This is a genomic window from Bacteroides ndongoniae, assembly GCF_900108345.1.
In the GTDB taxonomy this organism is placed as follows: domain Bacteria; phylum Bacteroidota; class Bacteroidia; order Bacteroidales; family Bacteroidaceae; genus Bacteroides; species Bacteroides ndongoniae.
This window is the reverse complement of sequence record NZ_FNVV01000014.1, coordinates 519043-576713: the sequence shown is the minus strand read 5'-3', so window position 1 is coordinate 576713 and position 57671 is coordinate 519043. Positions and strand designations below refer to the sequence as shown.

The 57671-nt window shown below is 43.7% G+C and carries 51 protein-coding genes (2 of these 51 only partly in view); 41 read left to right on the top strand and 10 right to left on the bottom strand.

Annotation, left to right across the window (positions count from 1 at the left end):
- Positions 1–398 carry the 3' portion of a sugar transferase gene (locus tag BQ5591_RS13345; protein WP_071149731.1) on the top strand. Its footprint begins 253 nt before the window's first position, so only the last 398 of its 651 coding nucleotides appear in the window; its start codon lies off the left edge, out of view; its stop codon occupies positions 396–398.
- 264 nt (positions 399–662) lie between these two features.
- On the opposite strand, the gene BQ5591_RS13340 is transcribed toward BQ5591_RS13345, so the two are convergent.
- The 3 genes from BQ5591_RS13340 to BQ5591_RS13335 form a co-directional block, all read right to left on the bottom strand.
- The gene (locus BQ5591_RS13340; protein WP_071149730.1) at positions 663–1070 is read right to left on the bottom strand and encodes an N-acetylmuramoyl-L-alanine amidase; all 408 of its coding nucleotides are present in this window, start codon (positions 1068–1070) and stop codon (positions 663–665) included.
- Positions 1067–1183: a smalltalk protein gene (locus BQ5591_RS21430; protein WP_022163082.1), complete on the bottom strand. Its 117-nt coding sequence runs from the start codon at positions 1181–1183 to the stop codon at positions 1067–1069. Before BQ5591_RS21430 ends, BQ5591_RS13340 begins: the two co-directional genes overlap by 4 nt.
- Positions 1184–1453: 270 nt before the next feature.
- The gene (locus tag BQ5591_RS13335) at positions 1454–1942 is read right to left on the bottom strand and encodes an HU family DNA-binding protein (protein WP_071149729.1); all 489 of its coding nucleotides are present in this window, start codon (positions 1940–1942) and stop codon (positions 1454–1456) included.
- A gap of 207 nt (positions 1943–2149) precedes the next feature.
- On the opposite strand from BQ5591_RS13335, the gene BQ5591_RS13330 reads away from it, so the two are divergent.
- The 5 genes from BQ5591_RS13330 (at position 2150) to BQ5591_RS13305 (ending at position 5739) form a co-directional block, all read left to right on the top strand.
- A complete protein-coding gene (locus BQ5591_RS13330) occupies positions 2150–2368 on the top strand; it encodes a DUF4248 domain-containing protein (protein WP_071149728.1) in 219 nt (72 codons plus the stop codon).
- Positions 2369–2808: 440 nt separating this feature from the next.
- Entirely contained in the window at positions 2809–3027 is a 219-nt protein-coding gene (locus tag BQ5591_RS13320; protein ID WP_071149726.1) for a DUF3791 domain-containing protein, read from the top strand.
- A gap of 285 nt (positions 3028–3312) precedes the next feature.
- Positions 3313–4473, top strand: coding sequence for an AAA family ATPase (locus tag BQ5591_RS13315; protein ID WP_022163086.1), 1161 nt, complete (start codon positions 3313–3315; stop codon positions 4471–4473).
- A gap of 2 nt (positions 4474–4475) precedes the next feature.
- Entirely contained in the window at positions 4476–5108 is a 633-nt protein-coding gene (locus tag BQ5591_RS13310; protein WP_071149725.1) for a DUF4276 family protein, read from the top strand.
- A gap of 340 nt (positions 5109–5448) precedes the next feature.
- Positions 5449–5739: a nucleotidyltransferase domain-containing protein gene (locus BQ5591_RS13305; protein WP_071149724.1), complete on the top strand. Its 291-nt coding sequence runs from the start codon at positions 5449–5451 to the stop codon at positions 5737–5739.
- 260 nt (positions 5740–5999) lie between these two features.
- Here BQ5591_RS13305 and BQ5591_RS13300 read toward each other — a convergent pair whose 3' ends face one another.
- Positions 6000–8078 carry a VapE domain-containing protein gene (locus BQ5591_RS13300; RefSeq protein WP_071150720.1) on the bottom strand — a complete coding sequence of 693 codons (2079 nt, stop codon included), beginning with the start codon at positions 8076–8078 and terminating at the stop codon, positions 6000–6002.
- 228 nt (positions 8079–8306) lie between these two features.
- Here BQ5591_RS13300 and BQ5591_RS21425 point away from each other — a divergent pair, with 228 nt between their 5' ends.
- The 28 genes from BQ5591_RS21425 to BQ5591_RS13165 all read left to right on the top strand — a co-directional run bounded on the left by BQ5591_RS21425 (position 8307) and on the right by BQ5591_RS13165 (position 41560).
- Positions 8307–8462 (top strand): hypothetical protein, encoded by a 156-nt coding sequence (locus BQ5591_RS21425; RefSeq protein ID WP_022163091.1) that lies wholly within the window; start codon positions 8307–8309, stop codon positions 8460–8462.
- A gap of 464 nt (positions 8463–8926) precedes the next feature.
- Positions 8927–10135 carry a polysaccharide biosynthesis protein gene (locus BQ5591_RS13295; protein WP_071149723.1) on the top strand — a complete coding sequence of 403 codons (1209 nt, stop codon included), beginning with the start codon at positions 8927–8929 and terminating at the stop codon, positions 10133–10135.
- 8 nt (positions 10136–10143) lie between these two features.
- Positions 10144–11292, top strand: a complete 1149-nt coding sequence (locus BQ5591_RS13290) for a LegC family aminotransferase (protein ID WP_071149722.1) — start codon at positions 10144–10146, stop codon at positions 11290–11292.
- Positions 11289–11921: an acetyltransferase gene (locus tag BQ5591_RS13285; protein WP_071149721.1), complete on the top strand. Its 633-nt coding sequence runs from the start codon at positions 11289–11291 to the stop codon at positions 11919–11921. The genes BQ5591_RS13290 and BQ5591_RS13285 overlap by 4 nt, the downstream gene beginning before the upstream one ends.
- A complete protein-coding gene (gene neuB, locus BQ5591_RS13280; protein WP_071149720.1) occupies positions 11918–12928 on the top strand; it encodes an N-acetylneuraminate synthase in 1011 nt (336 codons plus the stop codon). The genes BQ5591_RS13285 and neuB overlap by 4 nt, the downstream gene beginning before the upstream one ends.
- The gene (gene neuC, locus BQ5591_RS13275) at positions 12925–14079 is read left to right on the top strand and encodes a UDP-N-acetylglucosamine 2-epimerase (protein WP_071149719.1); all 1155 of its coding nucleotides are present in this window, start codon (positions 12925–12927) and stop codon (positions 14077–14079) included. Before neuB ends, neuC begins: the two co-directional genes overlap by 4 nt.
- Position 14080: 1 nt before the next feature.
- On the top strand, positions 14081–14770 hold the full coding sequence (locus BQ5591_RS13270; RefSeq protein ID WP_071149718.1) for an acylneuraminate cytidylyltransferase family protein: 690 nt from the start codon (positions 14081–14083) through the stop codon (positions 14768–14770).
- Positions 14767–15810 (top strand): nucleotidyltransferase family protein, encoded by a 1044-nt coding sequence (locus BQ5591_RS13265; protein WP_071149717.1) that lies wholly within the window; start codon positions 14767–14769, stop codon positions 15808–15810. Before BQ5591_RS13270 ends, BQ5591_RS13265 begins: the two co-directional genes overlap by 4 nt.
- 67 nt (positions 15811–15877) lie before the next feature.
- Complete coding sequence (locus tag BQ5591_RS13260; protein ID WP_071149716.1) at positions 15878–17311, top strand: lipopolysaccharide biosynthesis protein; 1434 nt, start codon at positions 15878–15880, stop codon at positions 17309–17311.
- Positions 17312–17345: 34 nt separating this feature from the next.
- Complete coding sequence (locus BQ5591_RS13255) at positions 17346–18401, top strand: polysialyltransferase family glycosyltransferase (RefSeq protein WP_159434480.1); 1056 nt, start codon at positions 17346–17348, stop codon at positions 18399–18401.
- A gap of 66 nt (positions 18402–18467) precedes the next feature.
- Positions 18468–19085: an acyltransferase gene (locus BQ5591_RS13250; RefSeq protein WP_083380981.1), complete on the top strand. Its 618-nt coding sequence runs from the start codon at positions 18468–18470 to the stop codon at positions 19083–19085.
- An 8-nt stretch (positions 19086–19093) separates the two neighbouring features.
- The gene (locus tag BQ5591_RS13245; RefSeq protein ID WP_071150718.1) at positions 19094–20233 is read left to right on the top strand and encodes an NAD-dependent epimerase/dehydratase family protein; all 1140 of its coding nucleotides are present in this window, start codon (positions 19094–19096) and stop codon (positions 20231–20233) included.
- 16 nt (positions 20234–20249) lie between these two features.
- A complete protein-coding gene (locus BQ5591_RS13240; protein ID WP_071149714.1) occupies positions 20250–21083 on the top strand; it encodes an NAD-dependent epimerase/dehydratase family protein in 834 nt (277 codons plus the stop codon).
- Between the two features lie 4 nt (positions 21084–21087).
- Positions 21088–21990 (top strand): glycosyltransferase family 2 protein, encoded by a 903-nt coding sequence (locus BQ5591_RS13235; protein ID WP_071149713.1) that lies wholly within the window; start codon positions 21088–21090, stop codon positions 21988–21990.
- A gap of 168 nt (positions 21991–22158) precedes the next feature.
- Positions 22159–23304: an EpsG family protein gene (locus BQ5591_RS13230; RefSeq protein ID WP_071149712.1), complete on the top strand. Its 1146-nt coding sequence runs from the start codon at positions 22159–22161 to the stop codon at positions 23302–23304.
- Between the two features lie 22 nt (positions 23305–23326).
- Positions 23327–24421, top strand: coding sequence for a glycosyltransferase (locus BQ5591_RS13225; RefSeq protein WP_071149711.1), 1095 nt, complete (start codon positions 23327–23329; stop codon positions 24419–24421).
- Between the two features lie 149 nt (positions 24422–24570).
- Complete coding sequence (locus BQ5591_RS13220) at positions 24571–25587, top strand: glycosyltransferase family 4 protein (protein WP_071150717.1); 1017 nt, start codon at positions 24571–24573, stop codon at positions 25585–25587.
- A gap of 6 nt (positions 25588–25593) precedes the next feature.
- Positions 25594–26349 (top strand): glycosyltransferase family 2 protein, encoded by a 756-nt coding sequence (locus BQ5591_RS13215; protein WP_071149710.1) that lies wholly within the window; start codon positions 25594–25596, stop codon positions 26347–26349.
- Positions 26350–26351: 2 nt separating this feature from the next.
- The gene (gmd, locus tag BQ5591_RS13210) at positions 26352–27446 is read left to right on the top strand and encodes a GDP-mannose 4,6-dehydratase (RefSeq protein WP_071149709.1); all 1095 of its coding nucleotides are present in this window, start codon (positions 26352–26354) and stop codon (positions 27444–27446) included.
- Positions 27447–27644: 198 nt separating this feature from the next.
- Positions 27645–28769 carry a Wzz/FepE/Etk N-terminal domain-containing protein gene (locus BQ5591_RS13205; protein ID WP_071149708.1) on the top strand — a complete coding sequence of 375 codons (1125 nt, stop codon included), beginning with the start codon at positions 27645–27647 and terminating at the stop codon, positions 28767–28769.
- Between the two features lie 9 nt (positions 28770–28778).
- Positions 28779–31283 (top strand): SLBB domain-containing protein, encoded by a 2505-nt coding sequence (locus BQ5591_RS13200; RefSeq protein ID WP_071149707.1) that lies wholly within the window; start codon positions 28779–28781, stop codon positions 31281–31283.
- A 179-nt stretch (positions 31284–31462) separates the two neighbouring features.
- A complete protein-coding gene (locus tag BQ5591_RS13195) occupies positions 31463–32293 on the top strand; it encodes a YjbH domain-containing protein (protein WP_071149706.1) in 831 nt (276 codons plus the stop codon).
- Positions 32294–32471: 178 nt separating this feature from the next.
- Positions 32472–34799, top strand: coding sequence for a transglycosylase domain-containing protein (locus BQ5591_RS13190; protein ID WP_022163289.1), 2328 nt, complete (start codon positions 32472–32474; stop codon positions 34797–34799).
- Positions 34800–34894: 95 nt separating this feature from the next.
- Positions 34895–35263, top strand: coding sequence for a 2-amino-4-hydroxy-6-hydroxymethyldihydropteridine diphosphokinase (locus BQ5591_RS13185; RefSeq protein WP_071150716.1), 369 nt, complete (start codon positions 34895–34897; stop codon positions 35261–35263).
- Between the two features lie 296 nt (positions 35264–35559).
- A complete protein-coding gene (gene kdsB / locus BQ5591_RS13180; RefSeq protein ID WP_071149705.1) occupies positions 35560–36312 on the top strand; it encodes a 3-deoxy-manno-octulosonate cytidylyltransferase in 753 nt (250 codons plus the stop codon).
- Positions 36306–37595: a M16 family metallopeptidase gene (locus BQ5591_RS13175; RefSeq protein WP_071149704.1), complete on the top strand. Its 1290-nt coding sequence runs from the start codon at positions 36306–36308 to the stop codon at positions 37593–37595. Before kdsB ends, BQ5591_RS13175 begins: the two co-directional genes overlap by 7 nt.
- Positions 37596–37735: 140 nt before the next feature.
- The gene (locus BQ5591_RS13170) at positions 37736–38899 is read left to right on the top strand and encodes an MORN repeat-containing protein (RefSeq protein ID WP_071149703.1); all 1164 of its coding nucleotides are present in this window, start codon (positions 37736–37738) and stop codon (positions 38897–38899) included.
- Between the two features lie 129 nt (positions 38900–39028).
- Positions 39029–41560, top strand: a complete 2532-nt coding sequence (locus tag BQ5591_RS13165; RefSeq protein WP_071149702.1) for an alpha-L-arabinofuranosidase C-terminal domain-containing protein — start codon at positions 39029–39031, stop codon at positions 41558–41560.
- A gap of 109 nt (positions 41561–41669) precedes the next feature.
- On the opposite strand, the gene BQ5591_RS13160 is transcribed toward BQ5591_RS13165, so the two are convergent.
- A complete protein-coding gene (locus tag BQ5591_RS13160; protein ID WP_071149701.1) occupies positions 41670–43589 on the bottom strand; it encodes a heparinase II/III domain-containing protein in 1920 nt (639 codons plus the stop codon).
- 198 nt (positions 43590–43787) lie between these two features.
- Positions 43788–44726: a ribose-phosphate pyrophosphokinase gene (locus BQ5591_RS13155; protein WP_022161738.1), complete on the bottom strand. Its 939-nt coding sequence runs from the start codon at positions 44724–44726 to the stop codon at positions 43788–43790.
- Positions 44727–44977: 251 nt separating this feature from the next.
- Between BQ5591_RS13155 and BQ5591_RS13150 the strand changes: the two genes are divergently transcribed.
- From BQ5591_RS13150 to BQ5591_RS13140, 3 genes are all read left to right on the top strand, one after another.
- Positions 44978–49354, top strand: a complete 4377-nt coding sequence (locus tag BQ5591_RS13150; protein WP_083380979.1) for a DUF5113 domain-containing protein — start codon at positions 44978–44980, stop codon at positions 49352–49354.
- 180 nt (positions 49355–49534) lie between these two features.
- Positions 49535–50263 (top strand): DUF5932 domain-containing protein, encoded by a 729-nt coding sequence (locus BQ5591_RS13145; RefSeq protein ID WP_071149699.1) that lies wholly within the window; start codon positions 49535–49537, stop codon positions 50261–50263.
- Between the two features lie 15 nt (positions 50264–50278).
- Entirely contained in the window at positions 50279–51733 is a 1455-nt protein-coding gene (locus BQ5591_RS13140; protein WP_205410654.1) for an AbgT family transporter, read from the top strand.
- Positions 51734–51922: 189 nt separating this feature from the next.
- Here the strand turns inward: BQ5591_RS13140 and BQ5591_RS13135 are convergent, their stop codons facing one another.
- Together BQ5591_RS13135 and yihA are read right to left on the bottom strand one after the other, a co-directional pair.
- Positions 51923–52519, bottom strand: coding sequence for a DUF4923 family protein (locus BQ5591_RS13135; RefSeq protein WP_022161744.1), 597 nt, complete (start codon positions 52517–52519; stop codon positions 51923–51925).
- 23 nt (positions 52520–52542) lie between these two features.
- Positions 52543–53145 (bottom strand): ribosome biogenesis GTP-binding protein YihA/YsxC, encoded by a 603-nt coding sequence (gene yihA, locus BQ5591_RS13130; RefSeq protein WP_022161745.1) that lies wholly within the window; start codon positions 53143–53145, stop codon positions 52543–52545.
- A 272-nt stretch (positions 53146–53417) separates the two neighbouring features.
- Here yihA and recR point away from each other — a divergent pair, with 272 nt between their 5' ends.
- Genes recR through BQ5591_RS13115 form a run of 3 tightly spaced genes read left to right on the top strand, consistent with a single transcriptional unit; the run spans position 53418 to position 55079 of the window.
- Positions 53418–54038 (top strand): recombination mediator RecR, encoded by a 621-nt coding sequence (gene recR, locus BQ5591_RS13125; protein ID WP_022161746.1) that lies wholly within the window; start codon positions 53418–53420, stop codon positions 54036–54038.
- A 31-nt stretch (positions 54039–54069) separates the two neighbouring features.
- Entirely contained in the window at positions 54070–54528 is a 459-nt protein-coding gene (locus BQ5591_RS13120; protein ID WP_071149697.1) for a hypothetical protein, read from the top strand.
- Positions 54525–55079, top strand: coding sequence for a GNAT family N-acetyltransferase (locus BQ5591_RS13115; RefSeq protein ID WP_071149696.1), 555 nt, complete (start codon positions 54525–54527; stop codon positions 55077–55079). Before BQ5591_RS13120 ends, BQ5591_RS13115 begins: the two co-directional genes overlap by 4 nt.
- A gap of 25 nt (positions 55080–55104) precedes the next feature.
- Here the strand turns inward: BQ5591_RS13115 and BQ5591_RS13110 are convergent, their stop codons facing one another.
- The gene (locus tag BQ5591_RS13110; protein WP_071149695.1) at positions 55105–55698 is read right to left on the bottom strand and encodes a YqgE/AlgH family protein; all 594 of its coding nucleotides are present in this window, start codon (positions 55696–55698) and stop codon (positions 55105–55107) included.
- Between the two features lie 175 nt (positions 55699–55873).
- On the bottom strand, positions 55874–57187 hold the full coding sequence (locus BQ5591_RS13105) for a pyridoxal phosphate-dependent aminotransferase (protein ID WP_071149694.1): 1314 nt from the start codon (positions 57185–57187) through the stop codon (positions 55874–55876).
- Between the two features lie 252 nt (positions 57188–57439).
- Here BQ5591_RS13105 and BQ5591_RS13100 point away from each other — a divergent pair, with 252 nt between their 5' ends.
- Positions 57440–57671, top strand: partial view of an ABC transporter permease gene (locus tag BQ5591_RS13100; RefSeq protein ID WP_071149693.1) — the 5' portion only. Its footprint extends 2075 nt past the window's final position; only the first 232 of its 2307 coding nucleotides appear in the window; it begins with the start codon at positions 57440–57442; the stop codon falls past the right edge of the window.

The following is a 57671-nucleotide window of genomic DNA, read 5'->3' as shown; positions in this document are numbered from 1 at the left end:
AGGTGGATGCCGAAAAGAATGGCCCCGCGCTTTATGCCGGCGAACAGGATGACCGTATGACGAAGGTAGGCAAATTCCTCCGCGATCACCACCTCGATGAACTTCCCCAGCTTTGGAATGTTTTCTGCGGCCAGATGGCTTTCATAGGTCCGCGTCCTGAACGTGAGTTTTATATCAAGCAGATTATGGAGCGCGATCCCCGTTACCGTTATCTGTTCCAGATTCGTCCGGGGGTTACTTCCTATGCAACGTTGTACAATGGCTATACCGATACCATCGATAAGATGCTTCGTCGCCTCCGTTACGACCTTTTTTATTTAGAACACCGTTCTTGGTGGTTCGACTTTAAAATTTTGGCCAAGACATTCATTTACATCGTTTTTGGAAAGAAATTCTAATTGAAGTTTCCGGTTTTTATATACTACAGTGAAAGTGTGTTTTAGGCACGGATTACGCGGAAAAACGCAGAGATAGAAGAATAATCATCCGCGAAATTCCGTGTAATCCGTGCCTAAAAACAACAAGATACAAGATATCAGTTACTTTTAGTTCTGACACACCCTCTAAAGCTTTTGGAAATAGTCGACTTTAACCTTCGACTCTCAACCCTCAACCCTAAACCCTCATCCCTAAACCCTCATCCCTCAACCCTAAACCCACCTTCACCTGTATTCAGCAACGGCATCGAAGCATGGACAAGCTTTCATAGGGTTCAAATCTCGGTGTCCTACGACTAAAGCATTCGGAAACAGTTTTTTCAGTTCACGTATCAGCGCCAGCAGGCTGGCCTTCTGCTCCAGCGTACGGGTGTCACAAGGTTGCCGGTTGCGGTCCAGTCCGCCTTCGTAGCAGATGCCGACACTGTGCCGGTTGTGATGCTGGCAGTGAGCCCCGATTTGCTCGATCGGTCTGCCCCGGTGAATCTCTCCGTCGCGGGTGATGTAGAAGTGATACCCGATGTCGCGGAAGCCCCGGTGTCGGATGTGATCTCGGCGACATTGCTCAAAATCAAAGCTCTGCCCCTCGGGGGTGGCAGAGCAATGAACGATAATTAGCGTAACAGTTCTCATCGCCCCATGCACGATGTGATGCCAAACACTCCGGCCAGGGCGGTTGCCACAGCCACAATGGCCTTAAGCACAATGCCCCAGACCGACGACTTTTTCGAATTGGAATTGCTCATGATAATGATGAATGATTAATGGTTAATGATTTAAGTTTTGCAAGTTTATTAATCGGTTGTAGTTGAGGAGTTAAGAAGTTAAGGAGTTAAGCCAATACCTTTGTGAAAAGGATACAGGCCATACACTTAATCTATTGGCTTTAACTCCTAGCCCACCTTGGCGGGCGATAACTCCTTCTAACTTCTTTAACTTCTTCAAGTTTGGCTTCGCCGATTTTCAATTCGGTAAATCCGAAACTTGAGTAAAATAAGTCAGCCACCCGTAGCAGTTTATCCTAACGGATCTTCGCCACCGCCTCCCTCATCCGGATCGGTCACGGTGCTTCCTCCGCCACCTCCGGAGTTTCCGCCACCTTCAATGGAGTAGGGAGTCAGTTCGCGCAGTGTAGCTTCCAGGTTGATGCGGGCATTGCTCAGCTCGCCGGTAGCGCGGGCACGCAGCTTCAGGCCCTTCACGTGGTCCGCCACCTTGAATTCCTGAGCCGAGGCGGCGCCGTGGTCACTGACGATGCCCACCGAGAAGATGGCAAGGTCGTCCAGTTTCACGTTTTTGCCGTCCAGAATCAGCTCCTTGATGCAAGTCACCATGTCGGCCAGTACCCCCTTGATCACACCGGGCGAGAATGGCGTGTTGTGCTTCGACATGTGTTTCGACAAGGCTTCAATGTCCAGCGTTTCGCTGATCACCGGGCGTGCGTACCACAATCCATTGCAAGGATGGTTCTCGCCCACGATTTGGATTTTTTTGTAGGTAATCATAGATAATTGAAAAATTAAAAGTTAATAAATAAGAGTTCCCTTGTGGTGAACACTACAAAGATACATCACCGCGATTGCTGAAAATCCGTAAATATCGGTTACAGTTGATTGTGGTTGATTATAGTTGATTAAAGTAAGGCACATGTATGGTATTCTCACTGATTTTCAGTATCTTTACGGACGAAAGATAGAAAAACCGAAAAGACTATGGAGAACTTTACCATCCGTTCATACGGCCGCACCGAATTGGCCCAGTGCTATTTCCCCGATCTCAATCCGCAGGTAGCCCACCGCAAACTGCAGGGCTGGATCAACTATTATCCCAACCTGCGCGAACGTCTCAATGCTGCCGGCATGCACCCTCGCAGCCGCGTCTATATGCCCGTCCACGTCCGCATGATCGTGGAGGCGATTGGGGAACCGTAAGGTTGAGGGTTTAGGGTTGAGAGTTTAGGGTTTAGGGTTGAGCGATGCCGACCTTCGTAGAGACGCAAAATGTTACGTCTGCGTCCCTCACGCACCAATAATCTGATCCGTGTAACCCATCGTGAAACAGTGCAGTAGATAATTGAGCACTCCAAAAGCAGAGATACATATCACTCTTATTGCTATAGATGAAAAAATAAAAGGGATAAATAAATTAACAGATTCAATTTTGACTTCGACGATTTTTAATTCTCAAGTGCTCAACTTATTAGTTGACAAGGATTCAGTCAACAAGTTTGCAAGGCCTGAATGCGCTGTTTGATAAAGTGTCGTTTAAAGCAGTTCGGTACAAATCCCTTGTCAACTCGTCAACTTGTTACTCGTCAACTGCAACTTGAGCTTGCGAATTGAAAAATTAACGAAGCTAAACTATAACCTATATGTTAAGTGATATTTTAATGTGGAATAAAGTCGGGCGTGTGGTGACACTTATTGCCAAGCGACTGAACATTTCTCCAGAACGTGCATTAGATTTGTTCTATAGTTCGGAAACAAGTCTCCGATTGCACAATGCTGATGATTATCTTTATCTGATGGGTGATTTATATATTGTTGATGAATTGGTGTCAGAATTACGTGCCAGTGAATCTCATTCATGATAATGGTTGAGGGAGTAGCGTTGAGGGTTTAGGGTTTAAGGTTTAGAGTTGAGGGTTTAGCGTTGAGAGATGCCGACCCTCGTAGAGACGCAAAATTTTGCGTCTGCGTCCCCCACGCACCAATAATTTGGATCCGTGAATAATCCGTAGTGAAATATCCTTGTGTCTTCCGTGGTGATAAAAAGATAAAGCCGAGGGAACCCCTTGTTTATTAGTGAAAAAAATGTTTCTTTTGCATCATGCGATTACAAAGTAACCTGTATAAACACATTTACGTATAATATTATGGTCATTTCGTACATAAAACTACATAATTGGAAAAATTTTCAGAATTGTTCTGTTGCATTGGCGGAACGCTGTTTCATTGTTGGAGCAAATGCGACGGGCAAATCTAATTTTTTGGATGCACTTCGTTTTTTGCGGGATATTGTTAAAAAAGGAGGAGGATTACAAACTGCAGTAGAAAGCAGGGGTGGCATTACAAAAATAAGATGTTTGGCTGCACGGGTTCGGACAGATATAGAAATAGAAGTTACACTGCGCGAGAAGTCGGATGCCCCTGATAAGTGGAAATATACATTGAATTTCAAACATACGGGAGGCGGAATTCGGAAGAATGAGGTTACAGTCAACAGAGAGAGTGTGTGGCTGCTGACAGAGAACCGATGTTTGTTGGACAGAACAGAAAATTCGGAGAATGAAACAGATGATACGCTGAAATATACGCATCTGGAGCAAGCGGTAACCAGTCAGCAATTCCTGGAACTGAGGAATGCATTGGCAGACATTGAATATTTAAATATCGTTCCGCAAATGGTAAGGGAGTCGAGTTTGGCACCGGAGACAAAAGAAGATTATTATGGCAGGAATTTTTTGTCGGAACTGAGCAAGTTGAACGAAGCTACACGCAACAGTTATCTAAGAAAGGTGAACGAAGTGTTGAAATGTGCTGTTCCACAATTAGATAACCTGAGTTTTGTAAAAGATGAAAATGGGTTTTACCATTTGGAAGCCAAGTATTTACATTGGAGAGCTCAAGGAAGTAAGCAGACTGAAGCACAGTTCTCGGATGGTACATTGCGATTGATAGGACTTCTGTTCTCCATATTGGCAGGTAAGGGAATCGCTTTATTGGAGGAACCCGAAATTAATCTGCATCCCGGTGTGGTGGCTCAGTTGCCGGAATTTATAGCACGGATGCAGCGGCATAGGCCGAGACAGATAATTGTAACTACTCACAGTTATGATATTTTGTCCAATGAAGGCATTGATGAAACAGAAGTGGTTCTGCTGTTGAACAGCGATGAAGGAACATTGGCGAAAACGGTTGATAAGATAGACGAAGTCAAGGAAGTTCTGGATGCCGGATTGTCTATGGCCGATGCAGTGTTGCCTGCAACAAGGCCGGACAATTTACAAAATATTGGCAATGTTAGTTTGGACTGAATATGAGGGAAATATATCTGGTTGGTGAGGATGAAGTAACAAAGGCCATCATCCGGAAAATAATGGCTGTATATACTCCCGAATTGACAGTGAAAGGGGAACTTCCGGCCCGAGGGAGCGAAATTAAAAATAAAATTGCTAATTTCAATCGTCTGGCAGTGCATACGCCTGTTGTTTTGCTGACCGATTTGGATACGGAAGATTGTGCACCTGTAGCAAAGAGCAACTTGTTGGAGGGAATTGAACAAAATGAAGATTTCATTGTGAATGTGGCGGTCGATGAAGCCGAAGCCTGGCTTCTGGCAGATCAGGATTGCTTTTCCAACTTCTTGGGAGTCGATAAAGAACGTATGCCGACATCGGCCCTGCAAAAGCAGGGAGGAAGTGTAAAACGGAGAGAAATGCAGTTACCCTTGAAAGCTTCCTATTATCTGACGCACAACCTGGCATTACAGTCGTCTAAGGATGAAATAAAAGCACAGATTGGTTCGCAAGGCAGGCGGTGCAAAGGAAAAGAATATAATACGGCTTTAGTTCCTTTCATAGAAAATGAATGGGATGTAGAGAAAGCACGAGCTAATTCAGACAGCTTGGATAGGATGATCCGACGCTTGATCCGATTGAATGAAAAATAGTTGTCCGTGATAATCCCTTCCCCAAAGACCCACTTTAGCCCCCCTAAACATCCACTTTAGCTCCGTAAAGAGGGACTTTAGCAAGCGAAAGTGTAAGGTTTAGGGTTTAGTGTTTAAGGTTTAGGGTTTATAGTTAAGGGTGGTTGGAATTAAAAATTAAAAGTTGAAAATTAATAGTTAAGGGCTTAGGGTTGAGCGTTTAGAGTAGTCTATCTATCGGCTTAACTCCTTAAGTTCTTAACTTCTCTCCCTCTGAGGAAAGTTAGAATAATAAGGGGACAGGATGTCAAGGAGGAAGTGATTTTTTGTTTATTCCCATAGAAATCGTTACATTTGCATCATGAGGTTGAACAGCAATGAAATAAAAACTATCCTTCAGGCGGCTCGCGAGATTTATGGAAGCCGGGTGAAGGTATATTTATTCGGTTCGCGTCTTGACGATACGAAGCGTGGGGGTGATATTGACTTGTTGATTCGTAGCGCCGGAAAGGAACAGGGTGCATTGGCACGTATTCGTCTGATAGCCCGTTTGAAGTATTTATTGGGCGAACGTAAAATCGATGTCATTGGCGACTATGAAGATAACGAAGTGGTGCGCGAAGCTTTGGAGAAAGGAGTGTTGTTGGCATGATTAAGCGTAAGGAAGAATTGGCACAGCGTTTACAGCGTGATTTTGAAGTGTGCGACCGTCACGTTTACCGTATCCGTACTTACAAGACTCTATCGCTTTGCTCCCTTTAGATTATAAGTTGACCCAAGTCTTACAAATGCGAATTGAAAATTCATTATCCATTTTCAATTATCAATTATCAATTATTTTAGGTATCGGCTTAACTCCTTAACCCTTCCCCCCTCTCTTTTGGAGAGGGGATGGGGTGAGGCCCCCACCTGTTACAAATACCTCCCCAACGCCTGCTGGTTCCTGTAGATCTCGTCCCCGGACAGCTCTATCACCAGATAGCCCCGTTTTCCTCCGACACGTACGCTTTTGAAGCCTTCCTGCTTCATTACCATGCCGATTTTTACGGGATTCAGCTTATGCCGCAAGCCGGCATTGATGCGGGCCAGGATCTGGGCGTTGGTCACGAAGATGCACTCTTCTCCTTCCAGGGGGCGGCGGTAGTGCGTCAGTATCAGCTCCTGTTCCAGGCAGGGCACTTCAAACAGCTTGTTATGTTGATTCAGCGTCACCATCTCTTCCGTACTCAGCCAGTACTGGAAATCGCCGGTAGCCAGCGCGAAAGCCTGGGCATACACACCCTCGTAATCCACCGGATGGTCAAACGGGCTGTCGATGCTCTCTACTTCGAAAGGCATCCAGCGACGGTTTCCACTCAGGTCGGTCAGGAAGTGCGGGTTGTTGCTGGTGCCGCAGAAACTGGCAATGTGCGGTCTCACCTCCTTGAAGTGAGCATATGCCGCCCGTTCGTTCACGTGGCGCATGGTGGTAAGCGCCTTCAGCTGGTTCAGCTCCTTGTTCTCCATCTCGTCCAGTTCCTCCAGGCACACCATGGCAAACTCTGCCAGGGTCAGCATGTCGTCCTTCGAGATGTTCCGGCTGTTGCTCTTCAGGTAGAAGTAACGCCGCAGCTCGGGCGGAAGCAGGTTGTTCAGCCAGGTAGTCTTGTAAATGCCCTGACGGCCGATGAGTACCAGAATTTCGTGGTTCACCACCTCCTCGTTCAGCAAGGAAGCGATCATCGCCACCAGCCATTTCTTGAAGAGAGTGGCAAACAACTGCTGATCGTCTTTCACATGCACCTGTGCGGCCAGCTTCCCGATGTAGTCCGTATGGCCGTCCCAGGCAGGCAGCTGACTCATGTAGTTCAGAAAAGGATTGAACAGCTCCACAAACTCCGACTGGAGCACAGACCGCAGGTCGGCGATGCGTACCGCCTTCTTCTCCTTGCACATGCGGCACCACAGGGTGTTCACATCGCGGTCCGTCAGGTCGGCAAACACCAGGTTTTCAGCAGGAGCAAACTCACATTTTCCGGTCACGGTGTTTTTACGGAACTTCCCCTGACCGGTCAGAAACTCCTCGATGTCTTTCACCGAGGCATAGTCGCGGCCGCTTTCACCTCCTTCCTTCTTCTTCGAAGGCAGACGCCGTGTTCCAAACTCGTCCGTCTGGCGGTAACACGAGTGAAAGATGCCCTCCACATCGCCGTCGTAGTCGGCGAAACGTTCCGTGGCCCACTGTGTGGCCATTGTCCGGTCCACGCCGTAGGCATTCAGCAGGTAGCCCATCCGCATGATGTACTCGTTGTGATGATGTTCCACGTAAGCGATGCCCTCTTCCGCCAGCTGTTTCTCGGCAGCTTTCACCGCCCGTTTCAGCCGGTTGTTTCCCGCCGTCAGCTTCGCCGAAGCCGTTTGCCGCACTTTCTGTATGCCGAAGGGGATTGCTTCCGGATTGAAGAACACCTCCGGGTCGTGAGCCAGTCCGCTCAGCCGGGTAAGATTCCGGCATTTGGCGTCGGCCTCCAGCCCAGTCAGTTCGTGGTAGTGGCGGTTCATCGTCTCAAAAGCCAGGGTGTGCAGTTCCTCGTCCGATCTTGTAGCACAAGGCTCCTTCCTTTCGTAGCGACTGATGACACGTATGCCCGTGCCGCTCATGGTGGTGTACGCCATCAGGGTATGCCCGTCCTGCCGGATCAGTTGCAGGCATTCGGCCATCCGCTCTTCGGGCACATGGTCAAAGTCGGCCAGACACAGCAAGGTATATCCGGCGATGTGTTCTTTCCGCTTTCCGCCTTCGAAGCGCACAGCTACAGCGAAACACGGGCAGGCAGCCTTCTCGCGTGCGGCGGCAGTATTCATGTGTTGCTGCCGGTAGTAGCGGTGGCGTTCGGTGTGTTCCGCCGTGCTGGCGTCGTTACGGATCATTTCCACGATGGTTTCCAGGGTTGTCTCTGTCGGCTGAGTGCCGGAGTAGCCGTTAAACAGGCTGATGATCATGTTTTTCATAATCATTGTTGATTCTTGGTTAAACAAAATAATACGAAAGCCGTGTCCCGATAGTTCTTCGCACACTTCCGTTGGCGCAAAGGAGCACAAAGTTTTTGGAACTGCCAAACGCCCCAGTACTTACATGTCGGTACTGTAGGAGCATAAAAATAACAGATTTTAAACACTTTTTAGATATTGCTGTTACGCACTCGCCTAAAATAATTATTAACTCTAAAAAAAACAATTATGAAGACAGAAGATTATTATAATTCAAATTTAGGTTGCTATATAGCACAGTTACAAAGTGTTATCAAAGTAGATGGTCGTCTGTTACGTGATGAAGACATAGTAGCCAGGGCTCACATGTCGAAGTCCACCTATCAGCAGATAAAAAAGGGGTAAATCCGAAACTTTACGGATACTATGCCGTCCTTCGCATCTACCTGGAAGCTTGTCGCACAAGCAAGGTTCTCCCTTTGGAGCAGTTCCTCATCGAGTTGTTGCGCAGTCTGGAAGCTGATTACCAGGCACGTTTCAACAAGTGATGCCCATCTCGGTAGAGTGCGCTGGCGCCATAGATACCCCGGCGCACTCTCAACCTCAGCTTGACAGCTTGGTATCCCGAAAAACCAACTTTTTCTTCGCGCGCGTGTAGGTGAAGTTTAACACAAGTGTGAAGGAAAGTTAAGCTTCACCTGCACGCGCGTGAGGAAATGTTAGAATAATAAGGGGGCAGGGTGTCAAGGTGCCCCTCTTCCGATTAACAAAAAATGTGACAAGATGTAGGATTATTAGCATAAATATGGCTGAGTAATAATTATTTTGCGTACTTTTGTCATGCCAAATCTTAAAATGATATAGAATTTATGATAAATCTTGAGCAGTTTATTGCAGACCATGTGATAAACAGGCAGCAAAGCATGTTTGCCGAGGATATAGAAGCTAACAAAGAAACCCTTCGGGCAGAGATAGAAAACAGAAGTGTGTGTGTAGTAGGAGGAGCTGGGTCCATTGGCTCTTCCTTCATCAAGGCAGTTTTGCCTTTCCGTCCTTCCAAACTGGTCGTTATTGATCTGAATGAAAACGGACTGGCTGAATTAACCCGTGATCTTCGTTCTACCTATGGCATGTATATTCCGGAAGAATATCGTACATATACGCTCAACTTTGCTGATCCCATTTTCGAACGTATATTCATGGAAGAGAAAGGGTTTGATATTTTTGCTAATTTCTCGGCTCACAAGCATGTACGTAGCGAAAAGGATAAATATTCTGTTCAAGCGCTGATCGAAAACAACGATATTAAGGCCAAACGTCTGTTGGATTTACTGGCTGTTTATCCACCTAAACATTTCTTTTGCGTTTCTACTGACAAGGCAGCCAATCCTGTTAACATCATGGGAGCCAGCAAGCGCATCATGGAAGACATGATTATGGCCTATACTTCTAAATTTAAGGTTACTACAGCCCGTTTTGCCAATGTCGCTTTTTCCAACGGTTCCTTGCCCGATGGTTGGGTTCATCGTGTCATGCACAAGCAGCCTCTTGCAGCCCCCAATGATGTGAAGCGTTATTTTGTTTCTCCTGAAGAAAGTGGTCAGATTTGTATGTTGGCATGTATTTTGGGTAAAAACGGAGAAATATTCTTTCCGAAACTGGGTGAAAGACAAATGCTGACTTTTTCAGCCATTTGCGATGAATATGTAAAAAGTTTAGGTTGTTTCAAAAAACAATTTGCGACTGACGAAGAAGCCAAGAAGTTTGCTTATGAAATGCCGTTCGGAAGTAAAGATTATCCGGTAGTTTATTTCGGGAGCGACACTACCGGTGAAAAGGCCTATGAAGAATTTTATGTTCCCGGTGAAAAGCTGGATATGAACCGCTTTAAAAGTCTGGGAGTAATCGAAGAAGTGAAGAAACGTCCGATGGAAGAAATCGACCGTTTTTTTGTGGAAATGGAAGATATTTTTGCTCAGCCTTCTTTTACCAAAGAAGACGTTGTTTGTGCCATTAAGCGGTTCATTCCTAATTTTGAGCACGAGGAGAAAGGAAAAAATTTGGATCAAAAAATGTAATTAAAATCATGTATAGTCAAGTAACCGATTTTATTCATCAATTATTCGAAAGTGAGGAAACTGTACCTTTACACGCCCCACTTTTCATAGGTAATGAGAAAAAATATTTAGAGGAGTGTATTGACACTACATTTGTATCAAGTGTTGGTAAGTTTGTAGATCGCTTCGAAGAAAAAATCGCGTCTTATACCGGATCTAAGAAAGCGGTTGTATGTGTGAGTGGCACTAACGCTCTCCACATGGCAATGATGCTGGTTGGAGTTGAACGCGATGATGAGGTTTTGACTCAGGCTTTAACCTTTATTGCTACTTGCAATGCTATTAGTTATATTGGAGCACATCCTGTGTTTATTGATGTAGACATGGAAACTTTAGGTCTTTCTCCTAAAGCTGTACAAACATGGTTGGAACAGAATGCAGAACTGAGAAATGGAGTATGTTACAATAAAAAGACAGGACGTCGGGTAAAAGCTTGTGTTCCTATGCATACATTTGGACACCCGGTAAAAATAGATGAGTTGGTAACAATTTGTAATGAATGGCATATTGAACTGGTAGAAGATGCAGCTGAAAGTATTGGTAGCCTATACAAAGGGCAGCATACCGGAACTTTTGGAAAAGTTGGCGCAATAAGCTTTAACGGGAACAAGACTATTACAACAGGTGGTGGCGGCATGTTGCTGTTTCAGGATGAGGAGTTAGGAAAACTGGCAAAACATCTTACTACACAGGCTAAAGTTCCCCATAGGTGGGCTTTTGTTCATGACCATATCGGTTATAACTATCGTATGCCGAATATTAATGCTGCTTTAGGTTGTGCTCAGTTAGAGAATTTGGACCGTTATGTTGAAAATAAACGTGAAACGGCTCAGATTTATGCTGATTTTTTCAAAAACATCTCTGATATAACTTTCTTCACAGAACCAGAAAACTGCCGTTCTAATTATTGGTTAAATGTTGTAATGCTGAAAGACAAGGCTGCTCAACAGGAATTTTTGGAATATACTAATAATCACGGGATAATGACTCGTCCGGTTTGGGAACTGATGAATCGTTTAGAGATGTTTAAACATTGCGAAACGGACGGTTTAAAGAATACAGAGTGGTTGGCTGATAGAATTGTAAATATACCAAGTAGCGTACGATTAAAAGCATGAAACCTTTAATACTTATTGGTGGTGGCGGTCATTGTCAATCAGTCATAGAAGTTGCTGAAAGTACAGGCCGTGCAGTTCAAGGCATATTGGACATTCCGGAAGAAGTCGGTAAGGATGTTCTCGGATATCCTATTATAGGAACTGATGATCAGATTGTTAATTATATTGACACTTGTGAGTTCCTTATAACTGTAGGATTTATCAAAGACCCGGCATTACGTATGAAACTTTTCAACCGGGTTTGCGAAGCGGGAGGAACTTTGGCGACTTTGATAGCAAGTACAGCATATGTTTCACGCCATGCCTTTTTGGGTAAGGGGACTGTAGTTATGCACCATGCTTTTGTGAATGCAGGAGCAAGAATTGGCGAAAATGTTATTATTAATACTTTTTGTAACATAGAGCATGGAGCTTGTATAGGAGACCAATGTCATATTTCTACAGGTACTATGGTTAACGGTGATTGTAAAATTGGCAACGATTGTTTTATTGGTAGTCAATCAGTGCTAGCCAATGGTGTTTGCATTTGTAATGATACCGTAGTGGGGGCAGGAAGTCTGGTGCGTAAAAATATTATTCGGCCTGGTATTTATTCTGGTAATCCTGCAATTTTGAAAATTAAGAAATGAATACAAAAGTATTAATTATAGCAGAAGCTGGAGTTAATCATAACGGTTCTCTTGATTTGGCAAAACAATTAGTTGATGAAGCTGTAATAGCTGGGGTAGATATTATTAAATTCCAAACATTCAAAACGGAAAAACTAGTATCTAGGACTGCAAAACAGGCAGATTATCAGAAACGCAATATTGGAGGAAATGAAGACAGCCAATTTTCTATGTTAAAAAAATTAGAATTAAATGATGAACAACATAAAATTCTAGTTAATTATTGTCATAGTAAAGGTATCTGTTTTTTTTCTACAGCATTTGACTTGGATAGCATTGATTATCTTCATTCTTTAAAATTAGGGCTATGGAAAATTCCTTCAGGAGAAATTACTAATTATCCATATATAAAGAAAATTGCACAATACGGAGAGCCTGTTATAATGTCTACTGGTATGAGTGAACTTGCAGATATAGACGCTGCAATTCATGTATTGCTAAATAATGGACTTAAGAAAGAGCAAATAACTGTATTGCATTGTAATACGGAATATCCAACCCCTATGCGAGATGTTAATTTGAGAGCAATGCTTGAAATTCGTGAAAAATTTGGAGTTAAGATCGGATATTCTGATCATACCGAAGGAATAGAAGTTCCTATTGCGGCAGTAGCTCTCGGTGCAACAATAATAGAAAAGCATTTTACACTTGATAAAACGATGGAAGGGCCTGATCATAAAGCATCACTTGAACCTCAAGAATTGCGTGTAATGGTCAAATCCATTCGTAATATAGAACAAGCATTGGGTGATGGACATAAAAAAATATCTGAATCTGAACGTAAGAATATTGATGTTGCAAGAAAGAGTATTGTTGCTGCTTGCCATATTCAAACTGGAGATTTGTTTACTGAAAAAAATGTGACTGTAAAACGTCCTGGAAATGGGATTTCTCCGATGCGATGGGAAGAGGTAATAGGAATTCGTGCCATGCGTGATTACGAAGAAGATGAATTGATTGAATTATGAGAAAAATTTGTATTGTAACGGGCAGTCGGGCTGAATATGGTTTATTAAGCGGATTAATGCATGCTATTAATGATGAACCAACTTTACAATTGCAGATAATAGCAACAAATATGCATTTATCTCCAGAATTTGGATTAACTTATAAGGAGATAGAACATGATGGCTTTCATATAGATAAGAAAGTACAGATGCTTTTATCTAGTGATACCCCCAATGCTACGACTAAATCTGTGGGACTTGCTGCTATTGGGTTTGCAGATGCGTACGAAGACTTACAACCAGATTTAATTGTTGTTTTGGGAGACCGGTTTGAAATATTGGCTGCTGTTACGGCTGCTTTATTTTTTAAGATACCTGTCGCACATTTACATGGTGGTGAGATAACAGAGGGTGCGTATGATGATTGTATTCGTCATGCAATTACAAAAATGAGTCATTTGCATTTTACTAGTACAGAAGTCTATCGACAAAGAGTTATCCAAATGGGAGAACAACCTGATAGAGTATATTATGTAGGGGCTATTGGTGTAGAAAACATAAAGAAAGTTGCACTTTTATCCCAAAAGTTACTAGAAGAGAGTATTCATTTTGTGTTAGGTGATAAATCTCTGCTTGTTACTTATCATCCTGTTACTCTTGAAAATAATACGGCTTCAGTCCAATGTCAGAATTTGCTTGATGCATTAGATGATTTTTCTGACTACAAGGTTATTTTTACTCTTCCAAATAGTGACACTGATGGGCGTATCATTATTCAAATGATTAATGAATATGTAAGTCAACATTCAGACAGATGCATGTCAATACCATCATTAGGATTAAAACGTTATCTTTCTGCTTTACAGTATGTAACAGCCGTTGTAGGAAATTCTTCAAGTGGAATTATTGAGGTTCCGAGTTTTGGCATTCCTACTCTTAACATAGGAAATCGACAAAAAGGGCGAATTGCTGCACCGAGTGTTATCAACTGTGGGACAAGTAAACAGAATATTATAGATGGTTTAAATAAAGTTTTATCTAATGAGCAAAGAAGTATTGCAAAAGATTGTTTGAATCCTTATGATAAGGAAAATACAATTGAATACATTATAGAGGTTCTCAAAAATGTTCCTTTGAGGCATTTAATAAATAAGTCTTTTTATAATCTATAAGATGAATATTTTGATTATTATTCCAGCGCGAGGTGGAAGCAAAGGAATTCCTGGGAAAAATGTTAAACCATTAAACGGAAAACCTTTAATATATTACACAATTGATGCGGCACGCTGCATCGCTGATGATGCGCATATTTGCGTATCAACAGATGATGACTATATCATAGAAGTGGTAGAAAATTATGGTCTGCAAGTTCCGTTTAAGCGTCCTGAATACTTAGCTACTGATACTGCAAGTACTTACGATGTTTTATTGCATGCTATCAATTATTATGAGCAAAAGGGAGAAATTTTTGATGCTATTATATTGTTGCAAGCAACTTCACCTTTTCGTACAGGTAAACACATACAAGAAGCATTGGAACTTTATTCTAATGATATAGATATGGTCGTCAGTGTAAAGGAAACAGATTCTAATCCTTATTATGTATGTTTTGAAGAAGATCAGGATGGAATGTTACATATTTCTAAAGGCGATGGACATTATACACGTAGACAAGATTGTCCATCCGTATATGAATACAATGGTGCAATTTATATTATTAATCCTAATAGTTTAAAAAGAATGCCTTTATCTAAATTTACTAGAAAAAGAAAGTATCTAATGGATAAGAAACATTCTATAGATCTTGATACGATGTTGGATTGGCAGATTGCAGAATTGATAATTAAAGATATTGAATTATGAATGCTATGCATATAATATCGCAAGACAAGACTTTGATAGACGCGTTAAAAGTTATAAATAATATACGGGAAGAACCTTTAGTCTTGTTTGTAGTAGATTCTAATCAAAAAATGGTTGGAACTTTGACCGATGGAGATGTGCGTAGAGCTTTGATTCGTGGCATTAACGTTGAGAATCAAATATATGAAGCTATGCATAAAGATTTCAACTTTTTGCGTAAGGGAATTGATGATGACGTTGTAAACATACACAGGCAACGTGATTTAAAGATGAAACTTGTCCCCATTTTAGATGAAAATAATTTTATAGTTGAAATTATAAATCTAGAGAAGTATAGGACTAAGTTACCTATTGATGCGGTATTAATGGCAGGTGGAAAAGGTGAACGATTACGACCTCTTACAGAGAAAACTCCTAAGCCTTTGATAAAAGTAGGTGATAAATGTATAATTGATTATAATATTGATAATTTATTATCTTATGGAATAAAACACATTTCTGTTACAGTTAATTACTTGGCTGAGCAGTTAGATGAACATTTTCAAATTGAACGCGATGGTATAAAAATAAATACTATCCATGAACCTAAATATCTTGGAACTATTGGCAGTATAAAATTTGTTGATACGTTTTATAATGATACTATATTGGTGATGAATTCCGATTTATTTACCAATATTGATTATGAAGATTTTTATCTTCATTTTAAAAAGCATGATGCTGATATGAGTGTGGCAGCTGTCCCATATGTAGTAAAGGTTCCTTATGGGATTTTTCAATTGGATGGTCGAAATATTAAAGGAGTAACGGAAAAACCGACGATTAGTTATTATGCTAATGCAGGGATCTATTTAATTAAAAAAGAAAGATTAAACTTAATTCCAGATAATGTTTTCTTTAATGCGACTGATTTTATGGACTCACTAGTATCAAAAGGATTTAATGTAATTCGTTATCCGGTTTCTGGATATTGGATTGATATAGGTCAGTATGATGAGTTAGAAAGAGCAAGGGAAATTGTAAAACATATTAAAGACTAAGTGTTTCTAATAGATTTTTAGTGGTAAATAAATAAGAGCCAAAACGCTTTGAAAACGTTTCTATTTAATGAATAAACTATTAAAAAATACAGTGTATTATTCTATAGGTGAAGTATGTCCACGTATTATATCGTTTTTTCTTCTTCCTATATATACGCATTTTTTGTCCCCAACAGATTATGGTATTTTATCTTATACCAATACTGTTATGCTGTTCCTTGTCGCATTAGGAACGTTGGCTCTCAACTCTTTTGTACTTAGATATTATTTTATATGGAATAGTGAGAATGACAGGCGTAAGCTCATAGGGAGTGTTGTATCTGTCATTTTATTAATGAATTTATTGATATTAGGATTAGCTTTCACTTTTTTGCCGCAGCTAATAGAGAAGTATCATGTACAAGTTCCTTGGGATCCTTATTTTAGACTGGCTGTTATTTTAAATTTCTTAGACTCCTTTTCCATTTTACCGCTTGTTATATATAGAGTTAGACAAGATGCTTTGACCTTTGTAAAATTAAATCTCGGTAAAACTTTGCTCCAAGTGGGGTTCAATTTGTTCTTTATCGTTTACTTGCAGATAGGATTAATTGGATATTATTATTCGATGTTATGCACATATATACCCTATTTTTGCATATATCTTTATATTATTAAGAAATATGCGACCTTTAGTTTCGACTTAGCAAAAATTAAGGAGGGATTGAGGTTTTCTCTACCTTTGCTTCCAGGTGCTTTAGCTTATCTCATTCTGAGTGTTTCAGATCGGATTATATTGGAACGCAATGTACCTATGGCTGAGATAGGAATTTATAATGTAGCGTTTACAATGGCTTTAGCACTTAATATTGTTATCCAAAGTGGATATAAAGCTATAGAACCCGAAATATTCAAACGTTACGGGGCTACAGATTATTTTTCATTTATAAAAAAACTACAGTCGATTTTCTTTATAGCTATCTATGTTGTAGGGATGTGTATCTGTTTATTTTCTCAAGAAGCATTCTATTTTATGACGGGTCCTAATTTTCATGAAGGATATAAATTGGTCCCACTACTTATTGTTGGAGTAGTAATGAGTGGACAAAATGTAATCTATAGTGGCATTTTAAGTGCTGAGAAAAGGACTAAAATTATTGGTTTCATTACTTTAACTGGAGGAATCTTATCCATTACATTTAATCTAGCGCTTATTCCTGTTGGTGGTATTTATGCTGCAGCAATATCTTCCGCTGTATCTTTTACAGTGATGAATACTTTATTATATAAAGCTATGCATTTCGAAGGGAAATCTATATACAGGGAGTCTTTGTGTGTAGTGGTTATTCCACTGTTAGTTTATACTATATTTTATATATTTCCAAAGATTTCCGTTGTGACATTTTTTATAAAATTATTGTTTGTTTTACTGTATGTAATATGCTGTTTCAAATTATTAGGCTTTAAATTAACTGATTTGAAAGTTGTATTTCTAACTCTAATTCAAAAAAAAATATCGTAATAATTTACTTCATCGTGATACATAATAATTAATTATGAAGCATCTTTTTTTAGTCCACAGTAATATTACATATTTGGCATCATTGGGAGTAATTTTAAGAGAAAATCTTAGTATAAATGATGTAATAATTATTAGTACATCAAAATATGAGATAAATTACCCAATTCCTACACATCCGCAGTTACCACGTCCTTTCCGACAAATATTTTTTCATCCTATAGATTGTATATGTGTGGTGAAATATATTGATAAAAAGATTTCAAAAATGGTAGATAAAGAAGAATTTATTGCTTATATACCAGCGTTGCTACATATACATTCTACTGTTATTACTCATCCCTTGTGCAAAGAATTCCATTTTATAGAAGAAGGATTATCTGTATATAAAGAACAAATAGATTGGCATGATGTAACTTATTATACTGGATTTCAGCCACGTTACCGCTATCGTGGTATGGGGGGGGTAAAGCAACAAATATGGGATATTTCTTTGTTATTACGTGGTTATAAATTAGAAATTTTTAGATTACCACTTTTATATAATTCGTTTTTTAATTCTTGTGGCACAAAATTTTATGGCTTTTCTGAGGATTCATTTTATGGTGTAAGAAATTTGCGGCGAATAAGTTTAAAAGATGTTTGTAATGGTTTTGAATGGAAATGCTATTATGAGAAGTTGGAGGATGTAGATATTTGGTTGGGACAATTTTCGTCAGCAAATAAGAGTGAGAAATATGAAAAAATTGATCAATACGTTAATGCGATAGAGCAGGGATGTGCAAAACGATTGTTGGAACAAGGTAGAAAAAAAATTATGATTAAATTTCATCCTATTGAAGAGTTATATGCTAAACAGCAAACTTTAAAAATGTTTAATCGTAATGGAATTGAAGTAGAGATTATTCCAGATAATGTCGTTTTAGAAATAGAATTTTTTAATGCTAAAAATATACGATTATATTCTGTGAATTCAAGCCTTTTAATGTATGCTTCCTTTTTAGGAATAGAATGTAATAGTATATGTAGATTTCTTTCTTATCGCAGTAATATACAGATTCCTGCATTATGGAAACGAATTAATGTTTTGTAAACTCAACAAAAAGTGGCTCAGTATAGAAATGTTTTGTAGAAAATTACATGAAATAACATTATTAGGATGAATTTATTATTAAAAATTATTAATAAAAAGGGGACTATTATTCGTTATTTGTATTATCCATGGCGTAAATATCGTTATAGATCTATATCTTTGTCTTGTGTAATTAGTTGTACAAACTCTATTACTCCAGAATATGTGGAATGTGGTGAACGGGTTTATATTGGATTTAATGCTAGAATTCAAGGTATTAAAGAATATAATGGAGTGACGTTTTCACCAAGAATTATATTGGGAGATGATGTCAGTATTCAGCAAAATATTCACCTAACATGCGCTAATAGCGTCATTGTGGAGAAAAATACAGCAATTGCAGCTAATGTTACAATTACGGATATTCATCATCCATATACTGATATTAATGTTCCAATAGAAAAACAAAATATAGAGGTTGGAACTGTATATATTGGCGAAGACTGTAAAATATATAATAATGCTGTAATATTACCCAATGTCGTAATAGGAAAACATGTTACAATTGGCGCAAATAGCGTTGTTACAAGAGATATTCCTGATTATTGTGTAGTTGTAGGGATACCAGCTAAAATTATAAAACGCTATGATTTTGATACTCAAACTTGGCGAAAAACTAATTCGGAAGGAAAATTTATAGATTGAATGGTAGCATGAAGCATATTTTGATTACTGGCGGTGCCGGTTTTATAGGGTCTAACCTGGCTTTGAAACTTGTTTCCAAAGGATATGAGGTTACAGTTTTGGACAGTTTGTCCAAACAAATTCATGGTGATCATCCGGAAGAAACATCTCCGCTTTATCAGTCAATTTGTGGTAAAGTACATTTTATAAAGGGCTCTGTTACTTCGAGAGAGGATTGGATAAAAGCCTTGAGAGGGGTGGAATGTGTTGTACATCTTGCAGCTGAAACAGGAACCGGACAATCGATGTACGAGATTCAAAAATATGTGAATACAAACATCGGAGGAACGGCTTTATTGTTGGACATCCTAACCAATAGTGAACACTCGGTAAAGAAAGTGGTGGTTGCCGAATCGCGTGCTATATACGGAGAAGGACGCTACTACAGTGAAGATATGGAAAGTTACGTGTATCCTAACGAACGTTTGGATGCCGATATGATGAAGGGCGATTTTGAGGTGAAATATCCCGGATGTATAAGGCCTTTAAAGCTAGTGGCGACGACAGAAGATTCGCTTGTGCATCCTACATCCGTATATGGCATCACCAAACAGGTGCAAGGTCAGTTGGTACATTTGGTATGTCCGTCTATTGGAATCGCAGCGGTATCGTATCGTTATCAGAATGTATATGGGCCGGGACAATCTTTGTCTAACCCATATACAGGAATTCTTTCTATCTTCTCGACACGGATTAAAAACGGGAATGAGATAAATATATTTGAAGATGGAAAGGAAACCCGTGATTTTGTCTATATTGACGATGTAGTTGATGCTACTATTCTGGGTATTGAAAAGCAGGAAGCTAATGGGCATGTGTTCAATGTAGGAACAGGTGTTCCAACTGATGTGTTGACTGTGGCAAATACTTTGATAGAGAAATACGGGATTCAAGTTCCTGTTCGGGTATCGGGTAATTATAGATTAGGAGATATTCGTCATAATTTTGCCGACATAACAGCGGCCCGATCAATTTTAGGTTTTGAACCTAAATGGAGTTTTAGTGAAGGTATTGCAGAATTTGTAAAATGGGTGAACAGGCAGGAAGTTCAGAAAGATAATTTTGAGGCTTCGATTGCTGAAATGAAACAAAAAGGATTGTATAAATAGTAACTTTGGGCGAGATATGAAAATATTAGTTACGGGTGCAAACGGGTATATTGGCAAACACATAGTAGCCGAATTGCTGGATATGGGCCATCAGGTAATAGCTTGCGATCTGGTTGTATCCAATATCGATGAGCGGGCAAAAAAAGTAGAGTTGGATCTATTCTCTGCTTCTGATGATATATTTAATCGGGTTGGAGCTCCTGATATTTGTGTACATCTGGCATGGAGGGATGGCTTTGTGCATAATTCAAAGAAACATCTGGGAGACTTGTCTGGACACTTCAGATTTCTTACTTCAATGATTGATGGAGGATTAAAGCATTTGGTTGTGATGGGCACAATGCACGAGGTCGGATATCATGAAGGTGCTATAGATGAGAATACGCCATGTAATCCTTTGTCAATGTATGGAATAGCCAAAGATGCGTTACGGCGGGCTATGTTGTTGTATTGTAAAAGCAACAACTGTATCTTGCAATGGTGCCGTGCTTATTATATTTTAGGGGATGATAAAAACAACCATTCAATCTTTACTAAATTGCTGGAAGCGGATGCTGCAGGAAAAGAAACATTTCCATTTACAACAGGAAAAGCCAAATATGATTTTATTGACGTAACAGAATTAGCACATCAAATAGCATGTGTAGCTACCCAGGAAGAGGTAACGGGAATTATAAACTGTTGCAGCGGTAAGCCAGTTAGCTTGGCGGAGCGAGTGGAGCAATACATTGCAGAACATGGACTGAAAATAAAATTAAATTATGGTGCTTATCCAGATAGACCGTATGATTCACCATGCGTTTATGGAGATGTAACAGCTTTGTCTCAAATCTTATCATTGAGAAAGTAAAGTTATGGAAAGGGAAAAAATAGGTATAGTTACAGTATTATATAACAGTGAATCTGTTTTAGAAGATTTCTTTCGGACCTTGAATGAGCAGACATATAAGAATTTCATATTATATTTGGTCGATAATAATTCTAATGATCTGTCTGTTAGCAAAGGAAGAGAATATTCAGGAAAGGTCGATTTTGAATGTAAATGGTTACTTCAAAATGAAAATGTTGGAGTAGCTGAGGGAAATAATATAGGTATAAAAGCAGCTTTGGCTGATGGATGTAATTATATATTGCTATCCAATAATGATGTTGTTCTTCAGGGAAAAACAATAGAAGTGTTATTAGATGGTATGCTCTCTATGAACGCTTCAATGGCTGTTCCCAAAATTTATTATTGGGATAATCCTCAAAAAATATGGATGGCTGGAGGAGGGTTTCAATGGTTGCAGTTTTCTACTTTTCATAGGGGGGAAGGCTGTTTTGATAAAGGACAATATAATAAGAAAATATCAATAAAATATGCTCCTACATGTTTTATGCTTATAAATGCTACTGTTTTTGCAAGAGTAGGGTTTATGGATAAACGATATTTTGTATATTATGACGATACAGACTTTGTATGGCGTTCGGTCAAATTAGGAATAGAGAAATTAGTGTATATTCCAGAGTCAGTATTGCTTCATAAAGTTAGTTCTTGCACCGGTGGAGCAGAAAGTGACTTTTCAATATATTATAGTAAAAGGAATCATATTTATTTTGCAAGAAAATTTTGTCATGGCATACATTTTATAATATTTACATGTTATTTAATTGTGCATTTTTTATTTAGAAAATTGTTTTTATATGATAGGAAAAAGCTAATATTAATACTAAGAAGTTATAAAGATGGATGGAATTTATATAAATATAGATCTTAATGATTAACATTTTATTTATTGAAAATATTTTCGATTATAAAAATATTTTATCAAATATGTTTTTGTTGAAATTGTCAATGAAAAAGATGTGATAAAAGCTAATATTTTCTAATATGTTTATTATGAAAAGATAAGTACAATAATAATGTCTTATAGTAAATAAGGTATATGTTACAAGAATATAGTTATATTTATTCTATCCCCTATTGCATACTCTTGGGCATCTTAGTCTATTTATATTGGAGAGAGCAAAATCACGATTTAACAGCAGGGCGTAAAGCTTTCTTTTTTTTATTGATATTTATAGGATTAAGAGGTTTTGTTGCATCTGATTATATCAATTATTATACCTTCTTTCAAGAGCTTCCTACTGTATTTGATTTGCAGTTTGAAAGTTTATATGATGATGGAGTAGAATTTGGTTTTGTATTGTATTCTTCACTAATAAAAACTATACTACCCAATTATCACTGTTGGGTGTTTATTAATACTTTGGTGGATTTATCTGTTTGCTTTTGGGTATTCCGTAAATTTAGCTTGTCAATTGTATTATCTTTTATAGTATTTTTTGCCATTCAAGGATTGACATTAGAATTTAATTTGTATCGTAATGTGAAAGCTATAGATTGCTTTCTCCTTTCTTTACCATATTTGAAAGAGCGAAAGATTTTGCCATATTTAGCATTAAATTTATTGGGTACATTATTCCATCTTACTTCTTTTTTGTATTTACCTATGTACTTTGTACTAACAAAGCGTATTCCTAATATTATAATATGGGGAGCTTTCATTGCAGTTAATTTAATGATGTTTCTGAAAATTAGTATAACAGGAAAGGCTGTAGATCTTTTGCTCCCTTTAATGGGTATTGAAAGTATGGCTACTAAACTAAGTGAATATTATGGTAATAGTTCAGATGCTTATGGACTTTCAATAGGTTATATAGAACGAACTTTTGCTTTCATTTTATTTACAGTAATGAGAAAAAAATTGGTAATGCAACAAGCATATAACCGGATTTTCTATAACTGTTTTTTTTTGTATTATATAATTTTTCATCTATTTATAGATGTGGAAGTCTTTGCAGATCGGATTCCCATTCTGTTTGTGTTTTCTTATTGGGTTTTATACCCAAATGCGCTTGCTCTTATACATAAGAAAAGTAAGAAGCAACTTTTACTTTCGTTTCTTTTGTTATTATGCCTAATGAAAACTCTCTCATATAGTTCGTATGTGATGAACATATATGATAATTTACTTTGGGGTATTCGTTCATTTGAGGAAAGAACTCAAATATTTTATCGATATATGTAATTTATAACAAAATATATATAAAATGAAACTATTAATAGATTTATCTAACCATAATAATATTTATGCAGGAGTAACTATTTATGCCCAACGACTTATTTCAGGTTTCGTTAAAAATGGGTATAAAAATATAGTAATATTATGTCATCCTGTAATATATAAAACTATATCTGAATCTTTTCCATCATATACATGTTTGCAAGCCCAACAGTATAAAGGCATTGGAATAATAGGAAAGGTTGCAAATGCATATTTGCAGGGGAGGCAAATAAATTCTATAAATTGTGATGTTGTATTTCGTCCTGCACTATCTCCTTCAATGTTTTTTACTAAAAGAAAAATGGTGCAGACAATTCACGATTTACAGGGATTGAAAATTAATAAAGGATTTAAAAATTGGATAAATTATTTATTTATTGGAATATCAATTATTCGAAGTAGACGTATTATTACAATTTCTGATTTTGTAAAAGAAGATATAAAACAATATTATTCTCATTACTTTTTGAAAAAAATAGAAACAATATATAATAGTGTTATAGTTTATCCTAGTACTACGTCTTCTTCCCCTATAGTAGGTAGTTATTTATTATATGTAAGTGTTCTTCGTGATTATAAAAATCTAATTACCTTATTAAAAGCTTATAATATGATTCAGAACCAACTGACACAAAAGCTTATTGTCATAGGACGTCCTATTGGTGATTATTTGCAAAAGGTTATATTACCTTACATCCGATTAAATAAATTAGAAAAACGTGTCATCCTAATTACCGAACCTGTTTCCAATGATTTATTGATGCAATATTATCAACATGCTGATCTGCTAATTCATCCGTCTATGCTTGAGGGGTTTGGATATACACCTATCGAAGCTGCTATGTTAAAGACTCCTGTTTTGACAAGTAAAGAAACTGCTTTATTTGAAACAACAATGGGATTATTGAATTATTATGAGCCGGCAGATGATTGTAATATATTAGCTCGTCGAATTAAAGAAATATTGTGCAATCTACCATCCAATGAAGAACTTGCTTCTATAGCTCATTTGTTGGCTCAGCAGTATGATGAATGTAAACAAGCTCAAAAAGTGTGGAAATATATTCAAAAGATAGATTAAACAATTAATAATAGTTTGATTCAAAAATTAGGGTAAGCAATCAAAATATAATTAACTTATCTTTGACTGGGGATATATGATAATACTTGATGTATACTTTTGGGGTTAAATTAACATTATTGATAGAATTAGTATTTTATAATGAATTTATGAAAAGAGTTCTGTTCTATTCGAGTGTGAAAACTAAGAAGATGTTTTCAATACAGAGTTATTATAGAAATGACATACAGATTCTTAGAGATTTGGGATTTAAAGTTCTATTGAGTAATTCCGTTTTTGATTATATGCGGTTTTGGAAATACGATATAGGCTTTTTCTATTTCTATCGTTATAGTGCGGTTGGAGCTCTTTTTTCGAAATTATTTAGAAAGAAAAATGTATTTACTGGGGGGATTGATTATTTAGAGCCTTCATTTGCAACACCCAACCAGTGCCGACTTCAAAAGATATTTTTTAAGATTTGTAATGTGCTTTCAGACGCAAATATTATTGTATCTACTACTGACTATGAAAATATCAAAAAAATATATAATGGAAAAATACCGAGGAAATGTAGTATAAGTTTTCATGTCATAGACTGGGAAAAATTCAAGTATACTGGGGAGAGTAAACAAAAAGTTGTTACAACAATTGCCTGGATGGTAAATCGTGATAATGTATACCGGAAAGGAGTTGATAAAACAATAAAAGCTTTTTCTATTTTTAAGAAAAAATTTCCTGAGTACAGATTAATTATAGCAGGCCCTCCAGGAGAAGGTAGTAAAGAGGTTGTGGCATTGATATCTCAATTGAATTTGGAAGATGCTGTTGAATATCGTGGTACTATATCTGAAGAAGAAAAAGTCAACCTGTTAAAACATAGTTTGATATATTCACAACTTTCAATATATGAAGGATTTGGTATAGCTGCAATAGAAGCACTTGCTGCAGGTTGCATTTTAGTACATAGTGGTAAAGGTGGACTGAAAGATGCGGTGGGGAATAATGGATATGTGGTAAATATTGGTGATGAAAATGAGATCGTAGAAGCTTATGTTAAAGTGGCTTCTAATATATTGGATTTGGAAAATATCAGAAATAAAGGTATGAAATATGCAGAAGATCATTTTACTTACAATAAAAGGTTTGATGATTTCCGGAAGATATTTGATAAAATTATAGTTTAATATAATATGAAAATTTCCTTAATAACTGTCACTTACAATAGTGGCACAACGCTCCGAGATACAATTCAGTCTGTTCTAGCACAGACTTATCGGAATGTAGAATATATTGTTGTGGATGGGCTGTCGAAAGACAATACAATAGATATTGTCCGGGAATATGAACCGCAATTTGAGGGGCGGATGAAGTGGATCAGCGAAAAGGATAAAGGACTGTATGACGCGATGAATAAGGGCGTCAGGATGGCTACGGGTGACGTAGTAGGTATTCTGAATTCTGACGATTTTTTTACGGCCAATGATGTGTTGGAAAAAGTGGCTGCCGGATTTGACGAACAGACGGATGCGGTTTACGGTGACTTACACTATGTGCATCCGGACGATTTGCAGCATAGCGTGCGTTACTATTCGTCGAAGATTTTTAAACGGAACCTGATGCGGATGGGATTTATTCCGGCACATCCTACATTTTATTGCAGAAGAGAATGTTTCGACAAGTTTGGTTATTACAAAACGGATTATAAGATTGCTGCTGATTTCGATTTGTTGCTGCGGTTTATTTACGTAAACAGAATACGTATAAAATATCTGCCTATGGACATGGTGACAATGCGCACCGGAGGTGCCAGTACAAATGGGTTGAAGAGTCGGATGGGAGGTATGAATGAACATTTGCGCTCTCTTAGAGAGAATGGGGTAAAATCGAATCGTTTTATCCTTTCATTACGATATTTTTATAAAATAACAGAATACTTCAGAAAATAAAGATGGATAAGAAAGTTGCTTTGATTACCGGCATCACGGGCCAGGATGGCTCTTATCTGGCCGAACTTTTGTTGGAAAAAGGATATGAGGTGCATGGAACAATCCGGCGTTCGTCGGTAGACTTCAGGGAGAGAATAGCACATCTGGAAGGGAAACCGCGTTTTCATCTGCACTATGCAGATCTGGGAGATTCGATGAGCATTCTGCAAGTAATCAGCAAGGTGCGTCCGTCGGAGGTATATAATCTGGCTGCACAGAGCCATGTACAGGTAAGCTTCGATTCACCGGAATTTACAGCGGACGTAGATGCGACTGGGGTACTTCGGGTATTGGAGGCAGTACGTTTGTGCGGGCTGACGGATACATGTCGCATCTATCAGGCGTCGACATCGGAACTGTATGGCAAGGTGGAAGAGGTGCCACAGAATGAGAATACGCCGTTTCATCCTTATAGTCCGTATGCTGTGGCGAAGCTATATGGGTATTGGATTGTGAAAGAATACCGGGAAGCTTACAACATGTTCTGTTGTTCTGGTATTTTGTTCAACCACGAATCGGAACGAAGAGGAGAAACCTTTGTGACACGCAAAATAACGTTAGCGGCTGCACGCATTGCGCAAGGGAAACAGGAGAAACTGTATTTGGGTAATCTGTCGTCGCTACGAGATTGGGGGTACGCCAAGGATTATGTGGAGTGTATGTGGCTGATTCTACAACAGGAGAAACCGGAGGATTTTGTCATTGCAACGGGAGTACAGCATTCGGTAAGGGAATTCTGTTATCTGGCTTTTAAATATGTTGGTATCGAACTGGAATTCCGTGGAGAAGGGATCGATGAGAAAGGATATGATAAGGCTACCGGAAGGTGTCTGGTGGAGGTTAGCGAAGATTTTTACCGACCGACGGATGTGGTGAACCTGTGGGGTGACCCGACAAAGGCAAGAGCCAAACTGGGATGGAATCCGAATACTACAACGTTTGAGGAACTGGTACGTATTATGGTAGAAGCGGATGTGGCTAAGGTTGCTGCCGAGAATGCTGCGCAACACGTACGTATGAATCTGGCGGAATACCTAGAAAAAGGAATTGTAAAATAGAAATGTATGTAGCAGGAGATTAGGAGGATATGTTATGAGGAGTGTTTGCAAAACTTCAAATTAAATCATATCTTTGCAACGAAATAAGAGTAAGAAAGAGAATAAAATAAAATTTGCCGTAATGAATGTTTGAATGATTTGTTCTTTAAAAAGAATTGTTGAGACGTTTTTTACGGATTTTTATAAATAGGTGTAACAATGACGAATTCAGTTCAAGAAAAAATAACCGAAGAACAGGATATTGATTTATTGGAACTCATCCGGAAACTTTGGGATCATAGAAAAACTTTTTATAAAATGCTTGGAGGAGCTTTTGTAGTTAGTTTGATAATAGTATTTAGTATTCCTAAAGAATATAGTGTGACTGTAACATTGGCTGCTGAATCTACTAAAAGAACTAGTAGTAGTTTGGCCAGTGCAGCTTCTATGTTAGGGTTAGGAGATTTGGCTGGAAGTAGTGAACGAGATGCATTGAATATTTTACTGTTTCCGGATATTTTGGCTTCTAACCCTTTTGCTCTGGAACTGTATAATATGCCTGTAAAACCTGTGGACTCAGAAACAAGTATGCCTTTGAATGAATATTTAGGTACAATGAAACAGCCATGGTGGAATATAGCGATGGGGATACCTAATAGAATAATAAGTGGAATTGTTTCTTTATTTTCTACAGCAACAGGAGAGGATGGGATAAATGTCAAAAATGATACTTTAAATTTGTTTAAACTAACACCTAAAGAAGTAGGAAAGTTAAATGCTATAAAACATGCTATGTATGCTAATGTAGATAAAAAAACAGGTATTACAACCGTGACGGTAACAATGCAGGATGCTGAAGTTGCTGCAAATGTAGCAGATAGCGTAATAAAAAAATTGCAAGATTATGTAACTGCTTATCGTACTAAAAAAGCATCTATAGATTGTGCTTATTGGGAAAGACTTTATAAAGAAAAACAAGAGGACTATTATAAAGCACAACAGAAATATGCTATTTATTTGGATGAGAACAAAAGCCTTTTTACTCAACGCTCAAAAATAGAAGGAGAACGCTTGCAGAATGAAATGAATCTAGCTTATCAAGTGTATAATCAAACAGCAACTCAACTACAGATGGCACAAGGAAAATTGCAGGAGTCTAAACCCGTATTTGCTGTCTTGGAACCTGCAACAGTGCCACTTCATCCATCAGCTCCACGAAAAATGGTTATTATTGTTGGATGCTTGTTCCTAGCATTTGTAGGAACAGCGGGCTGGATACTCTTTGGAGAAGACGTATGGAAAGAACTTAGAAAAGGAACGAAAAACAAAATCGATAACAACTGATTGAAACCAATGAGAAGAAAACGTTTTTTGATTATAGCGTTGTTCCTGGCAGTGTGTTCGCTGTCGGACGGTTATGCCCAGTCGCGTATGACAGACGAACAGGTGATGGAATACGTGAAAACCGGTGTGGAACAGGGAAAGGACCAACGGCTGATAGCTACGGAACTGGCGCGGCAGGGAGTGACCCGTGAACAGATAGAACGGGTGAAAGAATTGTACAGGCAGAATGCACAGGAAGGGAAGAATGGAAACGGTACGTTGACAGAAAAAAGCCGGCTGCGCAATAAGAATGCAGAGACAGACCAGAAAACGGCTGCGCAAAAAAAGGGAAAAGACAGGAGAACGAATGCGAACCTGCAGACAACGGACGAGGAATGGCCGATGATGGACGGGGAATGGAGAAACGAAGAACTGCCCATTGACGAGCTGATTGCCCTGCAGGACAGTCTGGAGAATCCGAAAAAGAAACAGGTGTTCGGACGGAACATCTTCAATACGCGTAACCTGACCTTCGAACCGAACGTGAACCTGGCAACGCCGCCTAACTATCGGTTGGGGCCGGGTGACGAGGTGATTATCGACATCTGGGGTGCCAGCCAGACGAATATACGCGAGACGATCTCGCCGGATGGTACGATCAACGTGCAGGAACTGGGCCCCATTTACCTGAGCGGGAAGACGGTGGAGGAAGCAAACCGATTCCTGAAAGCGGAGCTGGGAAAGGTGTTCTCGAACGAGAATAACCAGATCAGAATGACGCTGGGAAATACGCGGACCATTCAGATAAACATCATGGGCGAGGTGGTGCAGCCGGGAACATATGCGCTGTCGGCTTTCTCGACGGTGTTTCATGCACTGTATAGAGCCGGTGGTGTGAACGATATCGGTAGCCTGAGAGACGTGCAGCTGGTGAGAGACGGAAAGAAGATAGCGGATGTGGACATCTACGACTTCATCATGCAGGGACGCATCAAGGATGACATCAGCCTGCAGGAAGGGGATGTGATTATTGTGCCGGCGTACGAGATACTGGTGGAAATGGAAGGAAACGTGAAACGCCCGATGCTGTTCGAACTGAAGAAGGACGAAACAGTGGCGGCGTTGCTGAAATATGCCGGAGGATTCGGGTCGGACGCGTATAAGGGAAACCTGCGCATCGTGCGCCAGAACGGTATAGAATATGAGGTGAAGACGGTGGACGAAATGGACTACAGTGTGTGCAAGCTGAACGACGGAGACGTGGTGACGGTAGGAGCCATACTGAAACGCTATACGAACCGGGTAGAGGTGAGAGGTGCTGTGTACAGACCGGACTTCTACGAACTGAACGGCAAGCTGAACACCGTGAAGGCGTTGATAGAGGTGGCGAAGGGACTGACGGAGGATGCGTTTACGAACCGGGCAGTACTACAACGCAGACGGGACGATCTGACAAGTGAGATAATCCAGGTGGACGTGAAGGGAGTGATGAACGGAACGGTGCCGGACATTCCGCTACGAAAGAATGACATATTGTACATCCCCAGCATTCACGATCTGCAGGATATAGGCGACGTGACCATCAGTGGGGAAGTGACCAAGCCGGATACGTATCCGTATGCCGACAACATGACGCTGGAGGACCTGATTATCCAGGCAGGCGGACTGAAGGAAGCGGCTTCGACGGTACGGGTGGACGTGTCGAGACGCATCAAGGACGCCAAGAGCGTGAACAGTACGGACAGCATCGGACAGATGTTCAGCTTCGCCCTGAAAGACGGATTCGTAATTGACGGACAACCGGGATTCGTGCTGCAGCCGTATGATCAGGTGTATGTGCGCCGCAGTCCGGGATATCAGATACAGCAGAATGTGACGATACAGGGAGAAGTGATATTCGGAGGCCAGTATGCCATGACTTCGAAAGCGGAACGGCTGAGCGAACTGGTGAAAAAGGCCGGAGGTGTGACGAAATCGGCTTACGTGAGAGGGGCCAAACTGACCCGTGTGGCCAACGACGAAGAGAAGAAAAGAATGGAGGACGTGATTAAACTGATGGGACGGGAACTGGGTGAAAGTACGTTAGACTCGCTGGGTATTAAGGTGGACAGTGTATTCACGGTAGGTATCGATCTGGAGAAGGCGCTGGCCAATCCGGGTGGGGATGCAGACCTGGTGTTGCGCGAAGGAGACGTGCTGAACATTCCGGAATATGTGAACACGGTGAAGATAAACGGGGCGGTGATGATGCCCAACACGGTTTCGTATAAAAGCGGAGAGGATGTGGGCTACTATCTGAGCCAGGCAGGTGGCTACAGCCAGCATGCCAAGAAGAGCAAGAAGTTCATTATCTACATGAACGGACAGGTGGCGAAGGTGAAAGGAAGCGGAAAGAAACAGATAGAACCGGGCTGTGAGATTGTGGTGCCCAACAAGAAGCAGAACAGGGCTAACTTTGGTAATATACTGGGTTATGCCACTTCGTTCTCGTCGATAGCGACGATGGCGGCTACGATTGTCAGCCTGTTTAAATAGAATTGGTTATAACGAATGAAAAACGCGGGTAAGCGCGGATTTTCGCACATGGTAGTAATATTGGCTATAAAAGATGTGTGGGAATCTGCGTTCATTCGCGTTTTGCGTCTGTAATCGCTTTCCATTTTTGAATCAGCGATATGATGGAACAGCTAGTCAACTAAAAGTGAAATAAACAGATGTCAGGAAAGAAAGTACATATATTGAAAAGGAAAAAAGGAATAGCAGTCGTATGGATATGCCTGCTGTTGGGAGCCTTGCCGTGCAAGGCACAGATGACGTATGGCGTGACCGGGCTGCTGCACATGCCCAGTGCGGATATGCAGCGGGATGGTACTTTAATGATAGGAGGTAATTTCCTGGATAAGCATAATTTGCCCAGCCAATGGTGGTGGGGACATGATACTTTCAACTATTTTCTGAATGTGACTTTTTTGGACAGACTGGAACTGGCCTATGTTTGTACCTTAGTGAAAGGTAAACCGGATAATGGCTTTTGGCCAGAAGTTACATGGGGAAAATTTGTGAATCAGGATCGGCACTTTGCGGCACGCTTCCAGATCTTTAAGGAAGGGGAATGGTGGAAACACATGCCGGCCGTAGTACTAGGAGTTAGTGATCCGACAACGGGAGGTTCTTTCGAATATACAAGTCTGGCTGTAGAAGGGGCAGGTAACGGCTTTTTTAATCGCATGTACCTCGCCATGACCAAGCACTTCGATGTCCGTGTAGGAGAGCTGGGTGTTCATGCTGCCTGGCTGTACAACAGGCGGACGGACTATCCGCTGAACGGACCTGCCGTAGGAGTGAACTTTAAACCGGCATTTCATAAGGAACTGAACCTGATAGCCGAGTATGACTCGAAAACGGTGAATGTGGGATTCACGTACTCGATGTGGAGCGACCACTTCAACCTGCTGTTCGAACTGCAGGACGGGAAGTACGTATCGGCGGGACTGGTGTACAAGGTGAACCTGATAGGGGGGAACCGGTGGAAACACTGGAGATAGATTTTATTTTCTCCATATTATTGCGTAACTTTGTACCATTGAGTTGGTGAGTTTGTGAGTTGGTGAGTTTTTGAGTTTTTAAGTTGAAGTAATACAGTGATTTAAAAATCCTCAAACTCACAAACTAAAAAACTAAAGGACTAAATATTGGTGTTTATTGGAAAGATTGTAATCCGTCATGATAAGGAAAATCGTAAAAATTCTCTGGATATTGCTGGCATTGGGCATAATGGCTTGTGCCGCTGTGTTTTTCGCCATTGCCAAGGGCTGGATAGGATATATGCCTCCGGTGGAAGACTTGGAAAATCCGAACTATAAATTTGCCACCGAAGTGCTGTCGGAGGACGGGGTGGTATTGGGTACTTACTCGTACAGCAAGGAGAACCGTGTGTACGTGGGGTATCAGGACTTGTCGCCACACATCATCAACGCGCTGATTGCGACCGAGGACGTGCGCTTTGCCGAACACTCGGGAATTGATGCCAAAGCGCTGTTTCGCGCGATATTGAAGCGTGGTGTGCTGATGCAGAAGAATGCGGGTGGCGGAAGTACGATTACGCAACAGCTGTCGAAACAGCTTTATTCGCCCAGCGCGGACAACGTGATGGAGCGTCTGTTCCAGAAACCGATAGAGTGGGTGATCGCTGTGAAACTGGAACGTTACTACACGAAAGAGGAAATCCTGACGATGTATCTGAACAAGTTTGACTTCCTGAACAATGCGGTGGGTGTGAAAACGGCTGCTTATACGTACTTCGGGTGTGAACCTAAAAACCTGAAAATAGAAGAGGCGGCTACGCTGGTGGGTATGTGCAAGAACCCGTCGCTGTATAACCCGGTGCGGTATAACGAACGGACACGCGGACGCCGGAATGTGGTACTGGACCAGATGCGCAAGGCGGGATACATCACGCAGGAAGAGTGTGACTCGCTGCAGGCATTGCCCCTGAAGCTGACGTATCACCGGGTGGACCATAACGAGGGATTGGCTACGTACTTCCGGGAATACCTGCGTGGTGTACTGAATGCCAAGAAGCCGGTGCGTTCGGAATATCGTGGCTGGCAGATGCAGAAGTATTACGAGGATTCGCTGGACTGGGAAAACAATCCGCTCTTCGGCTGGTGTGAGAAGAACCGGAAGAAAGACGGATCGAAATACAACCTCTATACGGACGGTCTGAAGATTTATACCACCATCGACTCGCGTATGCAGAAGTATGCGGAAGAGGCGGTGACGGAACATCTGAAAGAGTTGCAGTATTACTTCTTCAAGGAGAAGAAGGGACAGAAGACGGCTCCTTATACGCGGGAACTGACTCAGGAGCAAGTGAACTCTATTCTGGACAGAGCCATGAAGCAGTCGGACCGCTACCGGAAGATGAAAGAGGGGGGCGCGTCGGAAAAGGAAATCAGAAAGGCTTTTGATACGCCGGAGGAAATGACGGTGTTCACTTGGAACGGGGAAAGAGATACGGTGATGACGCCGATGGACTCGATACGTTATTACAAATTCTTCCTGAGAGCCGGATTCATGTCGATGGATCCGAGAAACGGACATGTGAAGGCGTATGTGGGCGGACCGAACCATCACTACTTCAAGTATGACATGGGCATGGTGGGACGCAGACAGATCGGATCGACCATGAAGCCTTATGTGTATGCGCTGGCTATGGAGAACGGATTCTCGCCCTGCGACCAGATGAGACACGTAGAGTTCCACGGATTTGATGAGAACGGAACACCGTGGTCGCCGAGAAATGCCAACAACAAACGATATGGCGAGATGGTGACCCTGAAATGGGGACTTGCCAACTCGGACAACTGGATTACCGCCAACCTGATGAGCAAGCTGAATCCGTACGAACTGAAGAGACTGGTGCACAGCTTCGGCGTACGCAACAGGGAAATTGTGCCTTCAATTGCACTTTGCCTGGGTCCGTGCGAAATCTCGGTGGGCGAGATGGTGAGCGCTTATACGGCGTTCCCGAACAGAGGTATCCGCGTGGCACCGCTCTTTGTGACCCGCATCGAGGATAATGAAGGCAACGTGCTGGCTACCTTTGCGCCGGAAATGCAGGAGGTGATCAGTGTGTCGAGCGCTTACAAGATGCTGGTGATGCTGCGTGCCGTGATCAATGAAGGTACGGGCGGACGGGTACGCCGCTTGGGTGTGAAAGCCGATATGGGTGGAAAAACGGGTACAACGAACAACAACTCGGACGGATGGTTCATGGGATTTACGCCGTCGCTGGTTTCGGGTTGCTGGGTAGGCGGTGAGGACCGTGACATCCACTTCGACCGCATGTTCTACGGACAGGGTGCTTCGATGGCATTGCCTATCTGGGCCAAATATATGGTGAAGGTGTATGCCGACAAGACGTTGGGATATGACGAAACGGAGACATTCCAACTGCCGGAAGGCTATGATCCCTGCAAGGATTCGGAGGCGACGGACAGCACTGTAACGGACGAACCGATACAGGGACTGGATGACTTGTTTAATTGATGAATCCGGTTTCGGAAGTTTTCGCGTTTTTCCGTGTAGTCCGTGCCTGAATGAAAAGGAATATGTCAGTTGCTTTTAAATGATACGTGACAGCCTTGGTTTATACGATTTGCATAGGGAGTAATGAGCAGCGAAGGGATAATCTGGCCTTGGCACGCAGGCGGCTGAAAGAACTGTTTCCGGACATCAGCTTTGCGGAAGAGGAGGAGACGAAACCGCTGTGCTGCAAGCGGACGGTGCCGTTTACCAATCAGGTGGCACGTTTCCGGTCGGACTGTCCGGCAGAGGAGGTGAATGCCTTGCTGAAGGCGATAGAGCGGGAGGCGGGACGGAAACCGGAAGACAAGGCTCGGGAGATCATCCGGCTGGATATAGACTTGCTGGCATGCGATACGACAGTCTTCAAACCGGAAGATATGCAAAGGGAATATGTGCGGAGAGGGCTGTCGCAACTGGAGCGTTGAGCGACGATACGAAATAAAATGGGAATGATGATAAATGGTTAATGATTAATGGTTAATGATTAATGGTAAATGGTTAATGGTTAGTGTTATTCTTCATTCTTCATTCTTCATTCTTCATTTTTCATTCTTCATTAAACTCCTTCCCACTTCATAGTTGACGAGTTGACAAGGTGTTTGTAGTGATCTGTTCCAAGCGGTATCTCATCAAGCAGGATGTTCCGGCCTTGTAGACTTGTTGACTGAAGCCTTGTCTACTGACAAGTAGAGTATTTGCGAGACTTAAATATATTTTGTTTATGAAGTTTTTAGGAATTATACCGGCGCGTTATGCGTCGACACGTTTTCCGGCCAAGCCATTGGCAATGCTGGGTGGAAAAACCGTTATACAGCGTGTTTACGAACAGGTAGCAGGTGTATTGGATGACGCCTGGGTGGCTACGGATGACGAACGGATTGAAGCTGCGGTAAAGGCTTTTGGCGGCAAGGTAGTGATGACTTCGGTCAACCATAAGAGTGGCACCGACCGCTGCTTCGAAGCCTATACCAAGATAGGCGGAGACTTTGACGTGGTAGTGAACATTCAGGGTGACGAACCGTTCATCCAGCCTTCGCAACTGGAAACGGTGAAAGCCTGTTTTGACGATCCGAAGACACAGATTGCTACATTGGTAAAGCCCTTTACGGTGGAAGACGGCTGGGAGGCACTGGAGAATGTCAATTCGCCGAAAGTGGTACTTGGAAAGAATATGAATGCGTTGTACTTCAGCCGTTCGATTATACCTTATCAGCGGAATGCGGAGAAGAAGGACTGGCTGAAGAATCATGTCTACTACAAACATATCGGCCTGTATGCCTACCGGGCAGAAGTGCTGAAAGAGATTACGGCTTTGCCGCAGTCGCTGCTGGAAGTGGCCGAGTCGCTGGAACAGCTCCGGTGGCTGGAAAACGGCTATACCATCAAGGCGGGTATTACGAATGTGGAAACAATAGGTATTGATACGCCACAGGATCTGGAAAGGGCGGAAGAGTTCTTGAAGAAACAATGCTGAACAGAAACGTACAACCTCCGATATGCCGTCCGGAACACTTGAACATTCAGGAACCGGTATGCAGAATAATGCCCAACGGCGTAGAACTGAATGTGCTGGATGCCGGTGACAACGAAGTGATACGCATTGACGTGATGGTGGCAGGAGGACTGTGGCGACAGACACAGCCTTTGCAGGCGCTGTTTACCAACAGGATGCTGCGTGAAGGAACGAAGCGGATGACAACGGCTGAAATAGCAGAAAAGCTGGATTACTATGGAGCATGGCTGGAGCTGTCGAATGGTATGGAGTATTCTTATGTAACCCTTTATTCGCTGAACAAATACCTGCCGCAAACTCTGGAGGTGATGGAGGCAATTGTCAAGGAACCTGCTTTTCCGGAAAAAGAACTGGGTATTGTGGTGGAAAACAACCTGCGGCAGTTTCTGGTGAATATGTCGAAAGTGGACTACCTGGCTCACCGCTCGCTGATGAAAGCAGTGCTGGGCACACGCGACGTGCTGGGACAGGTGGTGGAGGAAGAAGATTACCGCCATATTTCGCCGGAGGTGCTGCGTGCTTTCTATAACCGCTATTATCATTCGCGTAACTGTACGATATATTTGTCGGGCAAAGTGACGGATGAGTGTCTGGACAGAATAGAACAGGTTTTCGGCAGCGCACCTTTCGGAGAAGGATTTGTGGTGCCGGAGAAAAAGGTTTTTGCACCGGAAAGTTGTGAGGGGAAACGCTTTTTCACGGAACGGACAGACGCTTTGCAGAGTGCCGTGCGGATGGGAATGCTTACGTTGGAACACAAACATCCGGACTTCTTGAAGACCAGGGTGCTGGTGACGCTGTTGGGCGGATATTTCGGAAGCAGGCTGATGTCGAATATCCGGGAGGAAAAGGGATATACATACAACATTTCGGCATACACTGTGCCGTATCCGGGATGTGGCATGCTGGTGATCAGTGCCGAAACTGCCAATGAGACGGTAGAACCTCTGATACAGGAAGTATATCACGAGATTGACCGGCTGCAGAACGAGCTGGTGGCAGAAGAAGAGCTGACGATGGTGAAGAACTATATGCTGGGAGAAATGTGCCGCAGTTACGAATCGGCATTCTCGCTGGCCGATGCATGGATATATGCCCGGGTGGCAGGTATGGAGAACGATTATTACAGCCGGATGCTGGAGGAGACAAAGGAGGTGACACCGGCAGAAATTCGCGAACTGGCCCGGAAATACTTGTGCAAAGAGAATTTAAAAGAAGTGGTTGTGGGCAAAAAAAAATCATAAAACCGAAAGACACTGCCCTGCTTTGAAAGATAAATTGTATCTTTGTCCGAGATAGAAGCGCGCCTGCAGGTTGCGTAAGCAGGCAAATGACGCACGGCATACTGAGCCGGCCATAATATAAACTAATATAGAATTTGTCAATGAAATATTTATATACAGCATTGTTCCTGCTATGTCTGTCGCAAGGAACGGTATGGGCACAGGAAAAAGAAAGTTTCTTCGATAAGATAAAAAATACCTTCTCCTCGGAAATCAGAATCGGTACTTATACGTTTAAGGACGGATCGGTATATACGGGCGAAATGAAAGGCCGTAAACCGAACGGAAAGGGAAAGACCGTGTTCAAGAACGGGGATGTCTATGAAGGGGAATATGTAAAAGGGAAACGGGAAGGATATGGTGTCTATGTATTTCCGGACGGAGAAAAGTATGAAGGACAATGGTATCAGGATCAGCAGCACGGAAAGGGAATCTACTATTTTATGAACAATAACCGTTACGACGGTATGTGGTACCAGGATTACCAGCACGGAAAGGGTACGATGTATTACTATACCGGCGATGTGTACGAAGGTGACTGGGTGAACGACAAACGGGAAGGCCAGGGAACATATACCTGGAAGAACGGCTCGAAATACACCGGTTCGTGGAAGAATGACAAGAAAGACGGTGAAGGCACTTTCGTGTGGAACGACGGTAGCAAATACGAAGGACAGTGGAAAAACGATGTCCGTCAGGGAACGGGAACATTCGAATATACCAACGGAGACAAATACGTAGGTGACTGGTCGGAAGACATGCAGGACGGAAAAGGTATTTACTTCTTCCATACCGGTGACAGATACGAAGGTACCTATGTAGAAGGTGAACGTACGGGATCGGGCATTTACTATTATGCCAACGGTAACAAGTATGTGGGTAACTTTAAAAACGGTATGCAGGACGGACAGGGAACATTTACCTGGGCCAACGGAGCCGTGTACGAAGGGGAATGGAAAAACAACGAACGAAACGGACGCGGTACATACAAGTGGAACGTGGGTGACTCGTACGAGGGCGAATGGAAAAACAATAAATTCGACGGACAGGGAACGCTGATTCAGACCGACGGAACGGTGTATAAAGGCGGTTTCGTGAACGGACTGGAGGAAGGAAGCGGAGTACAGACAGACAAGAACGGTGTACGCTTTGAAGGCTTCTTCAAACAGGGAAAAAAGCACGGTCCCTTTGTAGAAACGGACAAGGACGGAAAGATAATCCGGAAAGGTACTTACTCAATGGGAAGACTGGAGGCTCAGAAATAAAGGAGCCTCCTATGAAAAACACGTTGCCGCAAATGCCGATTTGCGGACATGCGGCGACATCTACTGAACAGATATTGAAAACACACATCTATTATTTATATCTATCACAAACAACTTAAATTATTTATCATGAAAAAGCAATTTCTGTATGCTGCAGTTCTGGCCCTTGGCATTTCATCGTGCCAGTCGCCTGATCCGCAAATGGTGCTTGAAGTAGACATGAACACCCGGGGAGCGGATGTGCCGGCTTCCATGTACGGTATCTTTTTTGAAGAGATCAACCATGCCGGAGACGGTGGACTCTATGGCGAAATGCTGATGAACCGCAGTTTTGAAGAACGGGTTATTCCAGAAGGTTACAAGGTAGAAAACAATGAACTGGTGGCACCGATCCTGATCCATCATTCGAACGGACAGACTACGTCCGGACGGTACCGGTGGGGAAGCGATCCTTATCCGGGATGGGAATTGAGTGTGGCCGAAGCCGCCCGTGCCGAAATGGGGCTGACGACAGAGCAGCCGAACTTTGCTGCTGCTCCCAATTCGATGAAGGTGAACGTTTCGGAGAAAGGAAACGGAGTGGCCCTGATAAACAAAGGATACTGGGGACTGGCTTTGCAGAAAGACGCAACTTACCGGTTGCGCATGTTCATGCGCAGCAACAGCGATGCGAAAGAGATGACTGTACGTCTGCTGGGACCAGCCGACAAAGAGCTGGGTAAGGCTGTACTGACACTGAAGAACGACAACAAATGGCAGGAATACAAAGCCGAAATACAGGCTATGGACACAACTACTGCCGGCTGGTTGGCCATCGAACTGCCGGAGAATGGCGTGTACTACTTTGACTATGTCTCACTTTTCCCGAAAGACACCTATAAAGGTCGGGAGAACGGCATGCGTAAGGATGTGGCAGAAGTGATAGAAGGGCTGAAGCCTGCCTTTATACGCTGGCCGGGCGGCTGCATCGTAGAAGGCATCACGCTGAACAATCGCGTGCAGTGGAAAAAGACGTTGGGTGATCCGGCAGCACGTCCGGGTGAGTATGATACATGGGGGTATCATAACAGCTATGGTTTCGGTTACAAGGAATTCTTGGATTTCTGTGAGGATGTAGGAGCCAAAGGCATGTATGTGTGCAATGTCGGACTGGCCTGTCAATACCGTTCGGGAGAAGCCTGCTCGGACAAGGAGGCTGAGGGCTATCTGCAGGATGCATTGGATGCCATTGAGTATGCGATAGGTGGTACGGACACCGAATGGGGAGCCCTGCGTGCCAAGGAAGGGCATCCGGAACCATATCCGCTGGCTTATGTAGAAATAGGAAATGAGAACTGGGGAAGCCTGTACGACAGCCGTTTCAACATGTTCTACGATGCCATAAAGGCCAAATATCCGGAGCTGACACTGATTTCGAATCACGGACTGGGAGGTCTGGGCCAGGCTCGTAAGACCGATATGATCGATCCGCACTGGTATGTGGCTCCTGACTTTTTCTTCAACAACACGCATATCTTCGACAATCATGAGCGTGGCAAATACAAGGTATATGTGGGAGAATATGCCTGCAACCAGGGTGTAGGTGGCGGTAACATGCTGGCAGCACTGAGCGAAGCTGCCTTTATCACGGGCATGGAACGGAACAGCGACCTGGTGACCATGGCTTCGTATGCTCCGTTGTTCGAGAACAAGAACGACCGCTGCTGGGCTACCAATCTGATCTGGATAAGCAACAGTCAGGTAGTGGGACGTTCGTCGTACTATGTACAGAAGATGTTTGCCGATAACAAACCTACATACAATCTGCCGACCAAGTCGGAACTGTTGTGGGAAGTGACCGAACCGATGATCCGTGAAAAAGGATATGTAGGTTTTGGTAGCTGGAGCACGCAGGTACAGTTCCGTAATCTTTCTGTGACTGACAGTACCGGTGTGAAGACCGAAGCTGATATGAACGACGCTTCTCAATGGACAGTAGTAAGCGGAGAATGGAAAGCTGAACAGGGTGTATATGCACAGAGCAGCAATGAAACACGCACGGCCCTGTTCTGGAACAAGGCAAAGGCCGGAGCCGGTGATGTGATAGAGTTTGAAGTAAACAAACTGTCGGGCGATGAAGGATTCTTTGCTTACTTCGGCATGAAAGAACCGAATCTGAAAGACGGCTATATGCTGAACGCCGGCGGATGGGGCAATACTTCGACTGCTATCGAAACTGTGAAGAACAATGGTAGCAGTGTACTGTCGGACAAGGTGAACGATAAGGTGGAAAATGATAAGTGGTATCAGGTGAAGATTGTGCTGAAGGAAATGGGGGCCGACTACTATGTAGACGGTAAACTGATGCTGGCACATGTCAACAAGCCGGTGAACCGCAAGTTCCACGTAGCCGGATACGACGAACAGGCCGGTGAGGTGATTGTAAAGGTAGTCAATGCTTCGGAAACTCCTTGCGTAACCCGCATCGATCTGAAAGGCGGTGAGGTAGCTTCGAAAGGACGTGTCATCACATTGAGCAGTACTTCGCTTGAAGAGGAAAACAGCTTTGAAGAACCGTTGAAGATCTCGCCGGTTGAGACAGAGTATAACGGCTTCTCGTCATCGTTTGTATACGAGTTCAAGCCTAATTCATTCACAATACTCCGGATGAAGAAAAAATAAACATGTGCTGTAGGCGCTATACAGAATAATAAAGAGGGTGTGCAATTAAGGAAATGAATTCTTTATTTTGCACACCCTTTTTTTATCTGTATCGGAGATGATAGTTGGCTTACATTCTTTCAAGGTAGACTTGTGTTTTTCCCTGAAGTGCCGGATGGGTAATTGTCGTCAGTCTGATGCGGTATAACTGTTCTACATTCCAGTTGTTGAGGAGTTGTTTGTCCGTCAGAGGAATGGTTTCGATGGATGGTTGCAGAAGGCCGCTGTCATACTTCATCTTCAGTATAAAATCTTTGTCTTTCAGTAACAGATAGCCATCTTTGATTTCCGGTGTACACACCGTCATAAAATTCAGAATCTGTTCTCCGTTCCGGTTGTTCAGTTTCCACTGGTCGGCAATGGTAAACCGGTGTCCGCGCTTCAGGGTATATGAACGGATCCATTGGGCGACTCCGGTTTCTTCCGGATAAGCGGCTGCAATGTCGGCACTGAATGAAACGGTTTTGCCACGATCCGTAAACCGGACGTTACGGGCATGATATTTCTTCCCGGCATGCTGGTCTGTGCCGTTGATAGTTGGAAGGTTGTGATAGCCGGACTGCATGGTCCAGATGGTATAGCGTTCGCTGCTGAAAGTTTTTTTAGTGTATACGCCTACTCCTACATCGATCAGAACAGGTTTTCCGTTATAGTACAGCATGAAGCTGCCGACATCGTTGTGATTGTGAGAAACACCGTTGTTGCTGCCATGGGCTGCAAAGCAGAATCCTTCGTCGGAACGGTGCGAATCACGGGCTACGGCAAGCTGTCCGTTTTCGAAATAGAAGGAGGTTTCCTCAATGGAAGCACTGTCTCCTTCCAGTATTTCCCGGGCATCCAGTACGTCGTCGAGCAGACGGGCAAACAAACTGCCGGTATGCAATTTGTCTTTCCATCCGTTGCGGCGGGCAAAGTCGGAAGCAAAGCCCATCAGTTGGCGGTCACCTATCTTTTTACCATACAGATAGACAGCACCCGGACTGACGAAACACTTGGCGGCTGCATCCGAGAAATTCACAAAATACTGGTTGTGGATGTTGGCCCGGCGGATGTAGCGTCCTATGTTCTTGATTTTTTCGTTAGAGAAGATATTGACGTGCCCGTCCGTAGCCCGGTCTAGCAGGTCGAGAAATTTAATCAGATTGGCACCGGCATGTCCGAAATACGAAGGTCCTTCTTCGCAAGTGCCATCCGGATGCTGGACATCGATATAGCGGTCGACAGAACGCATCAGCTGATAAACGTAGGTTGCCTTTTGGGCTGTATCTTTCTCCAGCAGCAGGACTGCCTGCAACACATTATAATTGATCCAAATGTTCCAGTTGTTTACTTCCTGAGGGGTAAATCCCATCCACCAATAATCTGTACGCGCAAAATAAGGGTCAATCAATCGCTGGTAAACAGTATTCCTGATTCGTTTGGCAATCAGTGGGCTGACTTTATCCAGTTCGTCGTGGAAGAAGTAATAAATCCATGACATCTGTGCACCAATATCCGCCACAACCAGTTCGACGGTCGGCTCGTCCGGATCGGGAAGTCCGGACTGGTCCTTTTGAAAATAAGCATGGGCAGAGTGTACCCAGGAAACTTCGCACAGGAACCAGGTTCCATTGATGATGGCATCCATGAACCGCCCTTTTCCTTCCACCAGTTCTGCCAGTACTAGTGTATTGAGCGTCGTCTGATTCTTGCGTCCTGTCAGTATCTCGCCACGGCGTTTGTATGCCAGATAGTCGGTTGCCAAATCTGGCTTCCACTCATACGCCAGTGCTTTTTCGCCGGCTTTTATGATATTTTCCCGTATTTCAGCAGGTATTCGGGTGGTCCATGCCGAACGGTCGGTGTAGGCAGGATAGGTGACCCACTTTTCTGTAGGCTGTAACACTTCCTGAAGTTGTTGGGGAGTAATGCTATTCTCCAGCAACCGATCTTGTGCGGTGATGGAGCAAAGAAAGCATAAACATCCGATGAATAAGATGATTCGTTTCATAATATCAGTCAGTTTAAAACGTTATTTGGAATTACAGTTCTGTATGGTCTTGTCTGAGGTTGTAGGCTGGTACGAGGCAGAAAACAGAAAGCCGGAGAATCCGTCCTAAGCATCGGCTAGGAGATTCCTCGACTTTCGATAGATCTATTTCAAACGGAGGCAAAGGTTCTGACTCCGCTTACCTTTGTTGTTTTATCCTTAAATAAGGTATTGCGAACTGATAGATTCGTTGTTTACCACGCGTTTGATGGTTTCGGCAAACATATCGGCAATGCTCAGTTGCTTAACCTTGGCGCATTTCTTGGAATAAGGAATACTGTCGGTAAATACCATTTCGGTCAGACCGGATTCCTGAATGCGGAAAGAAGCAGGATCGGACATGACACAGTGACTGGCGATGGCACGTACAGACTTGGCACCTGCATCCAGCATGATGTTGGCAGCTTTGGTGATAGTTCCGGCTGTGTCTACGATATCGTCGATCAGAACCACATTCTTGTCCTTTACGTCACCGATAATCTGCATAGATGCTACTACATTGGCTTTTTCACGTGTTTTGTTGCACAGTACCAGAGGCACACCCAGGTATTTGGAGAAAGTGCTGGCACGTTTGGAACCACCCACGTCGGGAGTGGCAATAACCAGATTTTCCAATTTCAGCGACTCGATGTAAGGGAGGAACACAGCCGAAGCATAAAGGTGATCCACCGGAATGTCGAAGAAACCTTGTATCTGGTCGGCATGGAGGTCCATTGTGATCAGACGGTCGATACCTGCAACCGAAAGCAGATCGGCTACTAACTTGGCGCCGATAGATACACGGGGCTTATCCTTTCTGTCCTGACGTGCCCAGCCGAAGTAAGGGATAACGGCTACAATGCTTTTGGCCGACGCACGTTTGGCTGCGTCAATCATCAGCAGGAGTTCCATCAGGTTGTCGGAATTGGGGAAGGTTGACTGAACCAGAAATACGTGTGAACCACGGATCGATTCTTCATAGGAAACGGCAAACTCGCCATCGGCAAAATGGGTGATGTTCATGTTTCCAAGAGGACAACCAAGGCTTGCGCAGATTTTCTCTGCCAGGTATCTGGAGTTTGTTCCAGAGAATACCATAAAGGGTGCTTTTTCGCTCATTTCTATAATAATAGATTTACCTATTTGTTAATTTACCTGCAAAGGTATGAAATTCTCCCTACATAACCCAAGAGTTATTGTATAAAATCTGCTCAAAGTATAAAGAAAACTCTGGGCTGTATCGGCAACTGTTGTTTTTCCAGTTTTCAAGAAGCTGTAAATTAGTTACTGTGGGCATCAGATAAGGAAAATATTTCATAAATTCTTCATTCATCATTCTTCATTCTTCATTTAATTTGTAGATTTGCTTTATGAAACTTATTTCTGCCATAAGGCTTGTTGCGTTGCTTTGCGCCAGTGTAGCAGTGGGGGCGTGTGTCGGTACTGCGCCCAGCAAGGAACTCAGACTGATTGATTCGCTCAACCAGCAGGCTTATGCTTTCCGCTATAAAAACATCGATTCTTCGTGTCATGCAGCCATGCAGGCTTATAAGTCGGTCAATCTGTATCGTGCCGGCGAAGCCGAAGCCTGCAATAATCTGGGTTTTTGTGCCTTTATGAGGATGGATTTTGAAGAAGCCGAAAGATACTTCCGGAAAGTCTACAGCCTGACCAAAAACGAACTGGAGCTGCTGATTGCCGACATCGGATTTATGAAGATCTACCAGCGTACGGCTCTTAACAAGGAGTTTTACGATTATCGCAACAGTGCGTTGCGGCGTATGAGGCGCATTGGCGAAGACAACAATCTGTTTGTCGACCGCCACGAACGGGCCAGACTGGAATATGCCCGTTCCGAATTCTATATTGTGTCGGCCGTCTATTACTACTACTTGCAACAGCGTTCCGAAGCGCTGGACAATATCGGACAGTTGAAGGAGGCAGAATTGGCTTCCGATACCAGCCAACTGCTCTATTACTATTATATAAAAGGTGCAGCCTCGCTGTGCGAAGCCGATACCCTCGACTCACAGCGATTGCTGGAGTTTGATGCTCTGTATAAAACGTGGCGGATCGCTTCGCGGAAAGGTTATGTCTATTTTGAAGGCAACGGCATACAGGGACTGGTCAACCTGATGGCTTCTCCCACCGATTACGAGCTTTTCAAGTTACGTCGGGGGCATGCCTTGAAGCAGTTCGGATATCCGGTAGACAGCTTGCTGCCTTTACGGCTCGGACAGTTGGCCTTGCAGAAGTTCCGCCAGTATAACGACTTGTATCAGATTGCAGGTGCTTATGTATCCATCGGGAAATACCTGAATGCGCATGGCCGTTATACCGAGGCGTTGGATACTCTGAAATTGGCGTTGGAGTGTGTCAACCGGCATCATCGTTTGTTCTACAACTGTCACGACAGTCTGGACTGGATGAAAGCGGCCGATTATCGTGACAATACCTATGCCGAACATGCCTGGATGGAACAAAAGTTACGGACTGTGCCCGAATGGATTTCGCGGATACGGGAACAGCTGAGTGTATCGTATTCAGGACTGGGCATGAAAGAGTATTCCGACTACAACCGGAACATTTATCTGGATATTCTGGAAAATACCCGTCAGGACAAAGAATTGGAAAGCCGTTATCAGGCGTTGGCAACGGAATCGCGTCAGCTCAATCTGATACTGGTAAGTGTCATTCTGGGCTTGGTCGGAGTAGTGATATTCTTCTGGTTCTTCAACAGTAATTCGAAAAGGAGGAACAAACAGCACCTGTATCGGCTGCGACAGATGCTGGACATCTGCCAGAAAATAACGGCAGCCATTCCGGCCGATGCGCAAACCGAACAGGAAATTATCGATGCCATCCTGAATGCCGTACGTCCGCAAATGGAAAGCTTGTTCGGTGTGACGGAAATCGACATTGAGAACGGACAGTTTGTGTTGTCCGGCCGGGTGGGGAAAGACGAACAGGCCATGCTTCGGGTCATTAACCCGTATGTGCAATGGGCGTTGGATAACGGTATGACGACCATTTCGTTGGGCGACGAATGCCGCAGGCTGGAGAAGCAGCGCTACATTTACGAGCAACACATTGCAGGCAACAAGCGGCAGAATCTGGTGAAGAAAGCCTGCCTTGCCATTGTCAACGGTATTCATCCTTATATCGACCGCATCATCAACGAAGTGCACAAGATTGTCCGCAACGGATCGGAGATGGACCGCCGTGTCAGAAGAGAAAAATACGAATACCTGGACGAACTGGTTACCGCCATCAACGAGTACAATGATATTCTGGCTCTGTGGATCAAGATGCGTCAGGGAACGTTGAGCCTGAACATCGAGAACTTTGCACTGGACGACTTGTTCCAACTGATACGCAAAGGAACCCGCGCTTTCGAAATGAAACAGCTGACGCTGGAAGTAGAGCCTACTACCACCTGGGTAAAGGCCGACAAGGCACTGACCCTCTTCATGATCAATACGCTGGCCGAGAATGCCCGCAAATATACACCTGCAGGAGGCTTCGTCAGGGTGTATGCCCGTCAGGAAGCGGACTATGTGGAAATCTCGGTAGAAGACAACGGGTGCGGATTATCGTCAGAAGACGTGGCTCACATCGTCGGAGAGAAAGTATACGATTCGAAGAACATCGGCATGGACCTGGCCACCGATCGCGAAGCATTGCAGAAAAACAAAGGAAGCGGTTTCGGTTTGATGAACTGCCGGGGCATTATCGAAAAATATAAAAAGACAAACGAACTTTTCCGTGTCTGCCTGTTTTCGGTAGACAGTACGCCGGGAAAGGGCAGCCGCTTCTACTTCCGCCTGCCGGTAGGCGTACGCAAGGTGCTGGTAATGCTGGCAGTGCTGTTGGGAGGTACCTTTGGACTTTCGTCCTGCGGAAAAGGAGCAGAGATGCAAACGTCAGAATCTCCTGTCTCGGATTCGCTGGAACAGGTGGCTCTGTACGACTACGAGTTGTTGCTCGACTCCGCTTCCAACTATGCCGATGCGGCTTATTACTGCAACGTAGACGGCCAATACGAATGGGCTTTGCAGTACATTGACTCGGCAATGCTGTGTCTGAACAAGCATTACCGGATGTATGCGCCCGATGCAAGACGTACCATGACGCTGGAGGGCAGTGGAGAACCGGCCGAACTGGACTGGTGGAACGAGTTGTTCAATTCGGACTATCATGTGATTCTTGACATCCGCAATGAAGCGGCCGTGGCGTTTCTGGCTCTGAAGCAATGGGATGCTTATCGCTACAACAACGACGCCTATACCATCCTGTACAAGCTGTTGGGCGAGGACCAGTCGCTGGAAGACTATTGCCGGCAGCTGGAACGTTCGACCAACAATAAAATGGTAGGAATCTGGCTGGCCGTCATGCTGGTTATCGCTTTGCTGGCCGGATATTATGTGCTATATTTCCGCAAACGTCTGGTCAACCGTTGGAATCTGGAGCAGGTTCTCGAAATCAATCAGGCTGTTTTTGCCGCTTCCAACAGCGATGCGGTACGTAAGAATCCCGACAGGCTGGACGAAGTCCCCCGTCAGATAGTGAACGAAGCCTTTGATGCCATCAACGAGTTGCTGTGTATCGACCGTCTCAGCATGGCTGTCTACGACGAGTCTTCACATCAGTTGGAGTATGTCTCCTGTCCGGGCGATGTGTATATGGCAGATGCAGCCGAAAGTCAGGACAAAGACGCCGTGATGGCGGCCCAGCAGCGCAGAACCGCTTTGATGCGTAGCTGTTACGAAGAGAAAAGTTACCAGTCGCAATCCGGCATTCAGGTTTTCCCCTTGACCATCGAGACTGCTGGAAGCAACCGTTGTATTGGTGTCCTGTGCATTGAGCGGAGCGAAGGTAGCGAACAAAGTGCCGACCGTTTGCTGCTGGAGCTTATAACCCGCTACGTAGCCATCGTCGTTTTCAATGCTGTTGTGAAACTGGCTGTAAAATACCGGGACATCGAACTGGCACAGGACGAAGCGCGGCGTGCCTCGTGGGAAGACAGTATGCTGCATGTACAGAATATGGTGTTGGACAATTGTCTTTCTACCATCAAGCACGAAACAATTTACTACCCCAGCAAAATCAAGCAGCTGATAGGTAAACTCCGCACCGGAGAGCTGTCGGCAAAGGAAGAAGAAGAGACCGTGACAGCCATTGCCGAACTGATAGATTATTACAAAGGCATCTTCAGCATCCTCAGCCAGTGTGCGTCGCGTCAGCTGGAAGAGGTTACTTTCCGGCGTTCGGCCGTAAAGGTTGCCGACTTGATGACTGCTGCGGAGAAATACTTCCGCAAAGCACGCAAGAACCGGAATCCGGATATCACTTTCCACATCCGACCTTTCGACGGCTGTGTGTTGGGCGATGTTAATCAGTTGCAGTTCTTGCTCGAAAACCTGATAGACGAAGCACTGTCCGATCCTCAGTCGGGCGAGATACGATTGGAAGCGGCCGAAGACGGTCGTTTCATACGTTTCTTCTTTGTAGATACCCGACGCGACAGAACTCAAGAAGAACTGAACAGACTGTTCTATCCCAGTCTGGAGCGTATGTCGGCTGTGGAGCAGGGCAGACTGAAAGGAACAGAATATCTGATATGCAAGCAGATTATCCGCGATCACGACGAGTTTGCCGGGCTGCGTGGATGTCGCATCAATGCGCAGGTGAATACCGAAGAAAGAGGCTTCACGGTATACTTCACCATTCCGAGGGCAGGACAATAAGTGAGGCTAAAAATTCTCTTAAGAACTCTGCTGTACTCGAAATGAAAAAGTCCTTAAGCCTTTCTTCAGATTGGATTAAATCAATATCTTTGTGTTGTTCGATTCAGAATGTGAAAAGGATTTTTTACAACCAAGAATGCATTTTATTGAAGTAACAAACTGATTATAACATAGAATATCATACCAAACATGAAATTTAAAGTTATCATTGTAGAAGATGTCAAGCTGGAGCTGAAAGGGACGGAAGAGATTTTTCGTCACGAGATTCCCGATGCGGAAGTCATCGGTACGGCTATGACCGAACAGGAATTCTGGGCACTGATGCAGGTGCAGGTCCCCGATCTGGTTTTGCTGGATCTGGGACTGGGCGGCTCTACAACCATCGGGGTGGAGATATGCCGCAACATATTCAAGCGTTACCCCGGCGTGCATGTGCTTATATTTACAGGCGAGATACTGAACGAGAAACTGTGGGTCGATGTGCTCGATGCCGGTGCCGACGGCATCATTCTGAAGACAGGCGAATTGCTGACCCGAACCGATGTCCAGGCAGTGATGGATGGTAAGAAACTGGTGTTCAACTATCCCATTCTGGAAAAAATTGTGGAACGTTTCAAACGTTCGGTCATCAACGACACCAAACGTCAGGAAGCCATCATTAACTACGACATCGACGAGTACGACGAACGTTTCCTCCGCCATCTTGCCCTAGGTTATACGAAGGAAATGATAGCCAATCTGAAAGGAATGCCCTTCGGCGTGAAGTCGCTGGAGAAACGGCAGAACGATCTGGTAGGGCGTCTGTTCCCCTCCGGCGAACGGGTAGGGGTGAACGCTACCCGGCTTGTGGTACGTGCTTTGGAACTGCGTATTCTCGACATAGACAATCTGGAACCGGACGACGAATAGGAAAGCATGCCGATGATGAGAGCCAAATGGAGAATGCCGCATCCGGCCACCATGTTTCTGATACTGACGATGGCGGTTGTGTTTCTGTCGTGGATATTCAATGTCTACGACCTGAGTGTGATCCATCCCGAAACCGGGAAAGAAATATACGTGCAGAGCCTGTTGAGTCCGGAAGGAATCCGCTGGTGGCTGCGACATGTTGTGACCAACTTTACCGGTTTTGCACCTTTGGGCATGGTGATGATAGCCATGTTCGGAATAGGCGTGGCACAACATTCCGGTTTCATTGATGCCTGTATCCGTCTTGTGGCACGCAGAGGAACGCATTCGGGACTTATCATAACCAGTGTCATCGTATTGGGAATTCTTTCCAATGTAGTAGGGGATGCCGGCTATATCATTCTGCTGCCCATTGCCGCTGCCCTGTTTCATTCGGCCGGTCTGCATCCGGTAGGCGGCATCATTACGGCTTATGTCTCTGTGGCATGTGGCTACAGTGCCAATGTGGTGATGAGTACCCTCGACCCGTTGTTGGCGGCCACTACACAAGAAGCTGCCGACCAGGCTTTTGTGTCGTCGGGGCAGATGGGTCCTTTATGTAATTATTACTTTTTTGCCGCATCGGTCTTCCTGCTCGTCCCTGTCATTTATGCCATTACACGACACCACCTGCTTCCACTGCTGGGTACGTATGCGGGCGAGATCCGATTTGGCGGTTATAAGCAACTGTCGCGCAAGGAACGGCGTGCCATGCAGATTGCTCTGCTAGCATGCCTGTCGTATGTATTGCTCATATTGGGTGCCACTTTCTCATCCTGGGGTATTCTGCGTGGAGTAAACGGCAGTCTGATGCGTTCTCCCTTTATCATGGGCATTCTGTTTTTGCTGTCGTTCGGCATCGGTCTTACGGGTATGGTGTTTGGCTTTGTCTCCGGTCGTTATCGTTCCGACGGTGATGTGATCGAGGGGCTGACGTATCCGATGAAGCTTTTGGGCGTTTATTTTGTCATCGCGTTTTTTGCCTCGCAGATGTTCGCCTGCCTCGAATATTCCCAACTGGACAAATGCGTTGCCATTATGGGTGCCGATATGCTTGCTTCCCTACGTATGGACAGCATGTGGATTCTGATTCTGTTCATTCTGTTTGTTGCGGTAGTCAATCTGTTCATGGTGTCTGCCACAGCCAAATGGGCTTTTATGGCATTTATTTTTGTTCCGGTATTGTCACGGATGGGTATTTCACCCGAAACGGCACAGTGTGCCTTCCGCATTGGCGATAGCGCTACCAATGCCATTACCCCCTTCATGTTCTACATGCCGCTGGTGCTGACGTACATGCAACAGTATGACCGGAAATCCACTTATGGTTCTCTGCTGAAGTATACCTGGCGTTATTCCGTATGTATCCTGTTTGCTTGGATCCTGTTGTTCATTCTTTGGCATTTGGTCGGTTTGCCGTTAGGACTCTGACAGGCTTCTTCTGTCGGTTGATGAAAATACCTTTTTGGGAAAGCTAAAGAGGCACTTTAGCAAACTAACTATGGACATTAGCTTCCTAAAGTGCCTCTTGGAAAATCAAAACATAAGATCGTTGTTTGACCACGGATTACACAGAAAAACGTGAAGAAAACAAAACGTCCGTACCTAAAATCTAAATCCTTATTCTTTTTTCAGTGCAAATCCCAACATCATGCCGTCGTAGCTTTCGGCCAGCGAGCTGATGGTTTGCAGGGTGGTGTTGCTGCTTTTACTGGAAAGGAAAGTAATCAGATCCAGCAGCTTGTCCGAGTTGAAAAGCAAATCCATATTGCTGGAAGTACAGTTGACCTTGGCATTTATTCCGACAAGTTTGGCAAACTTCAGGTTAACTTTACCGGTAGACTTGTCGTATGAATAAGTTCCGCCCATGTTTCTGGTGCCCAACCGGGCATTGAACGTACTGTCGGCATTGAACGTAAAGGCCAGTTTCCCTTCGGTGATGCCGAATTTGTTTAGTTGCTCATTCAGCTTGCTTTCAGCAGCGGTTGCGGCTACTGTACCTCCGGCTGCCTGTAACAGATTGTCCGACTCGAATTCGATGGCCGAACCGGAAAAACTCCACGTACCCACCATGCTTGCCGTATTCTTTCCGGTGATGGTGTTGACAATATTTTCCACATTATCCTTATTAAACAGGTCCTTCAACGACTGGGCCTGACTGTTGCTGCCCAAGAGCAGCATGGCAACAAATAGCTGCCAGAAAACTGATTTTTTCATTTGCTTCGTTGTTTTTGGTATGGTTATTTTTGCAGTTCCTTGTTGATGCCCTCAATGTAGTTCAGCACTTCTTCTCTTCCGGTCTTGTCCTCGGACGAAGTGATGAAATAGGGAGGAAGTTCTTCCCACTGTTCCTTCAGACGCTTCAGGTACAGTTTGATGTTGGCTCCCAGCTTTCCGCCTTTCAGTTTGTCCGCTTTAGTAAAAATGAGGGAAAACGGTATTCCGTTCTCGCCCAACCACTCGATAAATTCAAGATCGATGGACTGCGGTTCGTGACGGCTGTCAATCAGAACAAAAAGATTGGTCATTTGTTCACGCTGCAGGATATAACTGCTGATAATCTTCTGAATCTGTTCCTGTCCTTTCTGTCCGCGTTTGGCATAGCCGTAACCGGGCAGATCGACGATATACCAGTTCTTGTTAATCAGAAAATGGTTGATCAGCATCGTCTTTCCGGGAGTGGCGGAAGTCATGGCAAGGCCTTTCCGCCCAGTCAGCATATTGATCAGGCTCGACTTTCCCACATTGGAACGCCCGATAAACGCATATTCGGGAAAGTTTCCTGCCGGACATTTCTTCACATCGGTATTGCTGATGACAAATTCTGCACTTGTAATATTCATAATCATACAGTTGGTTAATATTTCATTTTCGGCGGAAAGAGGAGGGGAGACCGACCAGTCGGCATTTTGCCTCGCTTCCTGTGCAAAGGTACTACTTATTTCAAAAAAATCTCGTCTACAATTTAGAATTCTGTTTATCTTTGTTTCATGGAGATAGGAGGAAGTTCGGCATAGCCAAATTGAAAACTTTGGTTTTCATTTGTCTCTGCGCTCACCTTTGCTTATCTTTGCAGGCTCTAAAATGAGGGAAAAGATAATTTTTAAAAGAAAATATGAACGGACAATACCCTTCCACATTGTTGGAGAAAGCTGTAAACGAATTTGCCAAACTGCCCGGCATAGGCCGAAAGACTGCCATGCGCCTGGTGCTGCACTTGTTGCGGCAAGACACTGCCACAGTCGAGGCATTTGGCAACGCCATCATTACGCTGAAACATGAGGTGAAGTACTGCAAGGTGTGCCACAACATCTCCGACACGGATGTGTGCCGCATCTGCTCCAACCCGCAGCGCGATGCGTCGACCGTGTGTGTGGTAGAAAACATCCGCGACGTGATGGCAGTGGAAGCAACACAGCAGTTCCACGGCCTGTATCATGTGCTTGGAGGGGTTATTTCGCCGATGGACGGTGTAGGACCGGGCGATCTGCAAATCGACAGCCTTGTACAACGGGTGGCCGAAGGAGGCGTAAAGGAAGTAATCCTGGCCCTCAGCACGACGATGGAAGGCGATACCACCAACTTCTACATATACCGGAAACTGGAGAAAATGAATGTGAAGCTGTCCATCATAGCCCGAGGCATATCGGTTGGCGACGAATTGGAGTACACCGACGAAGTGACGTTAGGGCGAAGCATTGTGAACCGTACCTTGTTTACGGGCGGAATGATGTAATAAGATTATATAGCAAGTAAGTTTACACAAAATGGAAGAACGTATCAAGCAAATATCACGGTGCCTGAAAGCTGTTTTCACCTGCTACTGGCTGTTGGCCATCCTAATGGTTGTATGCGGCGAAACGTTGGATAGCTGGACCGGACTTTATGCCGGCGATGTCCGGAGTACTTATCAGGCCGAGACGGCAACGATTCTGCTGGCAGTAGTTTGCGTGCCTGTTTCGCTGAAACTTTTTTCGTGGGTGCTCGATCATAAGATAGATGCAGTCAGCCTGCCCGAAGCCTTGCGCCTGTATGCGTGGTGGAGTGTGGTTCGCCTGTTTCTGCTGTTTCTGCCCGTTGTTGTGGGTTTCCTTACCTATTATCTGATGTTAAGCACCAAGGGAGTGCTTTGTGCACTGATTGCCCTGACCGCTTCCCTATTTTGTATTCCCGGCGAAAACCGCTTGCGTAAAGAATTGCGTATTGATAAAGAAAAAGAAGCATGAGTACATCCTATTTCATAAATGACCGCATCTATCTTCGGGCCATCGAACCCGAAGATCTGGACATTATGTATGCTATGGAGAACGATCCACAAACGTGGGATATTACTAATTTCACGGTGCCTTATTCGCGCTATGCACTGCGACAATACATCGAAAATTCCCAATGCGACATGTTTGCCGACTGCCAGTTGCGGCTGATGATTGTGCGTCGTGACGATCGGACGGTGATAGGTACCATCGACATCACCGAATTCATGCCTATTCATGCGCGTGGCGAGGTGGGTATCGTGATACGCAAGGAATATCAGGGACAGGGATATGCAACCGACGCACTGCACCTGCTATGCAATTATGCATTCGGTTTTCTGCACATGAAGCAGCTCACTGCCCACGTGACAGTAGACAATGAAACAAGCATGCGTTTGTTCACTTCGTGTGGCTTCGTAAAGTGTGGCTTGCTGAAAGAGTGGTGGTGTGTAGGCGGAACATTCAAGGACGTTGTTCTGTTACAGCTTCTTCGCGACCAAGCTACAGGCAACCGTAAAGTGTAAACCACAGCAGTCGTAGGGCCTGCCGTCAGTTCAGTATCGGAAGCTGCGGGAATCGGGCCCATAGTTCGTACTTGCCACCAAGTTTAGACAGTGCACTTTTCCAGAATTTCATGTCGCTTCCATCGTCCATGATGGCCTCCGTTTTCTCTTTGCTCACAATCCAGGTGTTTTCCTCGATTTCTTCATGGAGCTGGTTGTGGCTCCAGCCCGAGTAACCTAAGAAGAAGCGAATGTTTCCTTTAATCGGATTTCCAGACAGCATATATCGTTTGATAGCTTCGAAGTTACCGTTCAGGTAAAGTCCCTGAGATACAGATAAGGAATCTGCAATACCTTTGATGGTATGCAGATAGAACAATGTATCGTTGCAGAGCGGTCCTCCTCTGTATAGCGGTATGTCTTCCAGTGATTCAAATTCTTTCAGCAGATGCTGAAGCAGCAGAGGCATTTTCTTATTCAATACCAATCCCATACTACCTTCCTGAGTATGGTCAATAAGCAAAACCACCGAACGTCCAAACAGATTATCGGAAAGGAACGGTTCGGAAATCAATACTTTACCACGTGATGGAACAGCGTGGTTACTCTCTATCTTAAATATGCTTGCATCTGTATACATGCCTCTAATATACAGTATATTTTGTGAAAAACAAAGAATGTGTCTGTTTTTTTGCAAAAACATAAAAGTTTGACTTCGCCGACTTTCAATTCATAGTTACAAACTGAAAGCTGACGAAGTCAAACGCGTATGAGATTAAAGGGATGAGGATCGCCCATTAATGGTGGGCTTAACATTATACCGGATGATTCTCTGCAAATATCCTCATACGTTCATCCAACAAGGCATATTGATGGTCTTGAATGAACGAAGTGCAGGCACGCAGACCCTGTTGGTGACTGCCGGTAGTTACCAGTGAAATGGCACTCACACCGTAGTACATCAGCTCTTTGGCCAGTTCGCCGCTGCTCATGCCCGGATAGCCGATGGTAAAATAGAATCCGTCGGCTACAGGTTCGCCCAAGTCGTTGTCGTAAACCAGATGGAAACCGTGGCGCAAGAAGATTTCTTTCAGTCGTCGAGCACGTTCTCCATATACTTTTACTTCGTCCAAGAAGTTGTATTGACCGTCGCTGGCAGCTTTCAGCATAGCTGCCAAGGCATATTGAGCCGAATGGCTGGTACCCGAAGACAGGGCATAGAGCACTCGGTGGATGAAGACTGTACCGAACGTTCCGCCACCATAGCGTTTGGTCAGTCCGGGGTAGGCACGATGATACAGCTTGTCCGAAATGCAGCTTACTCCGATACGCTGTCCGGCGTAACTGAAGGCTTTAGAACCGGAGATAAGCAGAATGTAGTGGTCGGTGTAATGTGCTACGGTAGGCTGGTAAGGCGGTTGGAAAGGAGTACCTAAGTCCTGACGGAAATCCATCGCAAAATAAGCAAGGTCTTCCAACACAATCACGTCGTATTGCGTAGCCAGTTCGCCAATGATTTTCAGTTCCTCTTCTTTCAGGCAGATCCAGCTGGGGTTGTTGGGGTTGGAGTAGATGATGGCCGAGATGTTGCCTTTTTGCAAATAGCTTTCCAGTTTGCTTCTCAGCTTTTCGCCACGGTACTCATAGACGTCGAAAGTTTCGTATTTCTGTCCCATTACCACCAGCTGCTGCTTCTGTACGGGGAATCCCGGATCGATAAACAGGATGGTATCACGTTTCTCGTCACATTGGCTGCACGTAAGAAACGATGCAAAAGTGCCCTGCATGGAACCGGTAACGGGTACGCATCCTTCGGGCGAAATATCCACATTGATAAATGCCTTGATGAAACGTGCCGCTTCCTGCTTCAGAGCTGGCAGTCCGTTGATGTCGGGGTAAAGACTGGCAATGCCGTTTTCCAGAGCTTCTATTTCGGCCTTCACTCCTACAGCCGACGGAGGAAGTCCCGGCACACCCATTTCCATTTTAATAAATTCGACACCCGATTCTTCTTCGGCTCTTGCGGCAATGGCTTTCACCTCGCGGATGGTGGCTTTCGAAAAGTCGGTAATATGAAATTCGTCGATGGTATCATCGATCAGCTTGCGTTCGATAGGAGTATTTTTCATGATCTTGTTGTTTTATGTTGTTGATACGGACAAAGGTAATGAAAAACTTGGGATTACAAAATGAAAAACATACGGTTCACTTCGGATGAACAGAATTGTTCGGTGTCTAATAATTAGACACCACTGTCCAATAATTGGACACTGCGTCCGAAATCAGAAAATGCTTATCTGCTGGTTATCAGCAAGATTACTACTTTGGCACGATTTCTGCATAGAGATAGGCAGAAAACAATCAAAAAAACTCGTTATACAATGAAACAAATCTATTACGTCATCCAGACTCTGCTCAGAGGGAAGGGGAGTGTCCTCTTCAAGATCGTTTCCCTGGGTCTGGGACTTGCCATGAGCATCCTGCTCTTTGCCCGCGTGGCCTACGAGCAGAGTTACGACACGTGTTTCCGCGACTACAACCGCATCTATCAGGTGTGGAGCCAGTTCGTCATGAACGGTGAGGCGCAGGAGTCGCAAACCATGAACATGGGGC

Excerpts from the sequence above, each read along its gene's own strand:
- BQ5591_RS13340 (WP_071149730.1), bottom strand. The coding sequence starts at position 1,070 with ATGAGAACTGTTACGCTAATTATCGTTCATTGCTCTGCCACCCCCGAG.
- BQ5591_RS21430 (WP_022163082.1), bottom strand. The coding sequence starts at position 1,183 with ATGAGCAATTCCAATTCGAAAAAGTCGTCGGTCTGGGGCATTGTGCTT.
- BQ5591_RS13335 (WP_071149729.1), bottom strand. The coding sequence starts at position 1,942 with ATGATTACCTACAAAAAAATCCAAATCGTGGGCGAGAACCATCCTTGC.
- BQ5591_RS13330 (WP_071149728.1), top strand. The coding sequence starts at position 2,150 with ATGGAGAACTTTACCATCCGTTCATACGGCCGCACCGAATTGGCCCAG.
- BQ5591_RS13320 (WP_071149726.1), top strand. The coding sequence starts at position 2,809 with ATGTTAAGTGATATTTTAATGTGGAATAAAGTCGGGCGTGTGGTGACA.
- BQ5591_RS13315 (WP_022163086.1), top strand. The coding sequence starts at position 3,313 with ATGGTCATTTCGTACATAAAACTACATAATTGGAAAAATTTTCAGAAT.
- BQ5591_RS13310 (WP_071149725.1), top strand. The coding sequence starts at position 4,476 with ATGAGGGAAATATATCTGGTTGGTGAGGATGAAGTAACAAAGGCCATC.
- BQ5591_RS13305 (WP_071149724.1), top strand. The coding sequence starts at position 5,449 with ATGAGGTTGAACAGCAATGAAATAAAAACTATCCTTCAGGCGGCTCGC.
- BQ5591_RS13300 (WP_071150720.1), bottom strand. The coding sequence starts at position 8,078 with ATGAAAAACATGATCATCAGCCTGTTTAACGGCTACTCCGGCACTCAG.
- BQ5591_RS21425 (WP_022163091.1), top strand. The coding sequence starts at position 8,307 with ATGAAGACAGAAGATTATTATAATTCAAATTTAGGTTGCTATATAGCA.
- BQ5591_RS13295 (WP_071149723.1), top strand. The coding sequence starts at position 8,927 with ATGATAAATCTTGAGCAGTTTATTGCAGACCATGTGATAAACAGGCAG.
- BQ5591_RS13290 (WP_071149722.1), top strand. The coding sequence starts at position 10,144 with ATGTATAGTCAAGTAACCGATTTTATTCATCAATTATTCGAAAGTGAG.
- BQ5591_RS13285 (WP_071149721.1), top strand. The coding sequence starts at position 11,289 with ATGAAACCTTTAATACTTATTGGTGGTGGCGGTCATTGTCAATCAGTC.
- neuB (WP_071149720.1), top strand. The coding sequence starts at position 11,918 with ATGAATACAAAAGTATTAATTATAGCAGAAGCTGGAGTTAATCATAAC.
- neuC (WP_071149719.1), top strand. The coding sequence starts at position 12,925 with ATGAGAAAAATTTGTATTGTAACGGGCAGTCGGGCTGAATATGGTTTA.
- BQ5591_RS13270 (WP_071149718.1), top strand. The coding sequence starts at position 14,081 with ATGAATATTTTGATTATTATTCCAGCGCGAGGTGGAAGCAAAGGAATT.
- BQ5591_RS13265 (WP_071149717.1), top strand. The coding sequence starts at position 14,767 with ATGAATGCTATGCATATAATATCGCAAGACAAGACTTTGATAGACGCG.
- BQ5591_RS13260 (WP_071149716.1), top strand. The coding sequence starts at position 15,878 with ATGAATAAACTATTAAAAAATACAGTGTATTATTCTATAGGTGAAGTA.
- BQ5591_RS13255 (WP_159434480.1), top strand. The coding sequence starts at position 17,346 with ATGAAGCATCTTTTTTTAGTCCACAGTAATATTACATATTTGGCATCA.
- BQ5591_RS13250 (WP_083380981.1), top strand. The coding sequence starts at position 18,468 with ATGAATTTATTATTAAAAATTATTAATAAAAAGGGGACTATTATTCGT.
- BQ5591_RS13245 (WP_071150718.1), top strand. The coding sequence starts at position 19,094 with ATGAAGCATATTTTGATTACTGGCGGTGCCGGTTTTATAGGGTCTAAC.
- BQ5591_RS13240 (WP_071149714.1), top strand. The coding sequence starts at position 20,250 with ATGAAAATATTAGTTACGGGTGCAAACGGGTATATTGGCAAACACATA.
- BQ5591_RS13235 (WP_071149713.1), top strand. The coding sequence starts at position 21,088 with ATGGAAAGGGAAAAAATAGGTATAGTTACAGTATTATATAACAGTGAA.
- BQ5591_RS13230 (WP_071149712.1), top strand. The coding sequence starts at position 22,159 with ATGTTACAAGAATATAGTTATATTTATTCTATCCCCTATTGCATACTC.
- BQ5591_RS13225 (WP_071149711.1), top strand. The coding sequence starts at position 23,327 with ATGAAACTATTAATAGATTTATCTAACCATAATAATATTTATGCAGGA.
- BQ5591_RS13220 (WP_071150717.1), top strand. The coding sequence starts at position 24,571 with ATGAAAAGAGTTCTGTTCTATTCGAGTGTGAAAACTAAGAAGATGTTT.
- BQ5591_RS13215 (WP_071149710.1), top strand. The coding sequence starts at position 25,594 with ATGAAAATTTCCTTAATAACTGTCACTTACAATAGTGGCACAACGCTC.
- gmd (WP_071149709.1), top strand. The coding sequence starts at position 26,352 with ATGGATAAGAAAGTTGCTTTGATTACCGGCATCACGGGCCAGGATGGC.
- BQ5591_RS13205 (WP_071149708.1), top strand. The coding sequence starts at position 27,645 with ATGACGAATTCAGTTCAAGAAAAAATAACCGAAGAACAGGATATTGAT.
- BQ5591_RS13200 (WP_071149707.1), top strand. The coding sequence starts at position 28,779 with ATGAGAAGAAAACGTTTTTTGATTATAGCGTTGTTCCTGGCAGTGTGT.
- BQ5591_RS13195 (WP_071149706.1), top strand. The coding sequence starts at position 31,463 with ATGTCAGGAAAGAAAGTACATATATTGAAAAGGAAAAAAGGAATAGCA.
- BQ5591_RS13190 (WP_022163289.1), top strand. The coding sequence starts at position 32,472 with ATGATAAGGAAAATCGTAAAAATTCTCTGGATATTGCTGGCATTGGGC.
- kdsB (WP_071149705.1), top strand. The coding sequence starts at position 35,560 with ATGAAGTTTTTAGGAATTATACCGGCGCGTTATGCGTCGACACGTTTT.
- BQ5591_RS13175 (WP_071149704.1), top strand. The coding sequence starts at position 36,306 with ATGCTGAACAGAAACGTACAACCTCCGATATGCCGTCCGGAACACTTG.
- BQ5591_RS13170 (WP_071149703.1), top strand. The coding sequence starts at position 37,736 with ATGAAATATTTATATACAGCATTGTTCCTGCTATGTCTGTCGCAAGGA.
- BQ5591_RS13165 (WP_071149702.1), top strand. The coding sequence starts at position 39,029 with ATGAAAAAGCAATTTCTGTATGCTGCAGTTCTGGCCCTTGGCATTTCA.
- BQ5591_RS13160 (WP_071149701.1), bottom strand. The coding sequence starts at position 43,589 with ATGAAACGAATCATCTTATTCATCGGATGTTTATGCTTTCTTTGCTCC.
- BQ5591_RS13155 (WP_022161738.1), bottom strand. The coding sequence starts at position 44,726 with ATGAGCGAAAAAGCACCCTTTATGGTATTCTCTGGAACAAACTCCAGA.
- BQ5591_RS13150 (WP_083380979.1), top strand. The coding sequence starts at position 44,978 with ATGAAACTTATTTCTGCCATAAGGCTTGTTGCGTTGCTTTGCGCCAGT.
- BQ5591_RS13140 (WP_205410654.1), top strand. The coding sequence starts at position 50,279 with ATGAGAGCCAAATGGAGAATGCCGCATCCGGCCACCATGTTTCTGATA.
- BQ5591_RS13135 (WP_022161744.1), bottom strand. The coding sequence starts at position 52,519 with ATGAAAAAATCAGTTTTCTGGCAGCTATTTGTTGCCATGCTGCTCTTG.
- yihA (WP_022161745.1), bottom strand. The coding sequence starts at position 53,145 with ATGAATATTACAAGTGCAGAATTTGTCATCAGCAATACCGATGTGAAG.
- recR (WP_022161746.1), top strand. The coding sequence starts at position 53,418 with ATGAACGGACAATACCCTTCCACATTGTTGGAGAAAGCTGTAAACGAA.
- BQ5591_RS13120 (WP_071149697.1), top strand. The coding sequence starts at position 54,070 with ATGGAAGAACGTATCAAGCAAATATCACGGTGCCTGAAAGCTGTTTTC.
- BQ5591_RS13115 (WP_071149696.1), top strand. The coding sequence starts at position 54,525 with ATGAGTACATCCTATTTCATAAATGACCGCATCTATCTTCGGGCCATC.
- BQ5591_RS13110 (WP_071149695.1), bottom strand. The coding sequence starts at position 55,698 with ATGTATACAGATGCAAGCATATTTAAGATAGAGAGTAACCACGCTGTT.
- BQ5591_RS13105 (WP_071149694.1), bottom strand. The coding sequence starts at position 57,187 with ATGAAAAATACTCCTATCGAACGCAAGCTGATCGATGATACCATCGAC.